We start from the raw sequence: 57,671 nt of genomic DNA on the forward strand, positions 1-57,671 counted from the left end.
TGAAGATGTCAGACCTGACGGAGTCGCAAAAGCAGACCATCAGCTCACTGGCGAGCGTATCAGCGGGCATTGCCGGCGGGCTGGCGGGAGATAGCGCATCGGCGGCGGCAACGGGGGCGAGCGCCGGGAAGAATGCGGTTGAGAATAACTCAATGTCTGGGCTTGTGCCGCCTCGCGTACAGCAGGATGCTTCTCTGGCATTTGATCCGAGTCAGCAAGGAAAGAGTGCAGAAGAGGTCATTGATGCAATAGAGGCTTCGCATATGGGGCCGTCATGGGGTACAACATACAAGGTTCATCCCACAGCACAAGCTGGTGGTGATGTTTCTATAGGGCCATATGGGCGTACTTACTCCGTCAGTGCAGATGATAATCATGTATCTGTTAATGGTGGTGATGTGTATGGGGTTGGTGCTCATGCCGGAGCTACCATAGGACTATCTTTTGGGCCATATTTCCCCGGAATAATAGGCACACCGAAGAATGATTTCTCTATTAACGCTGGGGCGGGCGCAACATCATGGGGTTTATCAGGTAGCAAAGATGGGATAGGATTTTCATTTGGGGTTGGGCCGTCTTGGGGGATAAGTGCGACTAAAATTGGTGGCGTTGATGTCAATGGGAATACAACGGAGGAGCTATACCATCATGACTTCAAATGATTTTTATTTTTATGTGTTTTTATTTTCTTCTATATTCTTCATGCTTGTGTTTATTATTTTTTTTGTGTTTTTTATATATAACGAATTAGGAGGGGCTAAAGTTGGTCGTGATTCGTTTTTATTCTTCGATTACATGCTATTTGGCTCAGGGTGGAAAGCTGATGTTCCCAGCGTATCATTACTTCTTGTTTTACTTACGGGTCTTGCACAAGACTATGTTAAGAACCATAGCATTGAAAGTCTCTATATAAATTTCCTGGGGATTTTTGCTGCTATTCTTTTGTTTGTTCATGGACGTTTTTTTTCTGAAGTTAGTTATGGTAATGGGAAAAAGATAATTTTTTTTAGAGAGCTTCTCTGGGGAGGAGGCTTGAAACCTCGCTTTGTGGTTTTATGGCTGTCACGACTATCATACGTTGCATTTTTTGTTTTGCATTTTTATACAAATGGATATTAAAAATATAGTGCAGTAGTTGAGAATAATACGCTGATTAAGGAAAATGAAAAGCGACTGGGCCTGCGACCTGCCAACATTATTGGCATTAATCCTTTATTTAATAGAACTGCCAAAGTTCTTGATGAGAATGGCGAACCACAGAAAGGTAGTGGTGGGATTGCTAAGTTATCGATTAATAAAGGACAGCAAAACAAACACATAGTGGGTACTAATGAGTATAAAGTCGCATCAGAAGCAAACTTAAATAAAAGTATTCTTACTGTATCGTCTAATTCATTGTTACAGCAAGACCGTCAGAGTAATTGAGGGGGATGTAATGGGTTTAGCTGATTTAAATTCGTATTTGAGGCTTTCAGTGCAAAGAACTTTGCTGGGAAATTTGGCTCCTAATATCAGGGCAGTTGTGGCTAAAATATCTGGTAAAAACATCGGCTTGCTTTTTTATTTTGAGGGGCAAGTTGGTGATGATGATGAAGAGCTTGTGTCAGTGATAGAAACTGAAGTTATTGCTGATTTTGATGAAAATTTTATTGTTGATACAACGATTCAGCGTCTTGACTATCCACAGCCGATAAATAATATAAATGGTTTACTGGTATACCTAAGAAAAGAGTAATTAGATGAGTCAGAAGCGAATGTGGAAATCTTTTATCGTATTGTAATACTCCTGCAGAGGATCCTAGGATTAACCGGGCGGTAGCATCTGTGGCCCCCAAAACGCTTAACAGCGAAAAAAATCCCTGAGAGAAAGTATAATTGGTGTGAATGATAGTTAACTAACTTAAAATAAAGTAAAAAATATTATCATCATAGCTATGTGCGTCGGATCGAGTTGTTGTTGAGAATAACTTCCTTAGTTGGGATGAAGCCCAGGCCTTCGATAAAGAAATGACAGTCTATCGTAAATCAGGGAATGATTGTGGCAGCATCCAGAATAAATATGCTGTAATTAGCGCTGATAATCGGCTGAAATTGCATATTGATGTAGCGGCAGATCCTCTCACTGCTCTGTCCGGGGAAGATAAATGGAACATAGAGGGCGGGCTCAGCGCAGCTGGTCGACCCGGCTGGCTCTACGGTTCGCTGGAAAACCAGGATGTGAAGGACTACGTCATTGAAGGTAACAGTTACGACATGGATTATTTGAACAGCAATACGTCACAGGGTGACAGAGCTCTGGCCTTCTTCGGAGAACCAGAAAATTACTGGGGTACGGTTGCCGGAGCAGGTTCGTTGTTAACGTCATCAGCCACGTTGACGGAAAAGTTTGTCAGCGCCGGATTGAGCTATAGCGCTAATGGGGCAGTCCAGGTTGCAACTGGTAATACAGGGGACAAGTTTGATTATCTCAACTTTATGATGTCAGGCTTAACCGGAATAGGTACTGCCGGGAAAGGATATTACGCTAACCAGTTGTTGGGAGCCGGTAGTGCTTACATGAGCAGTCAGATTGAGGGCCAGGACAGTACCGCATCTGTAGTGGGGAGCATGGCTGGTACCGGGATGGGTTATAGCACAGGTACAGCCGTCACCAATAAATTTGAATCTCAGTACATCAAAAATCAGCTGGGAATGGATGTCAGCAAAAATGCCTTAAAATACTCTGAATCGTCTTTTGATTCCGGATATTTACTAAAAGGTAGTGAAATGAGCTCTGTTCCAGGAATTGCTGGCGGGGCCGTTGGTTCGTTCATGTCAGAAGGTGCGAGTAGTGTAGTGCAGCAAGAATTTAATGGAGGTGATAAGTGAAACATCCTCTATTAGAGCTTATTAAGCTGATGCTCATTTTTGCTGTTATTTGCTCAGTTGGAATGGTCGTAACTATCTGGCTTATCACGCGAAACCCTGTTGCTTTAGTAATATATATAAAATATGGATGCATAGGTGCTATCGTCGGAATTTGGATTGGTGCTGGAATTTGGTTGTTATTCTATATGCAAATACGAAGACATTTTCGTAAGTAACTGTTGTTGAGAATAACTATCTGAGCAGTACTCAAGCACTGACCTTTGATAAAGAACTGTCGGCTCGCCGGAAATCTGACGGTGACTGCCAAGCGGTGATCGATAAATGGAAACAGGTTAGCGATAAGCAAAGTGCGAAAAGCGATAAGAAGCTGAAAGACGAGCCGGTTGGAGCTCTGGTCTGGGATAAAGAAGTTGCTCAGGGTGGTTCTGATATGGCAGATCGTCCAAACAGGCTTGGTGGCATTGGCGCGGACGTGATGACCAGTGATGAAGCCAAAGCTTATGTCCGACAGTGGAATAGTCAGGATCTTGCGAACATTGATATAAACAGCCCGGCCTGGACGAAGTGATCCTACCCGCCAATAGTGGACACGGGACTAAGTGAGTAAACTCTTAACCAGAGGTAGCTCACATGACAAAATCAGTAACCGTCAGTAAAAAACCGCGTAAGCAGCGCACTCCCGAGTTCCGCCAGGAAGCCCTTAAACTGGCTGAACGCATTGGCGTAGTAGCTGCTGCCCGTGAACTCAGTCTGTATGAATCTCAGCTCTATACCTGGCGCAGCAAACAACAACACCAGGCAACGTCCTCTGAGCGCGAAAGTGAACAGGCTGCCGAAATCGCACGCCTCAAACGTCAGTTGGCCGAACGGGACGAGAAGCTGGCCATTCTCCAAAGGGCCTGTTGTTACCTAAGGAAAGCGGTGGATATTGGGATCACATGCAGGAAATGCAAAATACCCTCAGGGGCTTAAGGAATCATGCAGACACATTGAAAAATGTTAATAATCCTGAAGCTCAAGTGGCATATGGTCGTGCAACAGATGCTATCAATAAAATTGAATCAGCCTTGAAAGGACATAGGATATGATTACTTTCCGTAAGTTGATAGGAATAATAAATTTAAAACCTGATTCTGTTCAGAAGTCATCGCTTGAACAATGGTTTGAACGTGTCATTGATATACCAATAGAAGAGCTGTCCGTAGAAGATCTTTGTCGTGCTATTCGTCAAGGTCTCTTTATCGACCAGCTAATGCCAAGAGTATTACAAGTATTGGAGGAAGAACCATTGGGAGGAGAATATTACGATGGTGAACTCATTGCAGCTCTGGCAACAGTAAAAGTAGAGGATCTAAAAGGTCATATGGATTGTTTTGAACAGGCTAAGATGATTATAAATAAAATAAACACTTCAGATATTGATAATGAATTAAGAAAAGATATATTGAAAATTGGTTTTCCTGAAGTAGAAAAAAGTGGAGCAATTATAACAGGTGCTGGAAAAGCCGGATTTGAAGGAGGGACTTTGATACCACCGACAAAAATTGACATTATCAGACCAGATAAGAGTACGAAGGGGTAAATATGTCAGTAGAAGACGCGAACAAAATTGACTCTATTGGTATACCGAACGGCAGCCCTAACACAGTTAGTCTGGCTATCTCGGATCATTTAACTTGGGATCTTCCCATTGAAGACCATTTGTATAAACTCCAAGAAAAAAATAAATACTTATATCAGTTTTATTGAAAGTGGAGAAATATACGAGGCCTTCCCGGAATCATGTAGTACAACACTAAAGATTATAGAAATTTACTTCAAATATAGTCTTCCAGAGCAAGCCATGTCTTTCCTGGAGAAAGTATCGGATGTTTTGCAATCAATCAATATAGAGTTAAGGTATAACATATTGAAATAGCAATATGATCCCGGCCTCAGCGCCGGGATCGTCTTTTTAGCCATCAGCCCTTAACCGGCTCGATCACCAGTCTTCCCGGCTCCACGCTGACCGTGACCGGTGTGTCGGTGCTGAATCCCGCTGTAAGCATCCCGCTAAAACGCCCCATTCACTCTTAGAGATCTTCCGACATACTGATTGTGCCCCCTGAGGCGATCGCCATGCATAAAGCCCGATTCACTGGGCACCAGATCATCGCTGTCCTGAAGTCTGTTGAAGCCGCACGCAGCGTTAAGAATGTCTGCCGCGAAGCAGGGATTTATGGGGATGTTTAAACTATCGACCTCATAGTTGAAATATTACAACTTTGAGCTAATCACTACAGATTAATCGAATATTGCCAGCGATTTCCTGAGTCGTTAATCAAGTTATATTGCAATGTTTTACATGTGCCTTTGCTGCCGTTTAGCATAATTGGCTGGCTGGACTGCGGGGGCACCATGCTGGTTTCAGCCGTATAATGGCCGCAGGTAATATCCGACAGTGTCATATGCCATGGCGTTGGATTATGGACGATGAGTTTTGGCGGCTCATCCTGTTGTAGCGTGAAGCTGAGTTTGTGGCCATCGCTTTCTATCGGAGCATTGATGCCCTGAGGGCGAATAAAGACCTTCAACCTGATCCTCATGGGCAGCAGCACTTTTTGCGGTGCCTGCCGATCCTGCTGGGTTTGCGGCGGAATTTGAAAAATATTCAGCCACAGCAGGGATTCCTTATTGCTCGACAACGCCTGTCGGGATGTCAGCAGCAGTTTGATAGAGCGCATCTCGCCGGGGGCCATGCTGAACACCGGCGGAATCGCCACCATTGGGGTAATGACTTTATCTGGCGCAAGCAGCGGGTCGCCGTTATCCGTCCAGACCTGTACCAGCGTGGGCTGCAGGTCGGAATTCGCCAGCGTTAAAGACAGCGTACGATCGTCGCCATTAAACACCACCCGCGTGACTTCTAAATTCACTACCGCCAGAGATGACAGTGAGACGAAAAATAGCGCTGCGGGTGCGAAAAAGCGAACAAAATCACTGAAAACTGACCAAAACCTGCAATTGCGCATACACGGTTCCTGATGTCACAGTTTGCCCGGTAATGGCCTCCAGGGAGGCGGTAAAATTACCGGTATAGGTATCTACTGAACCGCTCGAAGTCAGCGTCGTCAGGTCCTGATAGGCATACCATCCTCCGCTGTTCCCGGTTGCCGTTGAGACTTTATTGGGTAGCAGATTTAAGGGGGCACTACCCAGGTTATCGCTGTAAATACGAATGCCCACTCCGGAGGCGACGCCGCTCTGGCCATAGTTATTATCCAGTAGCCAGGTATAAGCCCCGGAACTGGTCGTCAGACCCAGTTTGGTCGCCGCGCTGGCCGCCGTGGCGTTGTTCACCAAAAAACCCATAGCCACATTGGCAGAGGAGGCGGTGGATTGCGCAGTACCCGATTTGGCGCCCGACTCACACTCCACATTGATAGTGAAGGGCGACTGACTGGTGCTGCCGGAATTCAGTTCGGCAACCGTGATGGTCGGCAGATAAACCTGTGCGGGATAGTCGCTAATACGGCATGCCGCACCCCGGACGAATCTTGATTGTCGGGTCAGGCTCCATCCGCCGGCCCACTGGGCATACCAGCCGCTATAGTTGTACATGCTATCTGCACCTACGACCAGGGCAGGGCTGAAGCCTCCTCCCTGAAAAGCGATGTAACCGGCCGGGCCTGCATAGTCATAAGAATAAGATGCGCTGGTATTCAGACCATAGGTGGTGCTATCCACCTTGAATAGCTCGACATACACATCGCTGAAGGCGCTGGCGGGAACATAGATGTAGGTTCCGTCATTGAATACGTCGCTGGCGGTAATTTCCCGGCGTTTCCATAAACGGGTATAGTACTCGCCAGTTTTCAGATTCGTCAGCCTGACTGCGACGTTGCGCACGTAGGTGTAATAGGCGCCGTCTATGCTGCTGACCGCGTACATTCCGCCGTAGGCATCATCACCGTTGGTCGCATAATATTCGTAAAGCGAACCGAGATCGGCGACGTCGCAGCGGAACAAGACCTGCGATGCTGAATAACCGCCGGTACGCCCGCTGGGGACAAAGGTTGCAGAAGAGCTGGCTAATAATGTCCCTTCGGTCTGAAAACCGGAGCCGCTGCTTAGGGTAATGACGCCGGGCAATCCGAGGCTGCCCTGAACCTGGTCGTCCGTTGTGCCTATCCATGACGCCGCCGTATAGCCCGCCTGAATGGCCGTGGCCGATAAGCTGGAGGTTGCGGTGACGCTTATACAGGTTGCGTGTCCAATAGTCGGCAATACGCCCGCCAGCAGTAAACCGCATAGATAAAATTTGAGCTTCATTATCGTTTACTCCTGATGACAGGGCAGGTCTAATTGGTAAAGGCTTTCTCCGCTCCGGGACGGTAAGCGGTAATCAACCCTACAGCGCTGGCTGTTCTTTTTCCCCCACATCACGTACAGCGAACCAGACTCAGCGGCCAGGCGGGCGTATATCTGCCCACCCTGGCCCACAATCCCCACCGAAGATCCACTGTTGTTAGTGACCTCTGCTCCCATTGGCGGCTGGCCGCCGCCGGGGAGCAAGGTATTGATAAGCACTGCTTTGCCGCTAATGGTGTCAAATTTCACCCGCGAGATAGCCCCTGCGTAAGGCACAACGCGCATGCTGCCTCCCTGTAGCTCGACATCGTCATTCATATTCTGTACATCAAGACTGACATTGTTGTAACGATAGGGGGTGAGTGACGGTAATAGCGCATAGCCAAAGCGATCCACCACCGCCCCCTGACCATTTCTGATCGTTGCGCCCTGCGCCCCTGGTGCTTCTATAAGCGCAAAGGTATCGCTGGTGTACGGCCCTGCGGTGACGCCTCCGCTGTGGAAAACCAGCGTGCCGGAGGAGCCAAGTCCAAACTGGCGGTAGTCCTGGCCTTTGGAAACCGAGCCGCGTAATGAACCGAGTGACGTGCGTCGTTCAATATTACCGCCGAGGATAGTCGTGTTTCCGCCCTGATCCTCATCACTCATCCCGGCATACATGGAATAGCTGGTGCTGTTGTTTTCGCCGAAGGTCCCGCTCAGGCCGGTTGTTGCTGAGCGGTTATTATTGCTTTTGTTCATATCAAACGTCAGCTGCGAGCGGCTGTTGCCGAAATCCAGCGGAATTGAGAAGCCAAGCGAGAGGGTATTTTCGGTATATTTGCGTTTGTTGTCGGTATTGAAGTCGCGGTCGTTGACGCTGGTGTAATAGCTGCTGGAGTAGACGTTCCGCTGGCGGGCGACGTTCAGGTTAATGTTGATATTGCGCCAGCTGGTGCTGTAACCCATCTGCAATTGGGTGATGCGTGAGTTGTTATTATAATAATCGGCAGTACTCCCGGTCAGATTCAGCATTCCCCAATCTCCCAACGGCTGACCAATGGTCGCCGACAGATTATTACGCTGCTGGAGGGTGTCTGAATAATAGCTGACGCCGCTTTTTTCCTGACGCCGAACGCCAAGCACATCCTGTAAATCGCGGTATCCACTGGTTGAATAACGATATGCCGCCAATACCAGATTGGTTCCGGTGGTAAAGGTTTTACTGTAGCTGGCTTCAATGCGCCAACCGTGTTCATCTTTATTGTTTTCCGCTTTGGCCTGGGAATACACGCTGTTCAAGCCAAACGCGCCGACGGGGGTGGCAATAACGCCGCCCAGCAGTCCGGCGGTGTAGTTTTCAGCGACGCGCATACCGATGTTGGCAGTCAGGTAGTTATTGACCCCGCGCTGAAGGACGCCTTCTAAGAATTTATTTTCCACGCTGTAATAGCTGCGGACATGGCCCATCGCCAGTTCATAGTTCCAGCTACCAGGACGAACAGAGTCAGGAACGGCTGAATAAGGCACGGTAAAGGTCGACACCTGACCATTGGCCTCAATGACATCAACCTTAAGATCGCCCTGACTTTTGGTGTTATACAGGTCATTAATGACGAAGGCTCCAGGTGGCACCGTGGTTTCATAAATCACTTTATCCTGCTGGCTGACCCGGACTCGCGCGGTAGTGGCGGCAATACCGCGGACTTCAGGCGCATAGCCGCGTTTCCCCTGCGGCCACATCCGCTGGTCGGTGCTTAATTTAATACCGTTGAATGACAGGCTACCGAAGAGGCTACTGTTGGTGTAGTTATCGCCAAACGAGACGACGCTATCAATAATAGGCAGCGGGCGTTGTACCCAGGTTCTGACGCTATTGTATTTATAGCTCGCACCGGCAAGCGAGTTGTCCGAGTAGCGCAAATTCCCCTGGTGGTTGAGTTGCCATAATCCGGCGTTAATACCGCCGTTAATATTGCTCCACAGATAATCATACCGAAAATGGCTGGCGGTATTTTCGGTATGATAGAAGTTGGTGTTATGACGTAAATACAGCGCGCTGGCACCCGCATCCCATTCCGATACGGGAATATAGCCGCGGGGGTTATGGTACAGCCCGGCCTGGGGGATCGTCATATCCAGTCTTAATTTGCTGGTATCGATGTTCCAGTTTATTTTTGGCCCCAGCTGGCTAATGAAAAGACAGCCGGTTGATGGCTCTGCGGATGTTTTCTTGACCCGAATGGCGCTGGCATCGACGATTTCTGCGGGCAGGCAAGGTTCGATGGTATCAGGCTGCGCCGGTAGCGCGCTAAGGCTGATTTTCACCTTGTTGCGAATCAGCTGCTGGTTGACATAGATATCCAGTAAATAATCCCCGGGCGCCAGAGCGTCGCTCGCCTGGTTAAAACGGCTGATATCCACGTCCTGCCCAACGCTAGAACCCTGTAATAGCGAGGGGTCAAAGTAATATTCCGCCCACGCAGATGCCGGTAACAGCATGGTCACCACAAGGGAAAGCCCCTGTGGTTTTACCAGCCACCGAAAGCTATAGCGGATAGTTTTCACTGATCCGTGCTCCCTGATCGTTAATCAGCGTCACTTCTACGCTGTTCACTGCGGAAGGACGAGCGCCAGGGAAGACGTAGATTTCACTGGAGAACGGGGCAATCATATCGTTCTTAGGCGCATAGATTTTCGACGTTCCGGCAATCTTTAACCCGGTAATCGTCACGTAGTAGGGTTGTTCATTGCGGATGACCACGCCCGCTTTATTATTATGATGCGCGGCCGCGACTTTAAGGTTATCCAGCATGTCTTTCGCGTCGGTAGCCAGCCCGGCGGGGCGGTAAAAAAGCTTAACCCGGTTACGTAACATCACTAACAGGCTGTTCTGTTTGGTTGTCGCGGTTCCCCCTTGATTATTCGAGGGTGGAACCTGTAAAAAATTAAAATAGAATAATGACTCGCGATCCTGAGGTAATTTTTTATTGCCGGTAAATACGATGCGAATAACCTGGCCATTATTGGGCTGAATGCGGAACGCGGGTGGCGTGACAATAAATGGCACGCGCACTGATTTACTTGGGCCATCCGTCATAACGCCCTCGTCAAACCAGGTAGAGATAACATAGGGAAATTGGTCTTTATTTTTTAACGTCACATCAACAGATTTTTCCTCAGCGTGGTAAATAATGCGTGTACCGACCATGGTGACGCTGGCAGCTGCCTGGGATATATAACCAGACATCATCAGAAAGGCCGCTACACTAACAGTCCGTAATGAACGACTGAAATAATTCATAATGACTCCTGATGAATAATAAATATGGTGAGAGACACTCTCACCATATATTTATTACTGATATGAAACGGAATATTGCATTGAGGATTCCACGGTCCCGGTTGTCGCACCACCCGTCGAGTAGTACTGCGCGGTATAGGTCGCGCTGGCCGATGTTTCATCAGCAGCCAGGCTTAAGTCGCCGGCACCGTTAAAGTTATTTCTGAAATCAATTGCTGCATCGCTGGTATCCAGTACCTGAATTTCCACGTTGCCCGCTGTACCGGTATTGATTAAGTTGCCGGTGCCGCTGCTCACGTTGTTCCCCACAAATACGGTAGAAATAGTGACACCCGAAGATGAACCGGTACATTCGGAAACACCAATGTCAAAAGTCGTTTGTCCGGCGGTATCAGCAGCATTGGTTAAGGATGACGCTGAAACTGTCGGTAATAATACCGTTGGCGATGCCGCAACACCGTTAACGGTGACGGAACAGGTTTCATCAGCAACTTCACCCAAAAATGTAATGGTATTGTCGGACGCAAAAGCATTCATTGAGGAGATAGCAGAGAAAACCACGATAGAAAGAATTGCGCGGTTTAATTTCATGATGTGAAGACTCCATTCGTTGTGGATAAAATAACTTTGTTTATACAAGAGACTGATTTGTTGACGTCGGAATAATGGAAGTGCGTTTTCTAAAAGTTTTTTGTTAATCCTTCCTGTGGAATAATTCTCATTGCGGCTGATATTCACACGGGAGTAACATTTGTTCTAATCGTTTGAGTAAATGGGTGGTTTGTAGGTGATAGGTAAAAACTATCGGTTTTAAAAGTTAAAAAGGTTGGGATATATAAGATGGATTTATTATTTTCGTCGCGGTATATTTAAATTTTTATTGTAATTTATAGATTTATTCTAATTAAATCAATTGGTTATTGTTTGTGTGTGATATGGGAATATGAAATGTTTTTGACTGCGTGAAGAAGGCTTTTTATCTATAAAATTAGGGTTATTCGCACTTTTATAAGAATATTACCACAGGAGAAACATCCTGCTTTTAGGGGAGAAGTTGATTTAAATCATGATTTGTCCGGGTAATGATTTTTGCCGAACAGGAATTAGTGCACTAATGTAATAAAACTGTCGGCTCAGTTTCCAATTGTCAGCGCAGGTTTTTTTATTAAGGCGCAATGACTTTTTTGTGGGTATTTGATTAAGTAAGATAAATCAATAATTTTGCAGGAGAGGTTTTTTATTTGGATGAGGGGGGCAGATAATTTCGTTAACGCACGAGGTGAAGATTTTTCCGGCTGGAGGTTTATCTTTCGGCGCTTTTCTGGCATACCCCCTTTTATTGCTGGTTATTATGCTCATGCTGAACAGAGCCAGCAGAGCCGTTTTCGGTCCTGGTAGACGTATCATCTTTTTGATCTCCGTGGCTTCCATCCCACCGTGCTTTACTTTCCAGCTGGAGTACGAGACTTCAGAAATCCCTGCTTCGCGGCAGACACTCTTGACTGTACGTCCGGCTTCAACAGACTTCAGGACAACGATGATCTGGAGTTCAGTGAATCGGGCTTTACGTATGGCGATCGCCTCAGGGAACACGATCGGTATGTCGGAAGCTCTCTAAAAGTGAATGGGCCGTTTTACCGGGATGCTTACAATGTCAGTAAGCCCTCTATTCTCTGAACAGTTCATGAAGGATTTTTGTCAAATGATCAAAGACAACCCGAATACGCATAGGAATCAAGGGCTGGTGCGGCCGGAATATGTATAGCTGCCAGGGGGAATAATTCAGCTCAGGGAAAATATTAACCAGTTCCCCGCGCTGTAAATATGGGCGAACGGTGATATCCGGCAATTGGCTACAGGTTCTTCCTGCAAGTGCGGCAGCCAGTTCGCTGCCGATATCACTGGCGATAAATTTGGGCTTTGCAGGAAAAAATGAATTGCCATCAGCAAACTGCCAGGGCCATACACGGCCGGAGTTACTGTTACTTAAAGCGCTAAGGGGGTATTCATACTGCAATGTTTTCAAAGAATCAGGCATTCCTAGCCGCTTAACTAAATCGGGTGCAGCAACGATACTGATGCCAACGGGTCGAATCGTTTTTACGATAAATCGATTATCCGGAATTGCACCTATTCGAATCCCAATGTCGATTTGCTCATCAATAATATTGAGATGCGCATCAGCAGGGAGCCATTCAATCGTTAGGTCAGGGTAAGGTTCAAGCGAACGGAGCAGGTGACGCACAATATCCTGATTTTCGAACAGCGGCGGCAATGTAACGCGCACGCGGCCGGTCATATCCTGGCTGTTTTGTTTTTTCCCACCCGCGAACAAAGACTCACTTTCGGAAAGAAGTAATTCGGCCTTTGGCCACAGTTGCTGTCCGAAAGGGGTTAACGTCATTTGCCGGGTGTTGCGCAGGAACAGAACTTCCCCCAGCTGTTGTTCAAGCTCAGCAATAGCCCTTGTCACCATCTGAGGCGCAAGCCCAAGTCGATTCGCGGTTTCTCGAAATTTCAATGTTTCTGCCGCTGTACAGAAAATCTTTAATGCATCGAGTTTATCTAACATCTGTAGATGTCCTTTGCTGTACCTTGAATATCACAATTGTATCAAAAAATGGAATACTGAAAGCAAAAACAATTCATGGTTTTGTGGTTAATGCAAACGGATAATATCTCTATCGAAACGAGATCATCCTTCATTGCAACAGGAAAAAAGATGTCAGATACAGCGCTATACCAGAAGTTATCCGCAGGCGAACCGGTCAACATGCGGTCTCCAGAATACCGTGAAGCTATTCAGGATATGAGCCAGTCATGGGCACTTAATGCGTCAATTAATCGGGCAGAATATGCATTTTTGGACGGTTCTTTGCACCCGTTATTTACCGCACTTTTTGGCCGGGAAATGGAGAGTACCAGCCAGATTTTACCGCCTGTCTATATCGATTTTGGTCGCCAGGTTCAGGTCGGGAAAAATGTATTCATTAACCATAATTGCACCATGATGTCTGCTGGTGGGATTGTCATTGAAGATGATGTCCAGATAGGCCCCCAGGTTACGCTGACAACCACCAATCATGATTTCGACGATCGTTTTACCCTGCTGTGCAAACCGATTCATATCAAACGTAATGTATGGATCGGTGCCCGGGCGCTTATTCTGCCCGGCGTAACTGTAGGTGAGAATGCCGTTATTGCTGGTGGCGCGGTGGTCACTAAAGATGTGGAACCGAATGTTGTTGTCGGTGGTTCTCCAGCCCGAGTCCTGAAGCGTTTGGATTAATCGTGCCGAATGTCGTGCGGGTAACCAAAAAGAAATCTCTGTACTCAAGATGTTTATTCATGAACAAGGTTCATAAGGGCATGTTCTTTGGCAGCCTTAACCAACGCTTGTCCAGCCGCTATGCTTCTTCAGTTAGCATCATGAAAGAGAGATAAAAATGAAAGATGTCATGGTTGTTATTGGTAGTGGCTCTATTGCCCAGGCCATTGCGCGACGCGTCAGCGTCGGCAAACATATTCTTCTGGCTGATATTAAAACAGAGAACGCCCAGCAGGCTGAAAATACGCTTTCTCGTGCGGGGTTTGAGGTAAGCACGACGACGGTCGATGTCAGTTCTCGGCAGTCGGTTCAGGCACTGGTGAAGTCAGCCTGTGCCTTAGGTGAGATTAAAGGCGTTATTCATACGGCCGGGCTTTCACCTTCACAGGCCAAAGCACAGGATCTTCTTCGGGTTGATTTGTACGGTACCGCCGTACTTTTTGAGGAGTTTGGCAAGGTGATTGCGCATGGCGGCTCCTGCGTGGTGATTGGCTCGCAGTCCAGCCATCGCTTAGCCGTTGATGCGTTGACTCAGGCCCAGGCGGATGCCTTAGCCACGTTACCGCCGGAAAAGCTGCTTGAGCTGCCGCTGGTGAAAGACATTGAAGACAGCTTATACGCCTATCAGATTTCCAAGCGTTGTAATGCGCTGCGCGTGATGTCTGAAGCGGTGAAGTGGGGCAAGCGTGGAGCGAGAATTAACTGCATCAGCGCCGGGATTATCTTTACGCCGCTGGCCTATGACGAACTTAATAGTGCGGAACGCGGTGCGTTTTATCGCAATATGCTGGATAAATCGCCGGCAGGCCGGGGCGGCACACCGGATGAAATTGGTGCGCTGGCAGAGTTTCTGTTTGGGCCTAATGGTACCTACGTCACCGGCAGCGATCTGCTGATTGATGGTGGCGCTACGGCGTCTTACAAATATGGCGAATTACGCCCGCAATAAACCCGCTTACTCTTCCCGCGACATGATGGCCGCTACGTGGCTTGTGGGGGATTTGAATCTGATGCTGAAGAGGGATGTTAAATATCGATTCGTGATTGATATGGCGTCACTGACGGTGTGATGAAAAGGGGCGGTAGAATATGCCGCCTCTTTTATGTTGTTCCTTATTGCGCCAGCGTACTAAGATCGCGAATAACGCACTCAGGCTCTGAGTCCAGGGGCATATTGTTTATATCGTGAATACCATCATTTTTATCTGCGCTGTCCTGTTGCAGGGCTGAAAAAAGTGGGGTAAGGCTCTGCTGCTCTTTCCCGTTTTCGGTAATCAGTTCCAGCGTTTTATTCTTAGCGTCGTCGTCCGTTAATGCGCAAACCAGTACCCGGGCAATGTGTTTACGGGAAATTACGCCATCAGCCGGGGTGCCTGAGTGACGTCTGTCGCCCTGTAGCATAACGATTTTTTGTTCATTCGGTTTGTTGTAATCAAACCAACCGGGCCTGACGATGGTATAAGGATGCCCGCTGGCGCGAACCAGGCGTTCTGCGCGTCGCTTCCAGTCATGCGCTTGTGTCTGACGGTTATAGGAACCTTCTCTTTCTGTCACGCCGATAGCGGTCATCAGCACGACTTTGACTGGCCGATGTTTTAGGCGTTGCAGAATATTTCTGACGCCGCCGTAGTCAATGGCCCGCGCGCCAATGCGCCCTAATCCATCGGATCCGAGGGTGAAAATAACGGCATCAATATCATCACCAATACCGGTCAATGTTTCCGGGACAGAGACATCGCCATTAACAATCTCGACCCCCTGTGGCAGCAATTTGCTTTTTTGTGGGGAACGGACCAGTGCTTTCGGTTGATGACCCATTTTTATCGACATTTCTACAACATGACGACCAATGCTGCCGGTCGCACCGACAATTAAGACTTTCATTATGAACCTTTTTTCTAATCGGAAAATTTCACTATGATAAGTGTATCAACTGTGATTATTGAGAGTAACGGGGCTAAAATGATTGCGTCTATGAACCCTTCTCATGATTAATTTTTTAGCTAAAACACCCAGGGGTTACGCGTGCTTAAAGAAAATTTTAATGAACTTCAGCTCTTTCTGGCCGTGGCGCGGGAGCGAAGTTTTACCCGAGCGGCGGCTAAACTTGGTGTTTCCCAGTCAGCCCTGAGCCATGCCATGAAGGCGCTGGAGGCCAGGCTTAATATCCGTCTGCTGACCCGCACCACGCGCAGCGTGGCGCCCACGGACGCGGGGGAGAGGATCATCGCCTGTCTGGAGCCTCGGCTGACAGAGCTGGAGCAACTGGTGCAGCTTAATGGCATAGCCGCCGGGAATATCCGTATCTCTGCCGGAGAGCATGCGGCGAAAAGTCTGGTGTGGCCGAAACTTAAACCGTTCCTGCGCGAGTATCCCGAGATTAATGTTGAACTGGTGGTGGATAATGGCTTTGTGAATATCGTTGAAGGGCGATTTGATGCAGGCGTTCGTCTGGGCGAAAGTCTTGATAAAGATATGGTCGCGGTGCGCATCGGGCCAGACCTGCGGCTGGTTGTGGTGGGTTCGCCCGACTATTTTACCCGCTATGGCATTCCTGATACCCCACACGATCTTCAGCGTCATCGTTGTATTAATATGCGTCTTCCGACGCTGGGTGGTTTATATCAGTGGGAGTTTGAAAAGGACGGAAAACCGCTTCAGGTGAAGGTAGATGGCCAGCTTACCTTTAATCATCTCTCGGAAAGAATCGATGCGGCCGAAGACGGCTTCGGCCTTTCGTTCGTTCCTGAAGATGTGATTCAGCCGCAGATTGAATCGGGGGCATTGATTGAGGTATTGCAGGAGTGGAGTCCCGTATTTCCCGGCTATTACCTTTACTATCCCAGCCGAAAGCAGCATCCACCTGCCTTTGCGTTGATGATTGATGCCTTACGTTATAGCGCGTAAAAAAATCACCGGAGCAGGCGCTCCGGTGGGTTTAATTACTCATCATCCTCGTCATCAGTGACACGCTTGCCGGTAAAGCGTCGGCGTACCACGACAAAGAACACGGGCACAAAGTAGATAGCCAGCAGCGTTGCCGCGACCATCCCACCAATTACGCCAGTGCCGACGGCATTCTGGGCGCCAGAACCCGCACCACGGCTTAATGCCAGCGGCAGAACCCCGAGAATAAAGGCTAGCGAGGTCATTAATATCGGGCGCAGACGCCTATGTGCCGCCTCAAGCGTCGCTTCAATTAAACCTTTGCCTTCCTTCACCATCATGTCGTTGGCAAATTCAACGATCAGAATCGCATTCTTCGCCGATAAACCGATGGTCGTCAGCAGGCCGACCACGAAATAGACGTCGTTATTGAGGCCACGCAAGGTTGTCGCGAGCAGCGCACCGACGACGCCAAGCGGTACTACCAGCATCACGGCGAACGGAATGGACCAGCTTTCATACAGTGCTGCCAGGCACAGGAAAACGATAATCAACGACAGGGCATAAAGCGCCGGAGCCTGCTGGCCGCTCAGGCGTTCCTGATACGACATCCCGGTCCAGTCGTGGCCAATCCCTTTTGGTAACTGCGAAGCCAGTTGCTCCATCAACGCCATCGCTTCGCCTGAACTTCGACCCGGCGCGGGTTGCCCGAGAATTTCCAGCGAAGAAAGGCCGTTATACCGCTCAAGGCGCGGAGAACCGTAAATCCACTGTGCGTCAGCAAAGCTTGCGAAGGGCACCATCTTGCCGTTACCGGCGCGAACGTACCAGTTATTGAGATCGTCAGGCATCATGCGCCATGCCGCATCGCTCATGACATAGACTTTTTTAACCCTGCCTCTGTCCATAAAGTCATTGACGTAGCTGCCTGCCCAGGCGGTGCTGAGCGTGGTGTTGATATCATCCAGCGAAACCCCCAGCGCGGACGCCTTATGTTGATCGATATTGACCCGATACTGCGGCGTATCTTCCATGCCGTTTGGCCGCACGGCCATCAGCACGTCTGGGTGCTGCTGCGCCATCTGTAGCAGAGTGTTACGCGCTTCCATCAGCTTTTCATGCCCCAGACCCGCCTGATCGATCAACTCAAAATCAAAGCCGGTGGCGTTGCCCAGCGCGATGATAGGCGGCAGGTTGAATGCGGCAATCTGTGCATCGATCAGCTTCGAAAACGCCTGGTTAGCCCGGGCGGCGATGGCATCAACGCTGTTTTCGCTACCGTCACGCTCAGACCAGTCTTTCAGGCCGATAAAAGCGATACCAATATTTTGCCCGCGCCCGGCAAAACCAAAGCCGTTGACGGTGAGCACGTTGGCAACGTTGTGTTTCTCATCACTCAGATACCAGTCGTTAATGTTGTCCAGAATCTGCTGCGAACGTTCCTGCGTGGCGCCAGCAGGCAGAACCGCCTGCGTCGCCAGGACGCCCTGATCTTCTGACGGCAGAAACGCGGTCGGCAGACGGGCAAACAGCCAGGCCATACCGAGCACGATCACGCCGTAGACGATCAAATAGCGCCCGGTACCGTTCAGCATACGGGCAACGGCACGCGAGTAGTGTGAGCTGCTGGCATCGAAGCGGCGGTTGAACGAGCCAAACAGCCCACGATCTTTAGCATGTTCACCAGGTTTGACCGGTTTCAGGATGGTGGCGCAAAGTGCGGGCGTCAGCGTGAGTGCAACCAGCACTGACAGCACCATCGCCGAAACGATAGTGATGGAGAACTGGCGATAAATGACGCCCGTGCTGCCGCCAAAAAAGGCCATCGGAATAAATACCGCGGACAGGACCAGGGCAATCCCCACCAGTGCGCCCTGGATCTGCTCCATCGATTTTCGCGTCGCCGCACGGGGCTTGAGGCCTTCTTCGGCCATCACGCGCTCAACGTTCTCTACCACCACAATGGCGTCATCAACCAGCAGGCCGATGGCCAGCACCATCCCGAACATTGTCAGGGTATTGATCGAGTAGCCCAGCGCGCTCAGGATGCCGAACGTCCCCAGCAGCACGACCGGCACCGCGATAGTGGGAATAAGCGTCGCACGGAAGCTTTGCAGGAACAGATACATCACGAGGAAGACGAGGATAATCGCCTCAAACAGCGTCTTCACCACCTCATGAATCGAGATGCTGATAAACGGCGTGGTGTCATAAGGGTAAACGACCTTTAACCCTTGCGGATAATATGGCTCCAGTTCAGCCAGTTTCGCGCGAATAGCTTTGGCGGTATCCATGGCGTTTGCCCCGCTGGCGAGCTGGATCCCCAACGCGGAAGCCGGTTTGCCGTTTATTTTCACCACAAACTGGTAGTTCTCGCCGCCGCGTTCGATCCGCGCCACATCATGTAGTGTGGCCTGCGAGCCATCGCTGTTGACCTTCAGCAAAATGTTCCCGAACTCTTCCGGCGAGGTGAGGCGGGTTTGCGCAATGATGGACGCATTTAACTGTTGGCCTTTCATTGCGGGCGCACCGCCCAGTTGGCCTGCTGCGATCTGCGCGTTCTGTACCTTAAGGGCATTGCTGACATCAACAGGGGTTAGCTGATAGTTGTTGAGCTTGTTGGGATCCAGCCAGATGCGCATCGCGTACTGTGAACCAAACAGCGTCGTGTCGCCCACGCCGTCAATACGGCTGATCGGATCTTTAATGGTCGATGCCACGAAGTCGGCGATGTCTTCCATGCTCATGCGCCCGGCTTCGTCAACAAAGCCGGGGACCAGGAAGAAGGTGCTGGAGGATTTCATCACCGTAATCCCCTGTTGCTGCACTTCCTGCGGCAACAGGGGCGTGGCGACCTGAAGCTTATTCTGCACCTGAACCTGTGCGATATCCGGGTCGGTGCCGTTTTTAAAGGAGAGGGTCAGTTGCAGCGTCCCGGAGGAGTCACTGGTTGAGGACATGTACATCAGGCCATCCAGACCCGTCATGTTCTGCTCAATCACCTGCGTCACGCTGTTTTGCAGCGTGGTGGCATCGGCACCAGGATAGCTCACGCGGATCTGTACCGCCGTTGGCGCGACGTCCGGGTATTGCTCCACGGGTAATCCCATAATCGCAATCCCCCCGGCAATCATCACGATAATAGCCAGCACCCAGGCGAAAATAGGGCGGTTAATAAAAAATTTAGACATGGATGATTATTCCTGTGAAGACGAACCGGATCGCGTGACGCGTTCATGCGGAGTCACAACCTCGCCGGGTTTAGCGCGTTGACTGCCTGAAACAATGACCCGTTCACCCGCCTGAAAGCCTTCGGTGACCTGCCAGCGATCGCCAGATGTTCCCGCCACGGTTATCGCGCGGGGCTGTACCCGATTTTGCTTATCGACAACGAGCGTCGTGGCGTCACCGCGTGGTGTGCGGGTGACCGCCTGCTGGGCAACCAGCAGTGCGTCTGGAGCGATACCTTCTTCAAGACGGGCGCGAACAAACATGCCGGGTAGCAGTTGATGATTCGGGTTAGGAATAATGGCGCGTAGGGTAATTGCGCCCGTGGTCTGATCCACCGTGACATCAGAGAACGCCAGCGTGCCGTTCAGCGGATACGTGCTTCCGTCCTGCATGAGCACATGGACAGGTACTTTGCCGTTTTCCTGCTTAATCTGGCCGTTCGCCAGCGCACTCTGTAATCGCAGCCATGCTTCGCCCGGCTGGGTGATATCAACGTACATCGGATCGAGTTGCTGCACGGTAGCCAGCGCGCGACTTTGACCGTTCTGAACCAGTGCCCCCTCCGTTACGCTCGATAACCCGATGCGGCCATTCAGTGGTGATGTCACCGTGCTGTGAGCCAGATCGATTTCAGCAGAGCGAAGGGCGGCGCTGGCTGCATCGATAGCCGCACGCGACTGGTGGGCAGTGGCCTGAGCCTGATCGAGATCCTGACGGCTGATATAATCCTTGCCGCTCAGTGCGCGATAGCGGGAAAGCGTCGTCTGGGCGAGCTGTGACTGGGCCTTCGCCAGGTTGACTGTGGCCCGGGCATTATCGACGGAAGCGCGGAAGGTTGCCGGGTCGATATGGTAGAGCGGCTGACCGGCTTTAACGTCGCTGCCTTCGGTAAAATCACGGGACAGCACAATCCCTGAAACCTGCGGGCGGATTTCCGCAATACGGGATGCCACCGTTCTTGCCGGGAGATCTTGGGTCAGGGTCAGGGGCGTTGCTTTTATTGTCTCGACAATAACATCGGGGGGAATATCGTTGCTGGCAGAAGATGCGTCCTTACTGTCGCATCCAGCCAACCCTGTCGTCATAGCAAAAATGCATAGCATAGCCAGAGGCGAATAAGCCACCGAACTTTTCATCATATTTGACTCTTATTATCAGTGCAGTTTAAAAATGCTTTTCGGTATATAAGCGGCGATACGCTTGAGGTGGAACGTTGTATTTCTTAGAGAATGAACGGGTGAAGGACTGCTGGGATTCAAAACCATAGCGAAAGCCGATATCAAGCACCTTGTCACGGCTGACGATGAGATCGTTTGCCGCTAACGCCAGTTTTTTATCCCGAATATATGTCGCAATATTCTGTCTCTTCATCTGAAAGAAAACGCGCTGGAGATGCCATTTTGAGTATCCCGCGCGCGCGGCAACATCATCGATACTGAGTGGTTGATGGATATTGTCGTCTATCCATTGGGTTATTTCGGATATCAGTTGCTCGAGTTTAATCATTATCAGCTTCACTCTGTTTATAACCGGTAAGAGGATTAAATGGACCCGCGAACATGAACCGGGCAGGATTATTGATAAATCTCTGCTACGCCATGCAGTTTATTATTGCCTGTCGCCGACAGCACTTTAAAAGAAGAGGCGCCCTGTTTATCCGCTTGTGTTGAGAGTTGGGCCACAAGCTCGTCCAGCGTGCTGGCACCACTGGCGGATACCACGCCCATTTTTACTTTACCGGCATCACTGGTGATTACCTGTGCAGAAAATGCACTGTTAACGGTAAACAGAGATAAAAGTGCGGAGAGAATCAATACGGTACTTTTCATGAGAAACCTCGTAAGTAATATTTTCAACAATATGACGGAACGAGGACATCATAAGGGGTTGAGCGCGGTTGATTAAGATAGCCAGAACGCAAGCGCCTATGAATAAAAAACATAAATTAACTGTGCTACAGGATTTTTACATCCGAATTTTGCAATTACCATCACAAAAAATACTGTTATTGTTGATGTGGGATCATAAGGTGTACTGGGGTGCTCATAGGTTTAGCGAAAAAAATGCAGCCCGAAGGCTGCATAGTAAGACACGAATTATTTCAATGTTTTCATATCTACCACAAAGCGATATTTCACATCACCTTTTTCCAGCCTGCTGAATGCATCATTTATCTGGCTGGCATCAATCAGTTCGATATCTGCGGTAATATTGTTCTCGGCACAGAAATTAAGCATCTCCTGGGTTTCAGCAATGCCGCCAATATTGGATCCTGAGAAGCTACGACGGCCTTTCACGACATTAAATGCGGAAATTTCAATAGGTTCTGGGGGCAGCCCGACAAGCACCACGGAACCATCAATTTTTAATAATTTCAGATACGCATTAATGTCATGCTTTGCTGATACGGTATCTAAAATCAGATCCAGTTTGCCGACAAATTTTGCCATTTGTTCTGCATCGGAAGAGAGTACCGCTTCGTGTGCGCCTAAGCGATGCGCATCCTCGACTTTAGCCTGCGATGTCGTAAAGACCACAACATGTGCGCCCATGGCTTTTGCTATTTTTATCGCAACATGCCCAAGCCCGCCAATGCCCAGGATCCCCACTACTTTACCGGCACCGGCTTGCCAGTGTTTGAGTGGCGAATAGACGGTAATACCGGCACAAAGTAATGGTGCGGCGGCGGCAAGATCTAAGTTATCAGGCATTTTCAACGTGTAGCTTTCCCGGCAAACATAGGTTTGTGAGAATCCACCGTAGGTCATGCCGCCCAGATGTTTATCTGGCGTATTAAATGACAATGTCGTACCCGATTCGCAGAATTGCTCCAGATCGTGGCGGCAGGCAGGGCACTCGCCGCAGGAATCAACAATGCAGCCGACAGCGGCAAAATCACCCGGTTTAAATTGGGTGACATTATTACCAACAGCAATCACCCGGCCAACGATTTCATGCCCGGGAATAACCGGATAATGAGTGCCGCCAAAATCATTTTTGATTTGATGTAAATCAGAGTGGCAGATGCCGCAGTAGAGAATTTCTATTTCCACATCATCATTTAATAATCCACGGCGTTTGATGCTGAATTCCCGCAAGGGGTTGTTTGCGGCATCGGTACCCAACGCTTTTACGGTTTTAATCATGATTTACCTCAAATATCCAGTTTCCAGTCTGCAATCCATTCCACTCGCGCCGGATCACGGTGGGAGAAAAATGCGCTTGTCGCGGTATCGATAGCGGTTATTTTCTGCATATCGTCACCGCTTATCTCAAAATCAAAAATAGCGATATTTTCTGCCATGCGCGCTTTTTTGACCGTTTTGGCCAGCGACACAATGCCTCGCTGATAAAGCCAGCGCAGGATAACTTGCCCAATGCTCTTGCCGTATTTCTGAGCGATGGCCGCCAGAACCGGATGGTCAAACAGTCCATTCTTTCCTTCGGCGAAAGGCGCCCAGGCTTCAGGCTGGACCTGTCGGCTTAGCATCCACGGTGCAGCGTGAAGTTGCTGATTAAAAGGGTTCACTTCAATTTGATTGACCGCCGGTACGACGTTATTGAACGCGATGAGATCGGCAAGCCTGTCCGGATGAAAATTACTGACGCCAATGGCGCGAATTCGCCCGGCAGCGAGCAATTCTTCCATTGCTCGCCAGGCACCGTGGACATCATTGTAGGGTTGGTGGATTAAATACAGGTCGATATAGTCCAGCTGGAGTCGGTTAATTGAACGCTCAAACTGGGCCTTTGCGCCCTCATAATTCACGTCCTGTACCCATAGTTTGGTGGTGATAAACAGCTCTTCGCGATTAACACCGCTACGCTTTATGGCATTTCCGACCTGAGTTTCGTTCTGATAGGCGGCGGCAGTATCAATCAGACGATAACCCGTTTCTATGGCGTCAATCACCGCACGCTCACATTCAGCCGCGTCCGTCATCTGGAAAACGCCGAAGCCTGCCAGGGGCATTTCAATGCCGTTGTTCAGTTTTACCGTTTGCACATGAATATCCTCAATCCTGGGTGTGAAAAGAGCTTAGCGCAGCCTTATTTATTTGATTAGAGGGTAAAATTTTCTAAGGTTAATTAGCAGTACTCATAAATGAGCGATGAACACTGCTTCTGCATGGCTACTGGAGATTGTTGTCTTTAAGAAACTTGCGGGTACCGCGCTATGTCAATGCAGCGATGGGGCAGCTTGATGCCTTCTTTGGCAAAAATAGTTAATGACCGGCCTTACTCATTCGGGTGGTCAGCGCCATAGCTGCGCTGGCCAAAGTGAAAAGGGTGATAATCCAGCCCATCGTCCAGGGGGTTCCATCGCTGAACATCGCTAACAGCAATGATGAAACGATGCCACTGCCGTACTGGAGTGAACCAATCAGTGCTGAAGCCGACCCTGCAGCATTCGGTGCCGAATCCAGAGCGGCGGCCGTTGCGGTGGCGGCAATAATGCCATTCATTGAAAACAGGATGAAAATTGCGAGAGCAATCAGGGCGATTCCACCGACATTCAGTTTTGTCGCAACCGCCAGCACCAGGGACGCTGTAGCGGCAATCAGCACGGCGCTTTTTAAGAGCGTTTCCAGTGGGTAACGTTGTACCAGGCGACGGTTAACCGCACTTAGCCCCATTACGCCAACAATGTTGACGGCAAACAACCAACCGTAATGCTGCGGATCTACATGGAAATACGTGATATAGACAAAAGGAGAGCCTGCAATAAATGCATAAACGGCCACATAATAAAACGTCAGACAAAGGGTGAACTTCATAAAGTTCACGTTACGGATCAACCGATAATATGTCCGGAACGCACCACCAATTGAGGACGATATACGACGTTCAAGCGGCAATGTCTCAGGCAGCCAGTAGAGTGACAGCAGCATGAATACGCCAATGGCCGTCAACAACCAGAAAATGGCATGCCATGAGGTGAATTTAATCATCTGCCCACCAAGCAGTGGGCCAACAATAGGGGCAATCGCCATGACAATGGTTAATGTTGAAAGCATCTGGGCGGCGCGAGTGCGGCTAAACAGATCACGAATCATCGCGCGCGCTAGCATCGGGCCGGTGCAGGCCCCCAGCGCCTGAAATACCCGCCAGAAAACGATATGCGTGATATCAGTAGAAAGCGCGCATCCTGCTGAACCGATAATAAATAACACCATGCCAATTATCAGGGGAGGGCGACGACCGAAGCGATCGCTGATCGGCCCCCAGATAAGCTGCGCCAGACAAAAGCCAATCAAAAAGCCGGTGATAGTTAATTCTGCATCACCCTGCAATTCCTTCGCCATAATGGGCATTGCGGGAAGATAAATATCGGTAGACAAGGACGTAAACGCCATCAGGGCGCTGAGGATCATAATAAAAAGTAGTCCGGTTGTCTTAACGGAGGGAGAACGGTTCATACATGCCTGCTTAAGGAAGGATACTGCGTTCAATAATAGCGACCCGGCGGCAATTAATAATCATCGTAGGCTGGATAAGCGTTATGAGTCGCGCTCATGAATATAACCTTTTATCACCTGTCGCTCATCAAAGTGGTTTTGATTATTCCATAATTGAGAATTCTGAATGCGGTATAAATCCACATACAAACACAATCACACCCTCTAGTATTGCCCTCAGTGATTTGAAATGAGGAAGGGAAGAATGACAAACGTATTGATTCTGGGTGCTGCGGGCTCTCTTGCCCGAGTGGTTACCCGCTACTTACTGGATAACAGCCAGGCTCAGTTAACGCTGTATTTACGTAACAGCGCACGCCTGCAAAACCCGGATACCACCAGGGTGACCCTGATTGAAGGGGATGTTCTCAATGATGAACAACTCAGGCTCGCCATGCGCGGTAAAGATATTGTGTACGCCAATTTATCCGGAAATATGAAGGAGCAGGCCGCGACGATTATTCGTGCAATGAAATCAACGGGCGTGCGTCGTTTGATCTTCATTAGCTCAATGGGAATATATGATGAAGTGCCGGGAGAGAAATACGGCAGTATTTTGGCGCCTTATCGGGAATCAGCAAAAATTATAGAAAATGCAGGGCTCGATCATACCATCATCCGGCCTGCGTGGTTTTCCAATGGGCATGAAGTTGAATATGGACTAACGCACAGAAATGAACCCTTTCGGGGCAGCAGCGTTTCCCGGCTAAGTATTGCCGATCTAATTAACCGTATGGTGATTGAACCATCACTTTATGTACATGACAGCCTGGGCATCGCCCGCGTTTAATGAGTAAGGAAATTAATATGAAATATCGTCAGTTAGGTCGTAGCGGATTAACCGTATCAGCATTAGGCATGGGGGCAATGAATTTAAGCTTTGGAACCGGTAGCGCCGTTGATGATCGGACCGGGATTAACGTTCTTCATGCTGCGCTCGACAGGGGGATTAACTTTTTTGACACTGCTCAGGCCTATGGCCCCTATACGAATGAAAAACTTGTGGGTAAGGCGTTATCTGCACATCGTGAAAAAGCGCTTATTGCGACCAAATTTGGTTTCAAACTGGAAAATGGTGTGACAACGGGCGTTGATAGTCGTCCTGAAAATATCCGCGCTGTTGCTGAAGCATCCCTGAAAAGCCTGAAAACAGATTATATCGATCTCTTTTATCAGCACCGTGTGGATCCGAATGTCCCTATTGAAGATGTTGCAGGTACGCTGGGAGATTTAATAAAGGAAGGTAAGATCCGTCACTATGGTTTATCCGAAGTTGGTGCTGCAACCATTCGTCGGGCACATGCAGTCATGCCAGTCGCAGCCGTGCAAAACCAGTACTCTTTGTGGACCCGTGAGCCTGAAGCAGAGGTATTGTCCGTTTGTGAGGAATTGGGAATCGGGTTTGTGCCCTGGGGACCTCTGGGGACCGGATTCCTGACGGGAACGATTGATTCCTCAACAAAATTCGATAGCGCGACTGATTTACGTGCAAACTTTCCGCGCTTCACCCCAGAGGCAATAAAAGCGAATATGCCGTTAGTCAGCATGCTCCGGGAGGTCGCAGCCAGTAAAGGAGCGACACCCGTACAGGTTGCTCTGGCATGGTTATTGGCACAAAAACCATGGATCGTACCGATTCCCGGGATGGATAAAGTTTCCTATATAGACGACAACATTAAAGCGATTGATCTTGAATTGAGCGAAGAGGATTTGGCTAATATGGATGCTTTGTTAGCAGGCATAAAAATCCAGGGGAATCGACTGGATGATGGTTTGCTTTCGATGTCGGAATGATGGCAGCGCTGATTTGTGTGAATGTGCAACCAGCCAGGAAACTGGCTGGTTGAGTTATAGTCACAAATACTGACGTACGGCATGTGCTTCAATGCTGATTGAGCAGCAGAAATACATTTCACTCTTCCGCTTTATGAGCCCAGGCGGGCATTGCCGTCAGATAACGTTTTGCCCGTTTCCGGGCTTCTTCCGGGCCGACTTTTTGCCAGGAATCAAGGAAGCTGGCTAAGCCTGATACCGCGTCTTCCCAGGGTTTTAGATTGCCGTTGCTGTCGATGCAGTATGCGCAATATCGATCGCTGGCACTGTGTGCATCAGGTGCAGACATCGGCATCCCGCAAGCCTGACAGAACTGTTCATGTTGTGACATATGATGCTCCTTATGGTGACATCCTGATTAATAAAAATACAGAATATGTATTGTGCAGGTGATGCATCAGATCAAAACAAAGGCTAAGCCCCGGCATCTCCAGTCAGAAATACCGGGGCTTGTTGTTACCTGGCAATGAGCGCGAACACGCCCCAGCCAAAGTATTCCCGCGCGTACGTTACGTGGCGTTTCGGCGAGAGTGTTAGCTCGGCCCTGACTTCCGCTGCGAAGTCGTCATCAGGATTGGCCTCCAGCCAGCGGCGCATGGTCAGCCATTTCGCGGCCTCATAGCGGTCCCAGCCTTCCTGATCTGCCAGTACTAGTTCCACCACGTCATAGCCGAGGTCGTCGAACGCGCTGACAAGCCCTGGTAGCGTCATAAAATCGGTCGTCGAGCTGACGCCACAGGCCTGGGCAATCTCGTCCGTCGCAGGTTGCTGACGCCAGTAGGGTTCACCGATAAGCATGATCCCACCCGGTTTCAGGCTTTGAGCTAGCAGCCCGACGGTCCCGGCAAACCCACCGGCTATCCATGTCGCACCGACACAGGCCGCCACATCGCATTTCTCTTCTGTAACGTATCCGGCGGCGTCGTTATGGATGAACTGAACCCGGTCGCTGACGCCGAGCTCTTCGGCGCGGCGTCTGGCTTGCTCGCTGAACAACTGGCTCATATCGATACCGACACCGGTAATGGCGTGATCCCGGGCCCAGGTACAGAGCATCTCGCCCGAGCCGCTGCCGAGGTCAAGAATGCGGGTCTCCGGTTTCATGCGCAGCACACGGCCCAGCGTGGCGTACTTCTCTTCGGTGAACGGGTTGTGGATGCGGTGTTCGCTTTCACTGATGGTAAAAATACGTGGGATATCCAATCTGGAATTCCTTTTATTGCGTTGAGCATTAAGAGAGTGTTTCTCTGAGATATTTGCTTTTTCAGCCAGCAGAACAAACAGCTTCCCTTCAAATGTCTCGCTGACTGGCCAGTCGTAGCTTTCAGGAGGAGGAAGCAGGGTAAATCCGGCATTGTCGAGCAGGCTGATGTATTCGTCATCGCGCCAGGCCGTCATCTGGCTGCCGAAACGGGTGGTTCGACCGTTTTCCTCTATGGCCCAGAACAGCGTTGAGCTGGTCTGCGCGGCTTCATCCCAGCCATGTTCCGTCAGAAGCAGATGAGGGACGCCCAGAAACAGCCCGTCCTGACAGCGTTGCCAGTTCGCTTCAGCCATTCCCTGACGCTTAACTTCGTCGAAAGTATGGACTTCAGTGAGCAGCCTGCCACCCGTTTCCAGCCACAGCGCGCAGCGGCTGACGAGTGAGCGCGCATCCGCCGTGCTAAACACATTCAGTTCCCCGAATGTCATCATGATGAAATCGAACGATTTATCCGGCCAGTATGCGCGGACATCCTGCTGAACATAGTCGATATGCAATCCGGCGTTCTGCGCCTGCTGACGGGCCCAGCTCACGGATGCCGGCGAGAAATCCACGCCGGTGCAGTGAAATCCGCGCTCCGCTAAGCGGTGGGTATAAAAGCCGGGACCGCAGCCGAGATCGAGGATATGTGCGCCAGGGGGTAACTGGCTGGCGATCCACTCGACCTGCTGCTTAATGACCTCCTGCCTGCGGCTGGCCCAGTCGTGGTCCTGCGACAAATGGTTCGCCAGCATGCGCTGGCTGAAGGCCGGTTCGTCCCAGGGGATTTTACTTTCCTCCGCTGACAGCTGGATGTGTCGGGATGAGGAAATAAGGGTGCTGATATCCATCATGCTCTCCTTAGCGGTTATCAAGCTGTGCGCGAACGTTATTCAGCCCGCTGGTGTTGATGCGGTAGGGCTGACCGTTGACGGACTTGATCAGTTTTTTGGTTTTGAGTTTTTTGAAGGTGGCAAGGGTGCAGTCGGTCAGCAACAGCCCTTCGCGGGTGTAGCATTCAACGGCGGTGACGCGGCCAGATGCATCGCGGACGTGCGCAATGCGACCACCTTTGGCGAGAACGTGTAAGGTACGTTGTTCCTGACGGGATAAATTCATACTGGAAAACCTGTTTAATCATCATGTGCAAAACGTGCAAACACACAGCGGTGCCCGCATTCGATTTCGGCGCATTGATAATCAGTTCGGCCTGAAAAGGTCGAGTAACTGATTATCGGATGATTACATTCTCCAGCATCAAAGCCTCGGGTTGAGTTGAAAGGTATTTACAGGATGGATAATAACACCTGGTTTTTATAAGTGAATATCCTGAGCTGAAAAGTGTGATCCTGACAGGGGCCAGTGAGGGCTCCCTTATTAAATCGACGGAGATTCTTCGCTGTAAAGGGTCTGTGTAGTGGTCAACTAAAATGGTCACCGCTTTAGCGTTTTTCTTTCGGCTTGGCAGCTCGGCATTGCGTATCAGCGAGCATAATGGGATCTTGTATATTTATTATACCGTTATTGTACTCAGTTAAAATGAAGATGGAAGAATGTTGTCCCCATCCATGTACGCATTTTTGACCGCGTTGGTACGAGATGAGTTGAGACGCTATGAAATAAAAAAATCCACGCAACTGCGTGGATTTTGTGGTTATTTGCGATTCTATGAGATTCAGCGAAACCTCATAAGACAACACATTTTATTTAGACGTTGAACAGGAAGTTCATCACGTCGCCATCTTTGACGATGTAATCTTTCCCTTCAGCACGCATCTTGCCGGCTTCTTTCGCGCCTTGTTCACCTTTGTAGGTGATAAAGTCTTCAAACGCGATGGTCTGCGCGCGGATAAAGCCTTTTTCGAAGTCGGTGTGGATTTTACCGGCTGCCTGCGGCGCGGTAGCGCCGACCGGGATGGTCCATGCGCGCACTTCTTTTACGCCTGCGGTGAAGTAGGTTTGCAGGTTAAGCAGTTCGTAACCGGCGCGGATCACGCGGTTCAGGCCCGGCTCTTCCAGGCCCATTTCGGCCATGAATTCTTCACGGTCAGCATCGTCGAGTTCTGCGATGTCGGCTTCAACGGCGGCGCATACGGCAACCACAACGGAACCTTCGGCAGCGGCGATTTCACGCACTTTGTCGAGGTACGGGTTGTTCTCGAAACCATCTTCGTTGACGTTAGCGATATACATGGTTGGCTTCAGGGTCAGGAAGCTCAGGTATTTGATGGCCGCTTTATCTTCGTCCGTCAGGGTTTTCAGCGCGCGCAGCATACCGGCGTTTTCCAGCTGCGGCAGGCATTTTTCCAGCGCGGCCTGTTCGGCTTTTGCGTCTTTATCGCCGCCTTTGGCTTTCTTCTGAACGCGGTGCAGGGCGCGCTCGCAGGTATCAAGGTCAGACAGCGCCAGCTCGGTGTTGATAACGTCGATATCGTCAGCCGGGTCCACTTTGTTATTAACGTGGATGATGTTGTCGTTTTCGAAGCAGCGTACAACGTGGCCGATCGCTTCGGTTTCGCGGATGTTGGTCAGGAACTGGTTACCCAGGCCTTCACCTTTGGACGCGCCTTTTACCAGGCCCGCGATATCAACGAATTCCATGGTGGTCGGCAGGATACGCTGCGGTTTAACGATTTCCGCCAGCTGGTCCAGACGCGGATCGGGCATCGGTACGACGCCTGTGTTCGGCTCGATAGTACAGAACGGGAAGTTCGCCGCTTCAATACCGGCTTTCGTGAGCGCGTTGAACAGGGTGGATTTGCCTACGTTTGGCAAACCGACGATACCGCATTTGAATCCCATGTTTAAATCACCTTAATCTTTTGATATTCAACCTGTTAGCTTGAACAGATTGTAGAAAAGTAAATAACTTTGCGCATTATACACGTCATACGGAAAAAATACCGCAGTCGTCGGTCTATTGCGCCTTAAAAGCGTGTAATCGGTTCGTGGCTTTAGTCAGCCCGTCTTTCAGCCAGATTTCGGTGCAGCGCGCCGCTTCGTCTACCGCATCGTCGATCAGCTTCTGTTCTGCTGCCTGCGGTTTGCCGAGGACAAAACCGACAACTTTACTTTTATCGCCCGGATGGCCGATCCCGATACGTAAGCGATGAAAATTAGGGTTATTGCCTAATTTGCTGATGATATCTTTTAACCCATTATGACCGCCGTGGCCGCCGCCCAGCTTAAACTTCGCGACGCCAGGCGGGAGATCCAGTTCGTCGTGGGCCACCAGAATTTCATCTGGATTAATGCGATAGAAGGTTGCCAGCGCCGCCACGGCTTTGCCGCTAAGGTTCATAAAAGTGGTGGGCACCAGCAGGCGGACATCTTCCCCTGCCAGGTTAATGCGCGAGGTGTAGCCAAAAAATTTACTCTCTTCGCGCAGCGGGGCACGAAAGCGTTCAGCCAGTAAATCGACGTACCAGGCGCCAGCGTTATGGCGCGTCCCCGCGTACTCTGCGCCGGGGTTTGCGAGGCCGACAATCAGTTTAATCGTCACGTTATTGTTCCTGAGTGGGCAATCTTTCCGGCGGCTAGTTTACGTCGTGACGGGCTGCTTGACAAAAATAAGCGCTGAAAGCGTAAAAAACGGAATAGTTTTCCAGAGTGATAATGCGCATTGAAAAGCATATCAGTAACTTAAATGTAAAGTTATGTTGATGATATGTGCCTATTTGTGATCGGTAGCGCACTTATCCACAGCGGTGTTGTCTATACTTTACACACATGGAATAGGGATATATCCCGAAACCCAAAGCCAATCTACGGAGGTGACACTATGAAACGCAAAAACGCTTCGTTACTCGGTAATGTGCTCATGGGGTTAGGCCTGCTCGTGATGGTCGTCGGCGTCGGTTATTCTATTTTAAACCAGCTGCCGCAGCTTGACCTCCCGCAGTTCTTTGCGCACGGGGCCGTACTCAGCATCTTCGTCGGCGCGATTCTTTGGCTGGCCGGGGCGCGTGTCGGCGGGCACGAGCAGGTGAGCGATCGGTACTGGTGGGTTCGTCACTACGACAAGCGCTGCCGTCGCGGCGGTGGGTCATCACACCGTCCTGGCTAAATAAGGGCTCCGTGAAGGAGCCACTGAGACAGTTAACAAAGTCCTGGCCGTTAAGACCGGGACTTTTTGTTTTTATCACCTTATGACTCAAACAGCCGCAAATGCAGGGCCTTAACGGCGCTATCGGCTTCATCCGCGGGCAGCAGAATGCAAAGGTTATTGCTGGAGGCGCCGTGGCAGACCATGCGAACCGCATGCGTCTCAAGCCAGGCGAAAACATCCTTAAACACGCCAGAGACCTGCGTAAGCTGATTGCCGACCAGCGTCACCAGCGCCAGGCCGGTTTCCACTTCTACGCGACAGTGGGAAGACAGCTCGGTAAATAACGATGTGGTCAGCGTGTGATCTTCACCCGAGGTGGCGTGAGTGGAGTCCAGCGCGAGCGCAATGCTGTTTTCGGAGGTTGTCACCAGATCGGCGGCCACCGAATGACGCGCTAACAGCGCAAACATCTGCGCTAAAAAATGGCAGGACGGTTGTGCATCCAGGCTGTGCAAGCGCAGCAGCGTTTGCTTGCGGCGCACCGCCACCGCACGGTAGCGCGGCGGGTTGTCCGTCGTGCAGCAAACCAGCGTACCGCCAGCGGCGATATTTTTGCTGGAGCCAACGAACACCGGAATGTTTTTGCGCATCGCCGGCATCAGCGTGGCGGGGTGTAGCACTTTCGCGCCGTAGGCTGCCATATCGCTCGCTTCGGCAAACGAGATGCGGTCGATCCGTTTGGCATTAGGCGCAATACGCGGGTCGGTTGTATAAATACCGGCCACGTCGGTCCAGATATCCACCCGTGCCGCGTGGAGGGCTTCGCCGAGCAGCGACGCGGTATAGTCGCTCCCACCGCGGCCGAGCGTCGTGGTGTGCCCGCTGGCATCGCGGCCAATAAACCCCTGGGTAATCATGATGGCCTGCTCAAGGCGTGGGCGCAGGTGCATTTCGGCCAGTTCAGCCAGCGCGGCGACGTCCGGCTCAGCGCAACCGTAGTTGGCGTTAGTGCGAATCACGCTGCGCGCATCAAACCAGCTGGCTTCGACCTCGCGCTCGCGCATGACCTCGGTAAAGAGCAGCGAAGACATCAGCTCGCCGTGGCTCACGAGTTCATCGCTCAGCGCGGTGGAAGGCGACGCCGCGGCGGTTTGCGCCAGGCGGCCGATATTGTCGAGGAGATTATCGATTTCCTTGCTGATAACCGAAGGCTGCTTCAGGCGGGAAATAATGTTGTACTGGATAGTACGTAACGTCTCGAGCTTGTCTAATTGCCGATGGCTTTCCAGACCTTCAGAAAGTTCGACCAGCAGGTTGGTCACGCCTGCCGAAGCAGAAAGAACGACTAAACGAACGTTGGGATCAGCAAGAACAATGCTGGCACTGCGGTTCATCGCGTCAAAATCAGCGACGCTGGTGCCGCCAAATTTGGCAACGATGAATTGTGGATAAATGCGTGTCATAACAATCTCATATCAGGGCGCCATGAAAGCATGGCTAGAAAATTTTCATTCTCGGCATAAGGGAAGCGTCTTCGCCTTACGAAATGTCCGCCCGCGAACATTTCTGATGACAACCCAGGAAAGGCTCCTGTTGTCGATAACGTGTTTCGCCTGTACGCGTTACCGGGTGATGCGCATTAGTTCTTTATTTACAGAGCCTGCAAATAAGCGCGCCATAGTAAGTGATTTATCCAGAGGGATCGACTTTTTTATTTTATTTCAGCATAAACAAGTGAAAAATCATGCATTCGGCGGTTAGTGCTTACATTATTAATGGTAAATTCGTGTAAGTGAATAATAAAACCATGAAAATAAGATGGCTTTTAATACATCATGTGGGAGGCTTCTGCGGAGAGGTCTTTAAGACAAATGGTAACAAAATTTAATAAATTTGAGGGCGCCGCGTCGGTGTTACTCATTGATTTTAAATGAAAATTAAACGATGTTTCAGACCTTAAAATAAATGATTGAGTCCAACGCTAAAACAACATATATTAGCCGCGCTTTTTTACAGGTAATCCTTATAACCATTTATTCAATCAGGCGTTAATCTACACCTGGTTGTAGGAGTGATATGATGACGGATAAAGTCCGTATTGATACTTTAAGTGCTAATTCATTACCACAGAGCAATGATACCTTTTTAGCAAGACAGGCTGAGTTTGAATCTAATGTCCGCAGCTATCCACGTAAACTGCCATTAGCCATCGCTAAAGCGCAGGGCGTCTGGATTACTGACGTAGAAAATAATCAATATCTTGATTGCCTGGCAGGTGCCGGAACCCTGGCGCTTGGTCATAATCATCCTGAAGTGCTGCAGAGCATTCAAAGTGTCATCACAAGCGGCTTACCGTTACATACGCTTGATCTTACTACCCCATTAAAAGATGAATTTTCATCTTATTTACTGTCCTTATTACCGGGGCAGGGCAAAGAATATTGCCTGCAATTCACCGGTCCGTCCGGCGCAGATGCCGTTGAAGCGGCCCTGAAGCTGGCGAAAAAAGTGACCGGCCGTTCCAGCGTGATCAGCTTCTCCGGCGGTTACCACGGGATGACCCACGGCGCGCTGTCCGTGACCGGCAACCTGTCACCGAAAGAAGCCGTCAGCAACATGATGGCGGAAGTGCAGTTCATGCCGTATCCGCATGAGTACCGCTGCCCGCTGGGTATCGGCGGCGAGGCTGGCGTCAAAGCATTAACCTATTACTTCGAAAACCTGATTAACGACGTTGAAAGCGGCGTGCGTAAACCTGCGGCCGTGATCCTTGAAGCCGTGCAGGGCGAAGGCGGCGTGAACCCGGCGCCGGTTGAGTGGCTGCAACGTATTCGTAAAGTGACCCAGGAACACGGCATTCTGCTGATCATCGATGAAGTTCAGGCTGGTTTCGCACGTACCGGTAAGCTGTTCGCCTTCGAACACGCTGGCATTGAGCCAGACATCATTGTGATGTCCAAAGCGGTTGGCGGCGGTCTGCCGCTGGCGGTTCTGGGCATTAAAAAGCAGTTCGACGCATGGGCCCCGGGCCACCACACCGGCACCTTCCGCGGCAACCAGCTGGCGATGGCGACCGGCCTGACGACGCTGAAGATCCTCAAAGACGACAACATTGCCGATAAAGTGGCTGCCCAGGGCGAGTGGCTGAAAGGCAAGCTGGCTGACCTGCAGAAACGCTACCCGGTGATTGGTCATGTACGTGGTCTGGGTCTGATGATTGGTATTGAGATCGTTAAGCCGAACGAAGCGCAGGATCATATGGGCTGCTACCCGGCCGATGGCGAATTGTCCGCGCTGCTGCAGAAAAAATGCTTCGAAAATGGGCTGATTCTGGAGCGTGGGGGCCGCAACGGTTGCGTACTGCGTCTGCTGCCGTCTCTGCTGATCACCAACGCTGAGCTGGAAGTGTTCCTCGATAAATTCGAAAACGCCCTGCTGGGCGCTGGCGTGAAGCCGGTTTAAACGGAGTTGGATCGAATGTCAGACGTAAACCCGATTCTGTCCGGCTCGGCGCAAAGCATTGCCGCCTATCAGGATGCTATCGAGCAGAGTACGCGAGCGGTCGTTGAATGGTTGAAGCAGCCTGAGATGTATCAGGGCAAAACCGTTGAGCAACTGCGCGAACGCATCAACCTGAACTTTACGTCTCAGGGCCTGGGCAACCAGGCCGCTATTGAGCGTGCGGTTGAATACTTTCTGAAAGACAGCCTGTTAGTCCACCATGCCCAGTGCGTGGCGCACCTGCACTGCCCGAGCCTGGTGATTAGCCAGGCGGCGGAAGTGCTGATCAACGCCACCAACCAGAGCATGGACTCCTGGGACCAGAGCCCGTCCGCCACCATCATTGAGATCAAGCTGATCGAATGGCTGCGCGAGCAGGTGGGCTATACGGCGGGCGACGCCGGCGTGTTTACCAGCGGCGGTACCCAGAGCAACCTGATGGGCCTGATGCTGGCGCGCGATGCCTTCTTCGCCCGCCAGGGGCATTCCATTCAGCAGAATGGTCTGACCGGTGACCTGAGCAAAATCAAAGTGTTCTGCTCTGAAAGCGCGCACTTCTCCGTGCAGAAAAACATGGCACTGATGGGGCTGGGCTACCGTTCCGTCACTCAGGTGAAGACCGATGCATTCTCGCGTATGGATCTGGCTGACCTGAAAGCCAAGCTGGCTCAGGCGAAAGCCAACGGCGAGCAGGTGATGGCGATTGTCGCCACCGCCGGGACCACCGATGCTGGCGCCATCGATCCGTTAGCGGATATCGCGGCGCTGGCGGCGGAGCATCAGATCTGGATGCACGTGGATGCAGCGTGGGGCGGGGCGTTACTGCTGTCTGAGAAGTATCGCGACTTCCTGAACGGTCTTGAGCTGGCGGACTCCGTGACGCTGGACTTCCACAAGCAGTTCTTCCAGACCATCAGCTGCGGCGCGTTCCTGCTTAAAGATGCGCGTCACTACGAGCTGATGCGCTATCAGGCGGCGTACCTGAACTCAGAATTCGATGAAGAGGCTGGCGTGCCGAATCTGGTGTCGAAGTCGCTGCAGACCACGCGCCGTTTCGATGCGCTGAAGCTGTGGATGGGTCTTGAAGCGCTGGGCAAAAAGCAGTACGCCGAAATCATTGATAACGGCGTCACGCTGGCGCGTGATGTGGCTGCGTTTGTCAAAACTCAGCCGCATCTGGAGCTGGTGATGGAGCCGCAGCTGGCAAGCGTGCTGTTCCGCTTCCGTCCTGAAAGCGATGACATGGCGTTCGTTGCGCTGCTGAACCAGCGTATTGGTGACGTTCTGCTGGCTTCGGGGAGCGCCAACGTCGGCGTGACTGAATCGGATGGCATCACCTGCCTGAAGCTGACGCTGCTGAACCCGACGGTGTGCCTGGAGGACGTTAAAGTTCTGCTGGGGAGCGTGAAAGACACCGCTGAGCAGTTGCTGAAAGCGTAAGCAATCACGTTGCGATAAAAATGGCTCCCGAGGGAGCCATTTTTTTTGCCTGTGATGTCACGCGACGCCGGGGAGGCTACGGTGCGATTTCCGGCGGCGCTTTGCTTGGCTGGGCTACGGTCAGAGGATGTCTGCCAGGGCGGCATCTTTGTTTGGGAAGAATGCCAGACGGCCAGGAATCGGCTGAATACCCGCGCGCGCCATGGTGCGCAGCGGCTGGAATTCCAGGTTAGATACCCGCAGCTCGCAGCCTTCAGGCAGTTTTTTCACAAACCGCTGGAAGGCATCCAGGCCACCGGCATCCAGTACCGGGACCGCGTCCCATTTCAGCACCACAATGCGTTTACCGGCAATGCGCGTTTCCAGATCGCTGAATAAACCTTCTGCAGCGGCAAAAAACAGCGGGCCAATGACGCGCAGTACCAGCACATCATCCGGCACCGACACGTTAACCGCCGACAGACGCGTCATACGCGCAATCCGGCGCATAAACAACAGCGAAGCCAGCACGATGCCGACGCTGATAGCGATGACCATATCAAACAGCACGGTCAGCGACATGCAAATCAGCATCACAATAATGTCGTCTTTTGGCGCTTTGCGCAGCAGATACACGACCTTATGCGCCTCGCTCATATTCCATGCCACCATCAGCAGCAGGGCGGCCATCGCCGACAGCGGCAGCCAGGACAGCACCGGCGCGAGGATCAGCAGCGCCAGAATCACCAGAATAGCGTGAATAACCGCGGAAACCGGTGAGGTGGCACCTGCGCGAACGTTAGCCGCGGAACGCGCGATCGCGGCAGTGGCGGTAATACCACCGAAGAACGGGGCGACAATGTTGCCCAGACCCTGACCAACCAGTTCGCTGTTAGCCTTGTGTTTGGTGCCGGTCATGCCGTCAAGCACCACCGCGCACAGCAGCGATTCGATGGCCCCGAGCATGGCCATCGAAAATGCGGCGGGCAGCAGCGCATGCAGCGATGCCCAGCTCAGCGTAAAGCTGGAGCCCGGGAGATCCCACGGCAGCACAAACTGCGGCAGCAGCTGCGGAATGCCATTGCCCTGAGAGCCGTCGGCCAGCACGTAGTGGAACTGGGAACCAATGGTCGCAACGTGTCCGCCGAGCAGGTTGACCAACAGCATGACCACGCAGCCGGCGATAAGCGCAGGCAGGTGGCCCGGCAGGCGCAGGCCGAGGCGTGGCCAGAGGATCAGCGTGCCGAGGGTGACGATGCCAATGGCCGCATCGCCAACGTTGATGGTCGGCAGCGCCATTACCAGCGCGCCCACCTTCTGTAAGTAGTGTTCCGGAACGTGCGTCATTTGCAGACCGAGGAAGTCTTTAATCTGCATGGTCCCGATGGTAATACCAATCCCCGAGGTGAAGCCAAGCGTCACCGACAGCGGAATATATTCGATCAGGCGGCCAAAGCGGGCCAGGCCAAAGAGGATCAGGAATATTCCGGACATCAGGGTCGCCACCAGCAGGCCTGCGAGACCAAACTGCTGCGAAACGGGATAGAGGATCACCACGAAGGCCGCGGTGGGGCCGGATACGCTAAAGCGGGAGCCACCGCTCAGGGCGATAACGATCCCCGCGACGGCCGAGGTATACAGGCCGTACTGTGGCGCAACCCCGCTGCCAATAGCCAACGCCATCGCCAGCGGAATGGCAATGATACCGACGGTGATCCCGGCAATCAGGTCGCGCATAAAGCGCGCCGAGCTGTACTTCTCTTTCCAGCAGGCGTCGATCAGCGCGCGGAAAGGCATGATATCGGAGGAGAATAATTTATTCACAATACTGTTTCATCCATGAGCGCATCATCTGTCACGTGAATGGCAGTGAAGTTGGCATAAATCATACAAATAAATACTATAGACAAAAAAACCCGCCGCAGCGGGTTTTTTAACCAGATTCGATTAATGTTCGAACATGGCAGAGATGGATTCTTCGTTGCTGATACGACGAATCGCTTCGGCCAGCATCCCGGACAGGGTCAGGGTGCGAACGTTCGGCAGCGCTTTGATCTCATCGCTTAACGGGATGGTATCGCAGACAACCACTTCGTCGATGACGGAGTTACGCAGGTTGTTTACCGCGTTGCCGGAGAAGATCGGGTGAGTTGCGTAGGCGAATACGCGTTTAGCACCACGCTCTTTCAGCGCTTCAGCCGCTTTGCACAGCGTGCCGCCGGTATCGATCATGTCATCAACCAGCACGCAGTCACGACCGGCAACGTCGCCGATGATATGCATAACCTGAGACACGTTCGCACGCGGGCGACGTTTGTCGATGATAGCCATGTCGGTATCGTTCAGCAGCTTAGCGATAGCGCGAGCGCGAACCACGCCGCCGATGTCCGGAGAAACCACGATTGGGTTATCCAGGTTCAGCTGCAGCATATCTTCGAGCAGGATTGGGCTACCGAATACGTTATCCACCGGGACATCGAAGAAGCCCTGGATCTGTTCAGCGTGCAGGTCTACGGTCAGTACGCGGTCAACGCCTACGCTGGACAGGAAGTCAGCAACAACTTTAGCGGTGATAGGTACACGAGCAGAGCGAACGCGACGGTCCTGGCGAGCATAACCGAAGTAAGGGATAACGGCGGTGATACGGCCTGCGGAAGCACGGCGCAGGGCATCAACCATAACGACTAATTCCATCAGGTTGTCGTTAGTTGGGGCACAAGTGGACTGGATGATGAAAATATCACCACCGCGTACGTTTTCATTGATTTGTACGCTGACTTCGCCGTCGCTAAAGCGACCTACAGCGGCGTCGCCGAGAGAAGTGTACAGGCGGTTGGCAATACGTTGTGCTAGTTCCGGGGTGGCGTTACCAGCAAAAAGCTTCATATCAGGCACGAGAAGAACCTCAGGCATGCGTCCAGTGGTGGATGAAACGGGCCAAAAACTGTGCGGGCCAGGCGCGATTTCATCCAGGCGGTGTATTAAAGAGCGCGATGCAACGTCTGGAACAGGGTGACGTTGTCACCGGAGCTCAGTTTGCCCGGCTTGGTACTCATCACCATTCTTCTTTCGTCAGCAATACTGACGGAAACCGAATGATTCAGAGCAGGGCTTGCTTCAATGGCGAGAGGTTAACACCTTTTGCCACAAAGCCTTGCAACCATTCCGGGGCTTGCTCAAGCACCTGGCGGGCAGCGAGTTCCGTGTCGAATTCAGCAAAGACACAGGCTCCTGTTCCAGTCAGGCGCGACGGCGCGTATTCTAACAGCCAGGAAAGCACATCATCAACCTCGCGAAAACGTTTTCTTGCGATAACCTCGCAATCATTGCCGAATTCACATTTTAATAACGTTTCTATTGACCTGACCGGGGTATTTCGTGGCAGCTCCGGATCGCGAAAAATGACCGGGGTCGGGATACTGACCCCGGGATGGGCAACCAGGTACCATTTTTCCGCCACCTCAACCGGGGTGAGCACTTCGCCAACCCCTTCGGCAAATGCCGCATGGCCGCGAACAAACACCGGCACGTCGGCACCGAGCGTCAGCCCGATAGCCGCCAGCTCGTCTTCCGACAGCCCGCATCGCCACAGGTGGTTAAGCGCCACCAGCACGGTCGCTGCGTTGGATGAACCACCGCCGAGACCGCCGCCCATCGGCAAACGTTTTTCAATGCTGATATCGGCACCGCTACCGGCTGGCAGGCGCTGCGATGCCGCCGCCGTTTTCATCAACAGCCGCGCGGCGCGAATAATCAGGTTTTCTTCATTCGGCACGCCCTTGACCGGCGTGAGCAGCCGTAGCTGCCCGTCCGAGCGCGGCACAATCGTCAGCGTGTCGCCGTAGTCGAGGAACTGGAACAGCGTCTGCAACGTATGATAGCCGTCAGGGCGCTGCCCGGTGATGTATAAAAACAGGTTGAGCTTGGCAGGTGAGGGCCAGGTGGTCATCATCTTACAATCCAGTTATCCATGCGCAGCTTGATGCGCTGACTGCCTTCGGTCAGCTCCATGTTAGACGGCAGCGCTGGCTGGGTTTTGCTGTCATAGCCGCTGTAGACCACTTTCCAGGTCTTACCGTTTTCGGTGTAGTGCAACTCGCTCAGGCGGTACTGGTCGTCGAGCGTATAGTCGGTAGCGTTGCCCGGCAGGCCGAGGATCCACTGGCGCAGGCTGTTCAGCGGAATCGGCATACCGGTCAGTTTGCCCACCATTTCTTCGCCGTCGGTATCGGTATAGCGCTGGCCTTTATTGTCGGTTAGCTGCGCGGAGCCCGGTCGGCCAATCAGTTCCATTTCGGTGCTGCCCAGCGGGTTGGTCAGCAGCAGACGATAGTTATCCTGGCCGGTTTGCTGCCAGAAGAAACGGGCATACACTTTTTGCTGGTCGGACAAATAGGCGAAAGCGCCGCGCGTCTGATATTGACTCAGTTGGCGCACTTCCTGCTGGTGCTGCTGCCACTGCGGCGAGGTGGGGCTTTTACCAGGGCCTTTCGGTGCATTAACGGTACAGGCGGTAAGAACCAGTGCTGCGAGAGGCAGCAAACGAATCAGGCGAGGCAGGGCCATGATGACAATCCTTGATGTGCGTTACGATTATAACGCTTAATGCTAGCGTCGCCCGTGGGCAGCGTCTACGCTCAAGTTGTCTTAAATCATAAAATTAACCCAGCTTGCCTATTACTCCAAAAGGGGAGCCTCCCTTTTATTGATCTCGCGCATCCTGTATGATGCGCTCAGACTAACCTTATCAACGCTGGTACTACTCCCGCACAATGACCCTTTTAGCTCTTGGCATCAATCATAAAACAGCCCCGGTAGCGCTGCGAGAACGCGTCACGTTTTCGCCAGATACGCTTGACCAGGCGCTGGAGAGCCTGCTGGCTCAGCCAATGGTACAGGGGGGCGTGGTCCTGTCGACCTGTAACCGCACCGAGCTCTATCTCAGCGTAGAAGAGCAGGATAATCAGCATGAAGCGATTATCCGCTGGCTGTGCGATTACCACGGCCTGAATGAAGAAGAACTGCGCCAGAGCCTTTATTGGCACCAGGACAACGACGCCGTCAGCCATCTGATGCGCGTTGCCAGCGGGCTGGACTCGCTGGTGTTGGGCGAGCCGCAAATCTTAGGGCAGGTAAAAAAAGCGTTTGCTGATTCCAGCCGCGGGCATCTGCACGTCAGCGAGCTGGAACGCATGTTCCAGAAATCCTTCTCTGTTGCCAAGCGCGTGCGCACGGAAACGGATATCGGCGCCAGCGCGGTGTCGGTGGCGTTTGCGGCCTGCACCCTGGCGCGACAGATTTTCGAATCGCTCTCGTCGGTCACCGTACTGTTGGTGGGTGCGGGTGAAACCATCGAGCTGGTGGCGCGCCATCTGCGCGAACATCACGTGAAAAAAATGGTGATTGCCAACCGTACCCGCGAACGCGCACAGGTACTGGCCGATGAGGTCGGCGCTGAGGTGATCGCGCTGAGCGACGTCGATGAACGCCTGAAAGAGGCCGACATCATTATCAGTTCTACCGCCAGCCCGCTGCCGATTATTGGTAAAGGGATGGTGGAGCGCGCGCTGAAAGCGCGTCGCAACCAGCCGATGCTGCTGGTGGATATTGCCGTGCCACGCGATGTAGAGCCGGAGGTGGGGAAACTCGCTAACGCCTATCTCTACAGCGTGGACGACCTGCAAAACATTATTCAGAATAACCTTGCGCAGCGTAAAGCCGCGGCGGTACAGGCTGAAACCATCGTCGAGCAGGAAACCAGTGAGTTTATGGCCTGGCTACGCGCACAAAGCGCCAGCGACATCATTCGTGATTATCGCTCCCAGGCTGAAACGGCGCGTGAGGAACTCACCGCTAAAGCGATCGCCGCGCTCGAACAGGGTGGCGATCCGCAGGTCATCATGCAGGATCTGGCGCGCAAGTTAACCAACCGCCTGATCCACGCGCCAACCAAATCTCTTCAGCAGGCCGCCCGTGACGGGGATGACGAACGCCTGCATATTCTGCGCAACAGCCTCGGGCTGGAGTAGCACAACTCTATTTATAACAAGGTGCATTTACGCCAATGAAGCCTTCTATTGTTGCTAAACTGGAAGCTCTCTACGAGCGCCATGAAGAAGTTCAGGCGCTGCTCGGAGACGCAGCAACTATTGCCGATCAGGACCGTTTCCGCGCACTGTCCCGCGAATACGCACAGCTGGGCGACGTGGCTCGCTGTTATACCGACTGGCGCCAGGTTCAGGACGATATTGAAACTGCCCAGATGATGCTCGACGACCCGGAAATGCGCGAAATGGCGCAGGAAGAGTTGCAGGAAGCCAAAGCCAAAGAAGAAGAACTGGAGCAACAGCTTCAGGTGCTCCTGCTGCCTCGCGATCCGGACGACGAACGCAATGCTTTCCTTGAAGTACGCGCCGGTACCGGCGGTGATGAAGCGGCGCTGTTTGCCGGCGACCTGTTCCGCATGTACAGCCGCTACGCTGAATCGCGCCGCTGGCGTGTCGAGATCATGAGCGCCAACGAAGGTGAGCACGGTGGTTACAAAGAAGTGATCGCCAAAATCAGCGGTGAAGGCGTTTACGGTCGCCTGAAGTTTGAGTCCGGTGGCCATCGCGTACAGCGCGTTCCGGCCACCGAATCTCAGGGGCGTATTCATACCTCCGCCTGTACCGTGGCCGTGTTGCCAGAGGTGCCGGAAGCGGAATTGCCGGATATCAACCCGGCGGACCTGCGTATCGATACCTTCCGTTCTTCGGGCGCGGGCGGTCAGCACGTTAACACCACCGACTCGGCTATCCGTATTACCCACCTGCCGACCGGCATTGTGGTGGAGTGCCAGGACGAACGTTCGCAGCACAAAAACAAAGCTAAAGCGATGTCGGTGCTGGGCTCGCGTATTCGCGCGGCAGAGATTGCCCGCCGCCAGCAGGCGGAAGCCTCTGAACGCCGCAACCTGCTGGGCAGCGGCGATCGTAGCGATCGTAACCGTACCTACAACTTCCCGCAGGGGCGCGTGACCGATCACCGCATCAACCTGACGCTCTACCGCCTGGACGAAACGATGGAAGGCAAGCTGGATATGCTGATTGAGCCTATCGTGCAGGAATACCAGGCTGACCAGCTGGCGGCGCTGTCCGAGCAGGAATGATGACCTGGAGAGAGTGGCTACAGCAGGCTATCGCGACGCTGCAGGGTGGGGAAAGCCCGCGTCGCGATGCGGAGATCCTGTTAGGGCATGTGACCGGTAAATCGCGCACGCAAATTCTCGCGTTTGATGAAACGACGCTGAGCGCGGCACAGGCGGAAACGCTAACGCAGCTGCTGGCACGGCGACAAAACGGCGAGCCCATTGCCCACCTGGTGGGTAGCCGTGAGTTCTGGTCGCTGCCGCTGTTTGTCTCTCCAGCGACCCTGATCCCTCGCCCGGATACCGAGTGCCTGGTTGAACAGGCGCTGGCGCGTCTGCCGCAGAGGCCGTGCCGGATCCTCGATCTCGGTACCGGCACCGGCGCGGTGGCCCTGGCTCTGGCCAGCGAACGGCCGGACTGCCAGCTGACAGCCGTCGATTATATTGCCGATGCGGCGGCCCTGGCGCAGCGTAACGCGGACCATCTTGGGATAACGAACGTGACGATAATGCAAAGCGATTGGTTCAGCGCGTTGAGCCCACAGCGTTTTGCCATGATTGTCAGCAACCCGCCGTACATTGATGAACAGGACGAACATCTTAGCCAGGGCGACGTGCGCTTTGAACCGAAAACCGCGCTGGTGGCCGGGGATAGCGGTCTGGCCGATTTAGCCCATATCGTTAACCAGGGGCGTGACTGGCTGGAGCCCGGCGGCTATATGCTGCTGGAACATGGCTGGCGGCAGGGGGCGGCGGTTCGCGCGCTCTTTACCTCAGCCGGCTATGCGCAGGTGCAAACCTGCCGTGACTATGGTGACAACGATCGTCTGACGCTGGCGCAGTGGCCTGGCGCTCCGGAGGCACAGGCATGAGTTTTTTCCAGTTTGTGCTCTATTTGCACATCGCGTCGGCGGTAGTTTCCGTCTCCTTTTTCGCACTGCGCTATTGGTGGATGCACCACCGCAGCGCTCTGTTTGAGGCGCGCTGGGTGCGCATTTTACCGCACGCGGTTGACAGCGTGCTGCTGCTCAGCGGCGTCGCGCTGATGGTGATGACGCGCTATTTTCCCTTTACCGAAGAGGGGGGATGGCTGACGGAGAAACTGTTTGGCGTTATCATTTACATCTTTTTGGGGTTTGTCGCGCTTGGACGTCGTCGTCCGCGCAGCCAGCAGAGCAAGTTTATTGCGTTTTTGCTGGCGCTGATGGTGTTGTGCATCATCGTTAAACTCGCCATCACTAAAGTTCCGCTGTTGGGGTAGGGTATGAAGTCACTGGCTGATTTTGAATTTAATAAAGCGCCGCTGTGCGACGGCATGATCCTTATTTCCGAATTAATTCGTGATGATTTCCCGTCGCAGAAGGTGCGCGAGCAGCTCGAGTGCCTGGTGGCGCTGGCGCGGGAAGAGATCAGCCCTTCCTGGACGCTGACGCGCCAGATGGAACGCCTGATTGAGTTGTTCTACCACGAGTGGAACTTTGGCGACTCCTCCGGCGTCTACCGCCTGTCGGATGCGCTGTGGCTGGATCAGGTGCTGAAAAATCGTCAGGGCAGCGCCGTGGCGCTCGGTGCGATTGTGCTGTGGATCGCCGGGCATCTGGATATTCCGGTGGTGCCGGTGATTTTCCCGACCCAGCTGCTGCTGCGCGCCGACGTCGACAACGAAGAGCTGTGGCTGATCAACCCGTTTAACGGCGACACGCTTGACGAGCATACGCTCGACGTGTGGCTGAAGGGCAACATCAGCCCGATGGCGGAGCTGTTCAATGAGGATCTCGATGAAGCGGATAACGCCGAAGTGGTGCGTAAACTGCTCGACACGCTGAAATCGGCGCTCATGGAAGAGCGGCAGATGGAGCTGGCGCTGCGTACCAGCGAGGCGTTGCTGCAGTTTAACCCAGAAGATCCCTACGAAATTCGCGACCGCGGGCTGATTTATGCCCAGCTGGAATGTGAGCACATCGCACTGAACGATTTAAACTATTTCGTTGAGCAATGTCCGGAAGACCCGATCAGCGAAATGATTCGTGCGCAGATTAACACCATCGCGCATAAACAAATTACTCTTCACTAAACGGGAAAAATCCCGGTTATAATCGCGGAAATACCCTAACAAGGCGATCTTATGAAAGAAAAAGTGGTTAGCATTGGTGATATCAAGGTAGCAAACGATCTGCCGTTTGTTCTGTTTGGCGGCATGAACGTGCTGGAGTCACGCGACCTGGCGATGCGTATTTGCGAACACTACGTGACCGTGACCCAGAAGCTGGGCATCCCTTACGTGTTTAAAGCTTCATTTGATAAAGCCAACCGTTCCTCTATCCACTCTTACCGCGGCCCAGGCCTGGAAGAGGGGATGAAAATTTTCCAGGAGCTGAAGCAAACCTTCGGCGTGAAAATCATCACTGACGTGCACGAAGCCAGCCAGGCGCAGCCGGTTGCCGACGTGGTGGACGTGATTCAGCTGCCAGCGTTCCTCGCTCGTCAGACTGACCTGGTGGAAGCCATGGCCAAAACCGGCGCGGTCATTAACGTGAAGAAGCCGCAGTTTGTTAGCCCGGGCCAGATGGGTAACATCGTGGACAAATTCATCGAAGGCGGCAACGACAAAGTGATTCTTTGCGACCGTGGTTCTAACTTCGGTTATGACAACCTGGTCGTTGATATGCTGGGCTTTAGCGTAATGAAAAAAGCGTCCAACAACTCGCCGGTTATCTTCGACGTCACCCACTCGCTGCAGTGCCGCGACCCGTTTGGCGCCGCAAGCGGCGGCCGTCGTGCGCAGGTCACCGAACTGGCGCGCGCCGGTATGGCGGTGGGAATTGCCGGTCTGTTCATTGAAGCGCATCCGGATCCGGACCATGCGCGCTGCGACGGCCCGTCCGCGCTGCCGCTGGCGAAGCTGGAACCGTTCCTGAAGCAGATGAAAGCAATTGACGATCTGGTGAAAGGTTTCGACGAACTGGATACCAGCAAGTAATCATTGCTGAGGTCTGAAAAAACCGCTCCGCGTTCAACGGGGCGGTTTTTTTTGCGTCATTGATAACAAAAAAGGCCGCTGGCTATGACCCCAGCGGCCCGTTTCGGGCGCTCGCCGCCGTGCGGCAGCCTGATGGTATGAGCTACTGCAACAGCGCGTCCGGGGCAATATTCATATTTTTCAGCACGGGCCCCATAATGTTGCCAAATATTGGTGCTGCTACCGACCCCCCGAAGTGGGTACCGGCCGTCGGGTTATTCACCACGACGACCAGCGCCACTTCCGGATGGCTGACCGGCGCGACGCCAGCGGTGTAGTTCACGTAGCCGCCGTCATATTTGCCGCTGTCGCCCAGCTTTTCCGCGGTCCCCGTTTTGGTTGCCAGACGGTATCCCGGCACCGCTGCGCGTACGCCGCTGCCGCCGGGCAGCACGTCGCTCTCCATCATGTGCACCACCGTTTTGACAATTGACGGATCGGCAATCTGCTGGCCGATAACCGGCGGAGTCACTTTGGTAATGGATAGCGGGCGATAGATACCAAATGACCCGAGGGTGGCATATTCACGTGCAATTTGCAGCGGCGTCACGCGGAGCCCATAGCCAAAGGAGAAGGTGGCGCGTTCGATATCGGCCCACTGCTGGCGATGCAGCGGGAAGTAGCCAACGCTTTCGCCGGTCAATCCCAGACCGGTTGGCTTACCCAGCCCAAAAGCGTGGTAGGTATCAACCAGCGCCTGGGCCGGCATGGCCAGCGCAATATGCGACACGCCAATATCGCTCGATTTTTGCAGAATACCGGTCGGCGTGAGCTGCGGCCAGTGACCCACGTCGCGGATCAGGTGCCCGTTGACGCGGTAGGGCGTGGTATCAAGCAGGGTATTGGGCTGAATAATATGCCTTTCCAGGCCTTCGATGATCACTAATGGCTTCACCGTTGAACCGGGCTCAAAGCTGTCGTTAATCGCCACGTCACGCATTTGCAATGGGGTGGCGTTATCAAAGTTATTGGGGTTGTAAGAGGGATACGAAGCCATCGCCAGGATTTCGCCGGTGTCGATTTTCACCAGCACCGCCGCGCCGGAGTCGGCCTTGTTCAGCAGAACGCCTTCACGAAGTTTGCTGTACAGCGTGTACTGATCGAATTTATCGATACTGAGCTGAACGGTAGGTGGCTGTTTCGGAGCATCGTAATCCAGAACGCTGATAATATCGCCGTTGGCATCCTTGCGATAAATTTCTTTGCCCGGCTCACCCTGTAAAATAGTATCGTAGCCTTTTTCAACACCGTTGAGCCCCGTATTATCGGCGCCCACAATACCTATTAGTGGGGCTGCCGCTTCGCCCATTGGGTAGAAGCGGCTGTCGTCATAAATTTCGCTGATGCCCTTTATATGCAGATCGGCGATATCCTTAGCAATCCCGAGCTCAACTTTTCGCTCAAGGAAAAGAAAATGACGCCGGGAATTCTGGTAAATTTTGTTCGCAATTTGATCGGTGGTGGTATTCAGCGCTGCGGCGAGATATTGCCATTTTGCATCGCGAAAATTGGGGCTGGCCTCAACGATTTTCACCGGATCGACCACCACGTCACGCGACGGGACGCTCATGGCCAATGCTTCGCCATCGCGATCGACCAGCGTACCGCGGTTGGTGGGCAGTACCACGGTGCGCAGCGAGCGCTGATCCGCCTCTTTTGCCAGCATCGGGTGGTTCAGAAACTGCAGATCGGCGACCCTTACCAGTAAAACGCCGAGGCAGCCAAGAATACCAAGACAGATTATTGTGTAACGAGACGTAATAAATGAGTCTTTATTTTGCTTTTCTGTTGATTTTCTTTTCATTTGTAACATAAAACCACATGAATTTTTATTTTTTATAATCAATTGCCGCCAGTCGTGATTTATCAACGGCTGCCACGATGCAATTTAAAACCCATTATCAGGCGAACTCGTGAAACAGTTTACAGGTAACGTCATTGATAACAAGCCATTAAGTTAACATATTATTTCAGCGCTAATGGCGTATTGCCGGTGAGCTGATTAACAATAATTGATGAGAAATTACGCAAGCGTGTGCCAATAAATTTACTTGGGGTTGAATTTCGGTGAGCGTGCTTTTCCGTTATTTACTTCATGCTGGCTGAATATTATCGGAGCCATCCGCAGGTTTGCTCATCTTTTTCGAGTTGTTATAACATTACGCAGGCGGGGCGTGATTTTAACCGATGATGCCGTTTGCATCCTCATATCCATTGTCGTGCTGAATACATGGCCGCATAATAGCGCCCAGCCTCCGCAGGTGCGGGGTGAAGCGCCAGCTTTTTCTGGTGATGAAGGATACACAATGCAAAGGCGTAACTTCCTGAAAGGCGCTGCGGCCCTGTCCACGCTGGGTCTGGTCAGTCCGGTTTTTGCCAAAACTGAAGCGAAAGCGCAGCCTGCCGTCTCTTCTTCCGGCAAATACCGCCGTTTTGTGATGACGCAAACCTATAGCCTGAAGGCCCCGCAAGGTTCTTCTGGCAAGGTGAATTTGTGGATCCCTATCCCAGAAGATACCGCCTTCCAGCAGCTGCTGAACCTCTCTTTCAGCGGTAATTACCAGAGCGCGACGTTAAATGCTAATAATCGCTATGGTGCGAAAGTGCTGTTTGTGACCTGGCCATCATCTGACGGGGCGCTGGATATCAAAGTCGAAATGGACATTGAAACGCGCGACTGGGAGGTGCTGAAAGACAATCGCCTGGCCGATTGGCAGCTGCCGGTCGCCGGCGCCGTGATCCCCGACGAGATCAAGCCTTTCCTGCTGGCCACGCCGCACATTCCGGTTGATGGCCTGGTGAAAGAGACTGCGCTGAAAATTATTGCCGATGAAAAAGCGCCGCTCAAGCAGGCGCGTCTGATTCACAACTGGGTGAGCACCCATATGCATCGTGATGATGCGGTGATTGGCTGCGGCACCGGCGACGTCGGCGAAATTCTCAAAACCAACAAGCTGGGCGGCAAATGTACCGATATCAACTCGGTGTTTGTGGCGCTGTGCCGCGCGGTCGGCATTCCGGCGCGTGAAATGTTCGGCATCCGCTTAGGTGCCAGCCGTAAGCTGAACGGCTACTCGACGAAAGCCTTCGGCAGCGCCGACGATAAAGGTGTGGCCAAAATCAGCGGTGGTCAACACTGCCGCGCCATGTTCTGGCTGGCTGGTTTTGGCTGGATGCCCGCAGATCCGGCGGATGTGACCAAAATGCGTTTGACGGAGAAAAAAGAGAACGGCGATCCGGCGGTGACGGCAGTGAACGATTACCTGTTTGGTAACTGGGAAATGAACTGGGTCGGCTTTAACCACGCGCGGGATTTCGCGCTGTCACCTGCCGCAGAGCAGGGCGACGTGAACAATCTGGGCTACCCTTACGCCGAAGTGGATGGCGATCCGCTGAACTTCTACGATCCGGCCGCCTTTAGTTACGATTATGTCAGCGTCGAACAGCATTAAGGGCGGGCTGCTGACGCTGCTGGCGGCGGTGATCGCCGCCGGCGCATCAACGCTGTGCTGCATCGGGCCGCTGTTGTATCTGGTGTTTGGCATATCGGCGGCGGGGCTGGTGGGTATTCCCGGTGCCTCGTGGCTACAGATTCCGATGGTGATCGTCGCTCTGGGGCTGATGGCGCGCGGGTTCTGGCGCTTGCATCTGTCGGCTAAGCCGGTATGCGTGAACGTGGTAAGCCGTCGGGTGCTGGTGTGGTTGTACTGGCTGGCGGTGCCGCTGGTGCTGGCGTTAATCACTTATCCTTACGTTTTGCCCTGGGTCTGGGAGTGGATGGAATGAAAAAAGCGATTTGTCTGGCGCTGCTGATGTTTACGCCGTTTGGCTGGGCGGCCGATAAGCTGGTCACCATTGATGTTGGCGAAATGAACTGCCCGCTGTGTGTAATTTCCATTAACCAGGCTTTGCGCAGTACCGAGGGCGTTATTAAGGCTAAGGCTTCGCTGAAAACGCGTCAGGCGCAGGTGGTGGTGCCCGAAAACTTTGATAATCAGAGGCTATTAGCGGCCATTGCTAAAACCGGATTCAAAGGGGAAATCCACGGCGAAAGCGTGGTGCAGTAAATAAAGAAAACCCGCCGGCAATGACCGTCATGCTTGCGCAGGCCGGATTAGCATCCGGCACACTGCGCGCTGATTGCCGGATGGCGGCGTAAAACGCCTTATCCGGCCTACCGTTCCTGACCGATCGGCATTAGCGGCGGGTTCTTATATCGTCTTAGAACTGGTAAACCAGACCCATCGCGACAACGTTATCGGTGTTGATACCGTTTTCCTGATAGAAGGTATCGTTGCCGTCAAGCAGGTTGATTTTATAATCCACGTAGGTGGACATATTCTTATTAAAGTAATAAGTCGCGCCCAGATCCAGGTATTTCACCAGGTCTTTGTCGCCGACTGCGTTTGCTTTTACATTGTTGTTGCCGGTGTATAAATCCTTACCTTTAGATTGCAGATAAGAGATTGCCGGGCGCAGACCAAAATCGAACTGGTATTGTGCGGTAACTTCAACGTTCTGCGTTTTGTTGGCCACGCCGTTATCATCACCGTATGGCGTCATATTACGCGTTTCTGAATACATGGATGCAAGGTAAAGGTTATTGGCGTCGTATTTCAGACCGACGGTCCATGCGTCTGCTTTATCGCCATCGGCAGTGGTATCTGTTTTCTGCGCGTTAGTACGATCGGAAGTCGCGTACGCGGCTGAAGCGCTCACGCCCATCCCCAGATTGTAAGAGGTGGACAGACCGAAGCCGTCACCGTTGTCTTTACGGACATTGCCGTCAGAACGGTTGTTTGTGCCATAGCTATTGTCGCCTTCGCCACCCTGGTTTTCATTTTTACCCTGATACTGCAGAGCAAAGTTCAGACCGTCGACCAGACCGAAGAAGTCGTTGTTGCGATAGGTCGCTACGCCGTTGGCGCGGCCAGTCATAAAGTTATCCGCGTTGGTGTAAGTGTCGCCGCCGAACTCTGGCAGCATGTCGGTCCAGCCTTCAACGTCGTACAATACGCCATAGTTACGACCGTAGTCGAATGAGCCGTAATTACCGAAGCGCAGGCCCGCGAATCCCAGACGGGTCCACGCGTTGCCCGTATCGCTTTCTTCGGTATTGGCCTGAACGTTGTATTCCCACTGGCCGTAACCGGTCAGCATCTCGTTAATTTGTGTTTCGCCCTTGAAACCGAAACGAACATAGCTCTGATCGCCATCAGAGCCGGAATTATTAGAAAAATAATGCAGACCATCTACCTTGCCGTAGATGTCTAATTTATTGCCGTCTTTATTATAAACTTCTGCGGCATGGGCTGCGCCTGCGGTGAGCAGGGCAGGAATGATGAGGGCCAGTACTTTTCTGTTCATTGAGTATATTCCTTTAGTATTTTTATTTGTGCACTTCCCGATACAGGAAGTATGGCCATGCTAATAGAGAAAAATTCGAGAGGGTAAATAATATTTGTAACGCGATAAGTAAAATCTAAAGAAGGTGAGTCAATTGAAATGGTAATAATTTTGGTGAATGATTTATCAAAATATATACAAATTTAAAATTATACAAGTAACGATATATAACGTAAGCTGCGGCCGTTATATGCCTTTATTCTTCCGTGATTTATTTATGTTGCCGTGTGTCATTATTCTTATTCGTTATCTTAAATGACAAGCCCGAATAACTATTCGGGCTTTTTTTATGGTTTCAGAATGACCTTAGAACGGTTATTCCTGTGGCGCTGGTTTTTCCGCTTTTCCGGCCATCATGGCAAGGAAGTCGTAGCGTTTTTGCAGATCCTCTGCCGCGTCTTTCCACAGCTGCTCTGCCACCTCTGGCTGCTGGCTGTTCAGGCGACGGAAACGCTGCTCGTTCATCAGCGTTTCGGCCAGCGCGTCTGACGGCGGACGTGAGTCCAGCGCCAGCGGAATCTTGCCTTCATCGGCACGACGCGGGTCAAAGCGGAACAGCGGCCAGAATCCGGTCGCGGTGAGCTGACGCATCTGATCGTGGCTGAGCGCCAGATCGTAACCGTGCTCCTCGCATGGGCTATAGGCGATGATAATCGATGGCCCCGGGTAGGACTCTGCCTCCTGGATAGCTTTCACCGTCTGGTTAAGCTGTGCGCCGAGCGAAATTTGCGCCACGTACACATGACCGTACATCATCATGCTGACGCCCAAATCCTTACGCGCCTTGCGCTTGCCGTGCTCACCAAATTTGGTGACCGCGCCGAGCGGGGTCGCTTTTGAGGCTTGCCCGCCGGTGTTGGAATAACACTGGGTATCAAGCACCAGAATATTGACGTTTTCGGTCAGACTCATGACATGGTCCAGACCGCCGAAACCGATGTCGTAGGCCCAGCCGTCGCCGCCAATAAGCCAGATGGATTTCTCAACCAATGCGTCCGCATCGGTCAGCAGCTCTTCGGCGCCTTCTACGCCGCTAAGCGCGCTGCGTAAGGCGGCAACCTGCTCACGACGCACTTCTGGCGTTGCATCCGCGTGCAGCGCGTCGTTGAGTTCTGCCGGAATATGCTCGGCAAAACCGTCCAGCAGGCGCATCACGCGCTGACGATGTTGATCGACCGTTAAGCGGAAGCCCAGGCCAAACTCGGCGTTGTCTTCAAACAGGGAGTTAGCCCACGCCGGTCCGCGGCCGTTAGCATCGGTGGTGTACGGCGTCGAAGGCAGGTTACCACCGTAAATGGAAGAACAGCCGGTGGCGTTGGCAATCAGCATACGGTCGCCGTATAGCTGAGTCAGCAGTTTGATATACGGCGTTTCGCCGCAGCCGGAGCAGGCGCCGGAGTATTCAAACAGCGGAGTGATAAGCTGGGAGGTACGAATATCAATGCGCTCCAGCTTGCTGCGGTCGATTTCCGGCAGTTCGAGGAAGAAGTCATAGTTCACTTTCTCTTCTTCTACGTGTTCCAGACGCGACATCATGTTGATGGCTTTGATATCCGGATTCTGTCGGTCTTTTGCCGGACAGACTTCAACGCACAGATTACAGCCGGTGCAGTCCTCTGGCGCCACCTGCAAGACGTATTTCTGACCGCGCATGTCGCGCGACTTCACGTCGAGAGAGTGTAGGGAGGCCGGGGCGTTATCCATGGCTTCCGGCGACACCACCTTCGCGCGGATGGCCGAGTGCGGGCAGGCGGCAACGCAGTGGTTACACTGGGTGCAAAGATCTTCTTTCCAGATAGGAATCTCTTCGGCAATGTTGCGTTTTTCCCAGCGGGTGGTGCCGACAGGCCAGGTACCATCCGGCGGCAGGGCAGATACCGGCAGCGCGTCGCCAAGACCGGCCAGCATCGCCGCGGTGACCGTTTTGACAAAGTCCGGAGCGGCGTCGGAGACCACCGGCGGGCGATTAGGGCTGCTGGCGTTAACCTGTTGTAGCGGAACCTCAAACAGCGATTCACGGGCCAGCGCCAGCGCCTGCCAGTTACGCTCAACCAGATCCTGGCCTTTGCTGCTGTAGCTTTTGGCAATGGCGTTTTGCAACTCCATTAGCGCGCTATCGCCCGGCAGAATCTGCGTGAGGTGGAAGAAGGCCATCTGCATAACGGTATTAATTCGCGCCGCCAGGCCGCATTCACGGGCGATTTTCGCCGCATTGATCACGTAGAAGCGCGCCTGTTTCTGGTTCAGTACGGCCTGCACTTCCTGCGGCAAGCGCGCCCAGACTTCATCGGCGCTGTAGGGCGTATTGAGCAGGAAAATACCGCCGGGCTTCAGGCGCTCGGCCATCTGGTATTTATCGATAAACTGCAGCTGATGGCAGCCGACAAAATCGGCCTGTGCCACCAGATAGGCAGAACGGATCGGCTCGTCGCTGACGCGCAGGTGAGAGACCGTCAGGCCGCCCGCCTTTTTGGAGTCATAGACGAAGTACCCTTGCGCAAACCATGGCGTGGAGTTACCGATAATCTTAATGTTGTTTTTGGTCGCAGAGACGCTGCCGTCGCTGCCCAGTCCGTAGAACAGCGCTTCCAGACGTGCGCGCGACGGTAAAGTGTTTTCTACCTGCGGCAAGGAGAGATGGGTTACGTCATCGTAGATACCGACGGTGAAGCGTGGCTTCGGCTTGGCCGCCGTCAATTCGTTGAAAATAGACAGCACGCAGTCCGGGCCGAACTCTTTTGAAGAGAGCCCGTAGCGGCCGCCAATCACGCGCGGCAGCGTTTCGCGCTCGCCCTGGTTAAAGGCTTCCGCTAGCGCGGTCATGACGTCGAGATACAGCGGTTCGGCCTGAGCCCCCGGCTCTTTAGTGCGATCGAGGACCGCCACGCTGCGCACGCTTTCCGGTAGCGCCTGCAGAAGGTGCGCTGCGGAGAACGGGCGATACAGGCGAACTTTCAGTACGCCGACCTTCTCACCGCGGGTCAGCAGTTCATCTACCACTTCCTCGCAGGTACCAATCGCTGACCCCATAATCACAATGACGCGTTCAGCCTGCGGATGACCGTAGTATTCGAACGGTTTGTAACGCCGGCCGGTGGCATCGGCAAAATCATCCATCGCCTGCTCAACGTGGTCGTAAACCGCGTTATACCACGGGTTAGTGGCTTCACGAGACTGGAAATAAGTGTCCGGGTTTGCCGAGGTACCGCGGATAACCGGGTGTTCAGGATTGAGGGCGCGGGCGCGGTGAGCGGTGATGTCTTCCTGCGGTAACAGGCTGCGAATCGTATCGTCGGCCAACGGCACGATCTTGTTGATCTCGTGTGAGGTGCGGAAACCATCAAAGAAGTGAATAAACGGTACGCGGCTTTTCAGCGTAGCGATATGGGCAATCAGCGCAAAGTCCTGCGCTTCCTGCACGCTGCTGGCGCACAGCATCGCGCAGCCGGTCTGGCGTACGGCCATGACATCAGAATGGTCGCCAAAAATCGACAGCGCGTGGGTGGCGACGGTACGTGCTGCAACGTGCAACACAAAAGGCGTCAGCTGTCCGGCGAGCTTATACAGCGTGGGGATCATCAGCAGGAGGCCCTGCGATGAGGTAAAGGACGTTGACAGGGCACCCGTTTGTAGCGCCCCGTGTACGGCGGCAATCGCGCCTGCCTCCGACTGCATCTCGACCACGCGCGGCACGTCGCCCCAGACGTTCTTAAGCCCGTTGCCCGCCCAGGCGTCAGCCTGTTCAGCCATGGTTGAGCTTGGCGTGATCGGATAAATGGCGATGACTTCGCTGGTACGGAACGCCACCGAGGCGACCGCGCCATTACCATCAATTGTGATCATGGATTATGACACCTTACATTGCGCAAAAAAGTGGTCCGCGGGAGCGCCGCCAACCGGGAAATTGTTCGTCATTGACACATCGCTCTTGAGGATGATGTTAAGGGAAGTCTAGCAAACCTCGGGCTGAATCATTTTTGCTTTTGTGTCCTAAGGGGGCGTCGATATCAATGAGGCGAATGATTTTCGCCACAAAATTGCCAGAAAATGTTTCTACAGCGCATAAATGCGCACTTCGTCTCTCGACGGAGCGGCTCGCGCTGCCTATGATGCTTAGGTTTGTTCTTATTTTTGCAATACGGAGAGAAGAGATGCGAGCTGCGTTTTTAGTGGGGTGTGCGGCGCTATTATTATCTGCGTGCAGCAGTGAGCCCGTTCAGCAGGCGACTGCCGCACACGTTACGCCGGGAATGAGAGCGGCGATGTCCAGCACTGGTGAAGCCAACTGCGCGATGATTGGCGGCTCACTTTCTGCCGCGCGCCAGCTGGACGGCTCCAGTATCGGTATGTGCGCGCTGCCAAACGGCAAACGCTGCAGCGAACAGTCGCTTGCCGTTGGCACCTGCGGTAATTACTAAGCGTTAATGCACTAAATCGGCCAGGCGATAAATCAGCGTCTGGTCTGCCGTGGCGAGGGTCAGCTGCTGCTCGGTTAAATCAACCTGCGCGCCCTGGCGCAACATGGTGCTCAGCGTTCCGTCCAGCGAATTAAGCTGTGGGTCGCTGCACAGTTTTCGGGTCACCGCCAGATCGGTGGCCTTCAGCTCGCCTTTATGTAACGTCGCGGTGCCGGAAAAACCGTTGCACATACTGCCTGAAATATAAATCCGC

The 57,671-nt window shown here is 52.5% G+C and carries 54 protein-coding genes and 5 pseudogenes (1 of these 59 running past the window's edge); 29 read left to right on the plus strand and 30 right to left on the minus strand.

From position 1 onward, the window contains the following. The 10 genes and pseudogenes from V6942_RS08745 to V6942_RS23430 all read left to right on the plus strand — a co-directional run. On the plus strand, positions 1-662 hold a 662-nt coding region (locus V6942_RS08745; protein WP_333501111.1), incomplete at its 5' end, for a polymorphic toxin type 25 domain-containing protein. Beyond that, complete coding sequence (locus V6942_RS08750) at positions 649-1,119, plus strand: hypothetical protein (RefSeq protein ID WP_333501112.1); 471 nt, start codon at positions 649-651, stop codon at positions 1,117-1,119. The genes V6942_RS08745 and V6942_RS08750, both read left to right, overlap by 14 nt. 316 nt (positions 1,120-1,435) lie before the next feature. Continuing rightward, positions 1,436-1,735: a hypothetical protein gene (locus V6942_RS08755; RefSeq protein WP_333501113.1), complete on the plus strand. Its 300-nt coding sequence runs from the start codon at positions 1,436-1,438 to the stop codon at positions 1,733-1,735. Positions 1,736-2,007: 272 nt separating this feature from the next. Beyond that, entirely contained in the window at positions 2,008-2,868 is an 861-nt protein-coding gene (locus V6942_RS08760; RefSeq protein ID WP_333501114.1) for a hypothetical protein, read from the plus strand. Positions 2,869-3,088: 220 nt separating this feature from the next. After that, positions 3,089-3,433, plus strand: a pseudogene (locus V6942_RS08765) (hypothetical protein); the annotation flags it as partial. Between the two features lie 65 nt (positions 3,434-3,498). Then, positions 3,499-3,798, plus strand: a pseudogene (locus V6942_RS08770) (transposase); the annotation flags it as partial. After that, positions 3,765-3,956: pseudogene (locus V6942_RS23420) on the plus strand (ShlA/HecA/FhaA protein); the annotation flags it as partial. The pseudogenes V6942_RS08770 and V6942_RS23420, both read left to right, overlap by 34 nt. Further along, positions 3,953-4,450 (plus strand): contact-dependent growth inhibition system immunity protein, encoded by a 498-nt coding sequence (locus tag V6942_RS08775; RefSeq protein ID WP_333501116.1) that lies wholly within the window; start codon positions 3,953-3,955, stop codon positions 4,448-4,450. The pseudogene V6942_RS23420 and the gene V6942_RS08775, both read left to right, overlap by 4 nt. Before the next feature lie 2 nt (positions 4,451-4,452). After that, the gene (locus V6942_RS23425) at positions 4,453-4,617 is read left to right on the plus strand and encodes a DUF6572 domain-containing protein (protein WP_420107841.1); all 165 of its coding nucleotides are present in this window, start codon (positions 4,453-4,455) and stop codon (positions 4,615-4,617) included. Further along, positions 4,559-4,786 (plus strand): DUF6572 domain-containing protein, encoded by a 228-nt coding sequence (locus V6942_RS23430; protein ID WP_420107842.1) that lies wholly within the window; start codon positions 4,559-4,561, stop codon positions 4,784-4,786. Before V6942_RS23425 ends, V6942_RS23430 begins: the two co-directional genes overlap by 59 nt. A gap of 43 nt (positions 4,787-4,829) precedes the next feature. On the opposite strand, the gene V6942_RS23435 is transcribed toward V6942_RS23430, so the two are convergent. Continuing rightward, positions 4,830-4,934: a SymE family type I addiction module toxin gene (locus V6942_RS23435; RefSeq protein WP_420107843.1), complete on the minus strand. Its 105-nt coding sequence runs from the start codon at positions 4,932-4,934 to the stop codon at positions 4,830-4,832. A gap of 52 nt (positions 4,935-4,986) precedes the next feature. On the opposite strand from V6942_RS23435, the pseudogene V6942_RS08780 reads away from it, so the two are divergent. Beyond that, positions 4,987-5,085: pseudogene (locus tag V6942_RS08780) on the plus strand (transposase); the annotation flags it as partial. A 59-nt stretch (positions 5,086-5,144) separates the two neighbouring features. Here the strand turns inward: V6942_RS08780 and V6942_RS08785 are convergent. The 7 genes and pseudogenes from V6942_RS08785 to V6942_RS08815 form a co-directional block, all read right to left on the minus strand. After that, complete coding sequence (locus V6942_RS08785; protein WP_333501117.1) at positions 5,145-5,783, minus strand: fimbria/pilus periplasmic chaperone; 639 nt, start codon at positions 5,781-5,783, stop codon at positions 5,145-5,147. Between the two features lie 61 nt (positions 5,784-5,844). Then, a complete protein-coding gene (gene stbD, locus V6942_RS08790) occupies positions 5,845-7,134 on the minus strand; it encodes a fimbrial usher protein StbD (RefSeq protein WP_333501118.1) in 1,290 nt (429 codons plus the stop codon). A 51-nt stretch (positions 7,135-7,185) separates the two neighbouring features. After that, complete coding sequence (locus V6942_RS08795; RefSeq protein ID WP_333501119.1) at positions 7,186-9,765, minus strand: fimbrial outer membrane usher protein; 2,580 nt, start codon at positions 9,763-9,765, stop codon at positions 7,186-7,188. After that, positions 9,746-10,501 carry a fimbria/pilus periplasmic chaperone gene (locus V6942_RS08800; protein ID WP_333501120.1) on the minus strand — a complete coding sequence of 252 codons (756 nt, stop codon included), beginning with the start codon at positions 10,499-10,501 and terminating at the stop codon, positions 9,746-9,748. Before V6942_RS08800 ends, V6942_RS08795 begins: the two co-directional genes overlap by 20 nt. Before the next feature lie 54 nt (positions 10,502-10,555). Then, a complete protein-coding gene (locus V6942_RS08805) occupies positions 10,556-11,092 on the minus strand; it encodes a fimbrial protein (protein ID WP_106930214.1) in 537 nt (178 codons plus the stop codon). Positions 11,093-11,860: 768 nt separating this feature from the next. Then, positions 11,861-12,073 (minus strand): annotated as a pseudogene (locus V6942_RS08810) (transposase); the annotation flags it as partial. Between the two features lie 94 nt (positions 12,074-12,167). Then, positions 12,168-13,073 (minus strand): LysR family transcriptional regulator, encoded by a 906-nt coding sequence (locus tag V6942_RS08815; protein ID WP_106931125.1) that lies wholly within the window; start codon positions 13,071-13,073, stop codon positions 12,168-12,170. A 90-nt stretch (positions 13,074-13,163) separates the two neighbouring features. On the opposite strand from V6942_RS08815, the gene V6942_RS08820 reads away from it, so the two are divergent. Both V6942_RS08820 and V6942_RS08825 read left to right on the plus strand, forming a co-directional pair. Next, positions 13,164-13,790, plus strand: a complete 627-nt coding sequence (locus tag V6942_RS08820; RefSeq protein WP_333501121.1) for a DapH/DapD/GlmU-related protein — start codon at positions 13,164-13,166, stop codon at positions 13,788-13,790. Between the two features lie 157 nt (positions 13,791-13,947). Further along, on the plus strand, positions 13,948-14,778 hold the full coding sequence (locus tag V6942_RS08825) for an SDR family oxidoreductase (RefSeq protein WP_333501122.1): 831 nt from the start codon (positions 13,948-13,950) through the stop codon (positions 14,776-14,778). 164 nt (positions 14,779-14,942) lie between these two features. Here the strand turns inward: V6942_RS08825 and V6942_RS08830 are convergent, their stop codons facing one another. Then, positions 14,943-15,713 (minus strand): SDR family oxidoreductase, encoded by a 771-nt coding sequence (locus V6942_RS08830; RefSeq protein ID WP_333501123.1) that lies wholly within the window; start codon positions 15,711-15,713, stop codon positions 14,943-14,945. Positions 15,714-15,854: 141 nt separating this feature from the next. Between V6942_RS08830 and V6942_RS08835 the strand changes: the two genes are divergently transcribed. After that, positions 15,855-16,736 carry a LysR family transcriptional regulator gene (locus V6942_RS08835; RefSeq protein ID WP_333501124.1) on the plus strand — a complete coding sequence of 294 codons (882 nt, stop codon included), beginning with the start codon at positions 15,855-15,857 and terminating at the stop codon, positions 16,734-16,736. Positions 16,737-16,771: 35 nt separating this feature from the next. Here V6942_RS08835 and V6942_RS08840 read toward each other — a convergent pair whose 3' ends face one another. The 7 genes from V6942_RS08840 to V6942_RS08870 all read right to left on the minus strand — a co-directional run bounded on the left by V6942_RS08840 (position 16,772) and on the right by V6942_RS08870 (position 25,366). Beyond that, on the minus strand, positions 16,772-19,906 hold the full coding sequence (locus tag V6942_RS08840; RefSeq protein ID WP_333501125.1) for an efflux RND transporter permease subunit: 3,135 nt from the start codon (positions 19,904-19,906) through the stop codon (positions 16,772-16,774). Between the two features lie 6 nt (positions 19,907-19,912). After that, the gene (locus V6942_RS08845; RefSeq protein WP_420107845.1) at positions 19,913-21,082 is read right to left on the minus strand and encodes an efflux RND transporter periplasmic adaptor subunit; all 1,170 of its coding nucleotides are present in this window, start codon (positions 21,080-21,082) and stop codon (positions 19,913-19,915) included. A gap of 28 nt (positions 21,083-21,110) precedes the next feature. Then, the gene (locus V6942_RS08850; protein ID WP_333501127.1) at positions 21,111-21,452 is read right to left on the minus strand and encodes a helix-turn-helix domain-containing protein; all 342 of its coding nucleotides are present in this window, start codon (positions 21,450-21,452) and stop codon (positions 21,111-21,113) included. A gap of 68 nt (positions 21,453-21,520) precedes the next feature. After that, complete coding sequence (locus V6942_RS08855; protein WP_333501128.1) at positions 21,521-21,775, minus strand: DUF1471 domain-containing protein; 255 nt, start codon at positions 21,773-21,775, stop codon at positions 21,521-21,523. Positions 21,776-22,042: 267 nt separating this feature from the next. Continuing rightward, complete coding sequence (locus V6942_RS08860; RefSeq protein ID WP_420107846.1) at positions 22,043-23,089, minus strand: NAD(P)-dependent alcohol dehydrogenase; 1,047 nt, start codon at positions 23,087-23,089, stop codon at positions 22,043-22,045. Between the two features lie 11 nt (positions 23,090-23,100). Next, a complete protein-coding gene (locus tag V6942_RS08865) occupies positions 23,101-23,952 on the minus strand; it encodes an aldo/keto reductase (RefSeq protein WP_182930466.1) in 852 nt (283 codons plus the stop codon). A 220-nt stretch (positions 23,953-24,172) separates the two neighbouring features. Then, positions 24,173-25,366 (minus strand): multidrug effflux MFS transporter, encoded by a 1,194-nt coding sequence (locus V6942_RS08870; protein WP_106926639.1) that lies wholly within the window; start codon positions 25,364-25,366, stop codon positions 24,173-24,175. Between the two features lie 244 nt (positions 25,367-25,610). On the opposite strand from V6942_RS08870, the gene V6942_RS08875 reads away from it, so the two are divergent. Beyond that, the gene (locus V6942_RS08875; protein WP_333501130.1) at positions 25,611-26,195 is read left to right on the plus strand and encodes an NAD(P)H-binding protein; all 585 of its coding nucleotides are present in this window, start codon (positions 25,611-25,613) and stop codon (positions 26,193-26,195) included. A 17-nt stretch (positions 26,196-26,212) separates the two neighbouring features. Beyond that, a complete protein-coding gene (locus V6942_RS08880; protein WP_333501131.1) occupies positions 26,213-27,199 on the plus strand; it encodes an aldo/keto reductase in 987 nt (328 codons plus the stop codon). Between the two features lie 118 nt (positions 27,200-27,317). Here V6942_RS08880 and V6942_RS08885 read toward each other — a convergent pair whose 3' ends face one another. The 5 genes from V6942_RS08885 to pth form a co-directional block, all read right to left on the minus strand. Then, complete coding sequence (locus V6942_RS08885) at positions 27,318-27,569, minus strand: zinc ribbon domain-containing protein (protein ID WP_106926645.1); 252 nt, start codon at positions 27,567-27,569, stop codon at positions 27,318-27,320. Between the two features lie 125 nt (positions 27,570-27,694). Continuing rightward, entirely contained in the window at positions 27,695-29,335 is a 1,641-nt protein-coding gene (locus V6942_RS08890; protein WP_333501194.1) for an SAM-dependent methyltransferase, read from the minus strand. A 7-nt stretch (positions 29,336-29,342) separates the two neighbouring features. Further along, positions 29,343-29,600, minus strand: a complete 258-nt coding sequence (locus V6942_RS08895) for a YjhX family toxin (protein WP_106926649.1) — start codon at positions 29,598-29,600, stop codon at positions 29,343-29,345. 588 nt (positions 29,601-30,188) lie between these two features. Continuing rightward, positions 30,189-31,283 (minus strand): redox-regulated ATPase YchF, encoded by a 1,095-nt coding sequence (gene ychF, locus V6942_RS08900; protein ID WP_106926651.1) that lies wholly within the window; start codon positions 31,281-31,283, stop codon positions 30,189-30,191. 115 nt (positions 31,284-31,398) lie between these two features. After that, the gene (gene pth / locus V6942_RS08905; protein ID WP_106926653.1) at positions 31,399-31,983 is read right to left on the minus strand and encodes an aminoacyl-tRNA hydrolase; all 585 of its coding nucleotides are present in this window, start codon (positions 31,981-31,983) and stop codon (positions 31,399-31,401) included. Between the two features lie 279 nt (positions 31,984-32,262). Between pth and ychH the strand changes: the two genes are divergently transcribed. Continuing rightward, the gene (gene ychH, locus V6942_RS08910) at positions 32,263-32,547 is read left to right on the plus strand and encodes a stress-induced protein YchH (protein ID WP_106926655.1); all 285 of its coding nucleotides are present in this window, start codon (positions 32,263-32,265) and stop codon (positions 32,545-32,547) included. A gap of 80 nt (positions 32,548-32,627) precedes the next feature. Here ychH and lysC read toward each other — a convergent pair whose 3' ends face one another. Further along, on the minus strand, positions 32,628-33,992 hold the full coding sequence (gene lysC / locus V6942_RS08915) for a lysine-sensitive aspartokinase 3 (protein WP_106926657.1): 1,365 nt from the start codon (positions 33,990-33,992) through the stop codon (positions 32,628-32,630). Between the two features lie 613 nt (positions 33,993-34,605). Between lysC and V6942_RS08920 the strand changes: the two genes are divergently transcribed. Both V6942_RS08920 and V6942_RS08925 read left to right on the plus strand, forming a co-directional pair. After that, on the plus strand, positions 34,606-35,991 hold the full coding sequence (locus V6942_RS08920; protein WP_096878374.1) for a diaminobutyrate--2-oxoglutarate transaminase: 1,386 nt from the start codon (positions 34,606-34,608) through the stop codon (positions 35,989-35,991). Positions 35,992-36,006: 15 nt separating this feature from the next. Beyond that, the gene (locus V6942_RS08925; protein ID WP_106926661.1) at positions 36,007-37,470 is read left to right on the plus strand and encodes a pyridoxal phosphate-dependent decarboxylase family protein; all 1,464 of its coding nucleotides are present in this window, start codon (positions 36,007-36,009) and stop codon (positions 37,468-37,470) included. A 120-nt stretch (positions 37,471-37,590) separates the two neighbouring features. Here V6942_RS08925 and dauA read toward each other — a convergent pair whose 3' ends face one another. From dauA to lolB, 4 genes are all read right to left on the minus strand, one after another. Beyond that, positions 37,591-39,273 carry a C4-dicarboxylic acid transporter DauA gene (gene dauA / locus V6942_RS08930; protein ID WP_106926663.1) on the minus strand — a complete coding sequence of 561 codons (1,683 nt, stop codon included), beginning with the start codon at positions 39,271-39,273 and terminating at the stop codon, positions 37,591-37,593. 123 nt (positions 39,274-39,396) lie between these two features. Continuing rightward, positions 39,397-40,344, minus strand: coding sequence for a ribose-phosphate diphosphokinase (gene prs, locus V6942_RS08935; RefSeq protein ID WP_003856663.1), 948 nt, complete (start codon positions 40,342-40,344; stop codon positions 39,397-39,399). 205 nt (positions 40,345-40,549) lie between these two features. After that, positions 40,550-41,398 (minus strand): 4-(cytidine 5'-diphospho)-2-C-methyl-D-erythritol kinase, encoded by an 849-nt coding sequence (ispE, locus tag V6942_RS08940; RefSeq protein ID WP_181357998.1) that lies wholly within the window; start codon positions 41,396-41,398, stop codon positions 40,550-40,552. Then, complete coding sequence (lolB, locus tag V6942_RS08945) at positions 41,398-42,015, minus strand: lipoprotein insertase outer membrane protein LolB (RefSeq protein ID WP_106926666.1); 618 nt, start codon at positions 42,013-42,015, stop codon at positions 41,398-41,400. Before lolB ends, ispE begins: the two co-directional genes overlap by 1 nt. Before the next feature lie 206 nt (positions 42,016-42,221). Here lolB and hemA point away from each other — a divergent pair, with 206 nt between their 5' ends. From hemA to kdsA, 6 genes are read left to right on the plus strand one after another with little or no spacing between them, the layout of a single operon-like run. Beyond that, positions 42,222-43,478 carry a glutamyl-tRNA reductase gene (gene hemA / locus V6942_RS08950; protein WP_106926668.1) on the plus strand — a complete coding sequence of 419 codons (1,257 nt, stop codon included), beginning with the start codon at positions 42,222-42,224 and terminating at the stop codon, positions 43,476-43,478. A 35-nt stretch (positions 43,479-43,513) separates the two neighbouring features. Next, positions 43,514-44,596 carry a peptide chain release factor 1 gene (gene prfA / locus V6942_RS08955; protein ID WP_035891560.1) on the plus strand — a complete coding sequence of 361 codons (1,083 nt, stop codon included), beginning with the start codon at positions 43,514-43,516 and terminating at the stop codon, positions 44,594-44,596. Beyond that, entirely contained in the window at positions 44,596-45,447 is an 852-nt protein-coding gene (prmC, locus tag V6942_RS08960) for a peptide chain release factor N(5)-glutamine methyltransferase (protein WP_182930624.1), read from the plus strand. Before prfA ends, prmC begins: the two co-directional genes overlap by 1 nt. Continuing rightward, a complete protein-coding gene (sirB2, locus tag V6942_RS08965; protein WP_106926672.1) occupies positions 45,444-45,836 on the plus strand; it encodes an invasion regulator SirB2 in 393 nt (130 codons plus the stop codon). Before prmC ends, sirB2 begins: the two co-directional genes overlap by 4 nt. 3 nt (positions 45,837-45,839) lie before the next feature. Next, positions 45,840-46,649 carry an invasion regulator SirB1 gene (gene sirB1 / locus V6942_RS08970; protein WP_106926674.1) on the plus strand — a complete coding sequence of 270 codons (810 nt, stop codon included), beginning with the start codon at positions 45,840-45,842 and terminating at the stop codon, positions 46,647-46,649. Between the two features lie 51 nt (positions 46,650-46,700). Next, positions 46,701-47,555, plus strand: a complete 855-nt coding sequence (gene kdsA / locus V6942_RS08975; RefSeq protein WP_333501132.1) for a 3-deoxy-8-phosphooctulonate synthase — start codon at positions 46,701-46,703, stop codon at positions 47,553-47,555. A 142-nt stretch (positions 47,556-47,697) separates the two neighbouring features. Here kdsA and V6942_RS08980 read toward each other — a convergent pair whose 3' ends face one another. Next, entirely contained in the window at positions 47,698-49,398 is a 1,701-nt protein-coding gene (locus tag V6942_RS08980; protein ID WP_374956741.1) for a penicillin-binding transpeptidase domain-containing protein, read from the minus strand. A 502-nt stretch (positions 49,399-49,900) separates the two neighbouring features. Here V6942_RS08980 and V6942_RS08985 point away from each other — a divergent pair. From V6942_RS08985 to V6942_RS08995, 3 genes are read left to right on the plus strand one after another with little or no spacing between them, the layout of a single operon-like run. After that, a complete protein-coding gene (locus V6942_RS08985; RefSeq protein ID WP_106926680.1) occupies positions 49,901-51,046 on the plus strand; it encodes a transglutaminase-like domain-containing protein in 1,146 nt (381 codons plus the stop codon). Then, positions 51,024-51,380 (plus strand): hypothetical protein, encoded by a 357-nt coding sequence (locus V6942_RS08990; RefSeq protein WP_106926682.1) that lies wholly within the window; start codon positions 51,024-51,026, stop codon positions 51,378-51,380. Before V6942_RS08985 ends, V6942_RS08990 begins: the two co-directional genes overlap by 23 nt. After that, on the plus strand, positions 51,377-51,661 hold the full coding sequence (locus tag V6942_RS08995; RefSeq protein ID WP_106926684.1) for a heavy-metal-associated domain-containing protein: 285 nt from the start codon (positions 51,377-51,379) through the stop codon (positions 51,659-51,661). Before V6942_RS08990 ends, V6942_RS08995 begins: the two co-directional genes overlap by 4 nt. A gap of 154 nt (positions 51,662-51,815) precedes the next feature. Here the strand turns inward: V6942_RS08995 and ompC are convergent, their stop codons facing one another. Both ompC and nifJ read right to left on the minus strand, forming a co-directional pair. Then, positions 51,816-52,961, minus strand: coding sequence for a porin OmpC (gene ompC, locus V6942_RS09000; RefSeq protein ID WP_182930473.1), 1,146 nt, complete (start codon positions 52,959-52,961; stop codon positions 51,816-51,818). Between the two features lie 354 nt (positions 52,962-53,315). Further along, a complete protein-coding gene (gene nifJ / locus V6942_RS09005; protein ID WP_182967671.1) occupies positions 53,316-56,843 on the minus strand; it encodes a pyruvate:ferredoxin (flavodoxin) oxidoreductase in 3,528 nt (1,175 codons plus the stop codon). A gap of 308 nt (positions 56,844-57,151) precedes the next feature. Here nifJ and V6942_RS09010 point away from each other — a divergent pair, with 308 nt between their 5' ends. Further along, on the plus strand, positions 57,152-57,418 hold the full coding sequence (locus tag V6942_RS09010; RefSeq protein WP_182930475.1) for a DUF333 domain-containing protein: 267 nt from the start codon (positions 57,152-57,154) through the stop codon (positions 57,416-57,418). Between the two features lie 3 nt (positions 57,419-57,421). Here V6942_RS09010 and hslJ read toward each other — a convergent pair whose 3' ends face one another. Then, a protein-coding gene (hslJ, locus tag V6942_RS09015) for a heat shock protein HslJ (RefSeq protein WP_182967673.1) crosses the window boundary here: on the minus strand, positions 57,422-57,671 show its 3' portion. It continues 191 nt past the right edge of the window; only the last 250 of its 441 coding nucleotides appear in the window; the start codon falls outside the window, past its right edge; it ends in the stop codon at positions 57,422-57,424.

This window comes from Kluyvera genomosp. 2, from assembly GCF_036759865.1.
Classification (GTDB): Bacteria; Pseudomonadota; Gammaproteobacteria; order Enterobacterales; family Enterobacteriaceae; genus Kluyvera; species Kluyvera ascorbata_B.

What these genes read in the sequence shown, in the direction of transcription:
- V6942_RS08750 (WP_333501112.1), top strand. Translation starts at nt 649, where the DNA reads ATGACTTCAAATGATTTTTATTTTTATGTGTTTTTATTTTCTTCTATA.
- V6942_RS08755 (WP_333501113.1), top strand. Translation starts at nt 1,436, where the DNA reads ATGGGTTTAGCTGATTTAAATTCGTATTTGAGGCTTTCAGTGCAAAGA.
- V6942_RS08760 (WP_333501114.1), top strand. Translation starts at nt 2,008, where the DNA reads ATGACAGTCTATCGTAAATCAGGGAATGATTGTGGCAGCATCCAGAAT.
- V6942_RS08775 (WP_333501116.1), top strand. Translation starts at nt 3,953, where the DNA reads ATGATTACTTTCCGTAAGTTGATAGGAATAATAAATTTAAAACCTGAT.
- V6942_RS23425 (WP_420107841.1), top strand. Translation starts at nt 4,453, where the DNA reads ATGTCAGTAGAAGACGCGAACAAAATTGACTCTATTGGTATACCGAAC.
- V6942_RS23435 (WP_420107843.1), bottom strand. Translation starts at nt 4,934, where the DNA reads ATGGGGCGTTTTAGCGGGATGCTTACAGCGGGATTCAGCACCGACACA.
- V6942_RS08800 (WP_333501120.1), bottom strand. Translation starts at nt 10,501, where the DNA reads ATGAATTATTTCAGTCGTTCATTACGGACTGTTAGTGTAGCGGCCTTT.
- V6942_RS08805 (WP_106930214.1), bottom strand. Translation starts at nt 11,092, where the DNA reads ATGAAATTAAACCGCGCAATTCTTTCTATCGTGGTTTTCTCTGCTATC.
- V6942_RS08815 (WP_106931125.1), bottom strand. Translation starts at nt 13,073, where the DNA reads ATGTTAGATAAACTCGATGCATTAAAGATTTTCTGTACAGCGGCAGAA.
- V6942_RS08820 (WP_333501121.1), top strand. Translation starts at nt 13,164, where the DNA reads ATGCAAACGGATAATATCTCTATCGAAACGAGATCATCCTTCATTGCA.
- V6942_RS08825 (WP_333501122.1), top strand. Translation starts at nt 13,948, where the DNA reads ATGAAAGATGTCATGGTTGTTATTGGTAGTGGCTCTATTGCCCAGGCC.
- V6942_RS08830 (WP_333501123.1), bottom strand. Translation starts at nt 15,713, where the DNA reads ATGAAAGTCTTAATTGTCGGTGCGACCGGCAGCATTGGTCGTCATGTT.
- V6942_RS08840 (WP_333501125.1), bottom strand. Translation starts at nt 19,906, where the DNA reads ATGTCTAAATTTTTTATTAACCGCCCTATTTTCGCCTGGGTGCTGGCT.
- V6942_RS08845 (WP_420107845.1), bottom strand. Translation starts at nt 21,082, where the DNA reads ATGAAAAGTTCGGTGGCTTATTCGCCTCTGGCTATGCTATGCATTTTT.
- V6942_RS08850 (WP_333501127.1), bottom strand. Translation starts at nt 21,452, where the DNA reads ATGATTAAACTCGAGCAACTGATATCCGAAATAACCCAATGGATAGAC.
- V6942_RS08855 (WP_333501128.1), bottom strand. Translation starts at nt 21,775, where the DNA reads ATGAAAAGTACCGTATTGATTCTCTCCGCACTTTTATCTCTGTTTACC.
- V6942_RS08870 (WP_106926639.1), bottom strand. Translation starts at nt 25,366, where the DNA reads ATGAACCGTTCTCCCTCCGTTAAGACAACCGGACTACTTTTTATTATG.
- V6942_RS08875 (WP_333501130.1), top strand. Translation starts at nt 25,611, where the DNA reads ATGACAAACGTATTGATTCTGGGTGCTGCGGGCTCTCTTGCCCGAGTG.
- V6942_RS08880 (WP_333501131.1), top strand. Translation starts at nt 26,213, where the DNA reads ATGAAATATCGTCAGTTAGGTCGTAGCGGATTAACCGTATCAGCATTA.
- V6942_RS08885 (WP_106926645.1), bottom strand. Translation starts at nt 27,569, where the DNA reads ATGTCACAACATGAACAGTTCTGTCAGGCTTGCGGGATGCCGATGTCT.
- V6942_RS08890 (WP_333501194.1), bottom strand. Translation starts at nt 29,335, where the DNA reads ATGATGGATATCAGCACCCTTATTTCCTCATCCCGACACATCCAGCTG.
- V6942_RS08895 (WP_106926649.1), bottom strand. Translation starts at nt 29,600, where the DNA reads ATGAATTTATCCCGTCAGGAACAACGTACCTTACACGTTCTCGCCAAA.
- ychF (WP_106926651.1), bottom strand. Translation starts at nt 31,283, where the DNA reads ATGGGATTCAAATGCGGTATCGTCGGTTTGCCAAACGTAGGCAAATCC.
- ychH (WP_106926655.1), top strand. Translation starts at nt 32,263, where the DNA reads ATGAAACGCAAAAACGCTTCGTTACTCGGTAATGTGCTCATGGGGTTA.
- lysC (WP_106926657.1), bottom strand. Translation starts at nt 33,992, where the DNA reads ATGACACGCATTTATCCACAATTCATCGTTGCCAAATTTGGCGGCACC.
- V6942_RS08920 (WP_096878374.1), top strand. Translation starts at nt 34,606, where the DNA reads ATGATGACGGATAAAGTCCGTATTGATACTTTAAGTGCTAATTCATTA.
- V6942_RS08925 (WP_106926661.1), top strand. Translation starts at nt 36,007, where the DNA reads ATGTCAGACGTAAACCCGATTCTGTCCGGCTCGGCGCAAAGCATTGCC.
- ispE (WP_181357998.1), bottom strand. Translation starts at nt 41,398, where the DNA reads ATGACCACCTGGCCCTCACCTGCCAAGCTCAACCTGTTTTTATACATC.
- lolB (WP_106926666.1), bottom strand. Translation starts at nt 42,015, where the DNA reads ATGGCCCTGCCTCGCCTGATTCGTTTGCTGCCTCTCGCAGCACTGGTT.
- hemA (WP_106926668.1), top strand. Translation starts at nt 42,222, where the DNA reads ATGACCCTTTTAGCTCTTGGCATCAATCATAAAACAGCCCCGGTAGCG.
- prfA (WP_035891560.1), top strand. Translation starts at nt 43,514, where the DNA reads ATGAAGCCTTCTATTGTTGCTAAACTGGAAGCTCTCTACGAGCGCCAT.
- prmC (WP_182930624.1), top strand. Translation starts at nt 44,596, where the DNA reads ATGACCTGGAGAGAGTGGCTACAGCAGGCTATCGCGACGCTGCAGGGT.
- sirB2 (WP_106926672.1), top strand. Translation starts at nt 45,444, where the DNA reads ATGAGTTTTTTCCAGTTTGTGCTCTATTTGCACATCGCGTCGGCGGTA.
- sirB1 (WP_106926674.1), top strand. Translation starts at nt 45,840, where the DNA reads ATGAAGTCACTGGCTGATTTTGAATTTAATAAAGCGCCGCTGTGCGAC.
- kdsA (WP_333501132.1), top strand. Translation starts at nt 46,701, where the DNA reads ATGAAAGAAAAAGTGGTTAGCATTGGTGATATCAAGGTAGCAAACGAT.
- V6942_RS08980 (WP_374956741.1), bottom strand. Translation starts at nt 49,398, where the DNA reads ATGAAAAGAAAATCAACAGAAAAGCAAAATAAAGACTCATTTATTACG.
- V6942_RS08985 (WP_106926680.1), top strand. Translation starts at nt 49,901, where the DNA reads ATGCAAAGGCGTAACTTCCTGAAAGGCGCTGCGGCCCTGTCCACGCTG.
- V6942_RS08990 (WP_106926682.1), top strand. Translation starts at nt 51,024, where the DNA reads ATGTCAGCGTCGAACAGCATTAAGGGCGGGCTGCTGACGCTGCTGGCG.
- V6942_RS08995 (WP_106926684.1), top strand. Translation starts at nt 51,377, where the DNA reads ATGAAAAAAGCGATTTGTCTGGCGCTGCTGATGTTTACGCCGTTTGGC.
- ompC (WP_182930473.1), bottom strand. Translation starts at nt 52,961, where the DNA reads ATGAACAGAAAAGTACTGGCCCTCATCATTCCTGCCCTGCTCACCGCA.
- nifJ (WP_182967671.1), bottom strand. Translation starts at nt 56,843, where the DNA reads ATGATCACAATTGATGGTAATGGCGCGGTCGCCTCGGTGGCGTTCCGT.
- V6942_RS09010 (WP_182930475.1), top strand. Translation starts at nt 57,152, where the DNA reads ATGCGAGCTGCGTTTTTAGTGGGGTGTGCGGCGCTATTATTATCTGCG.